Genomic DNA, 57,671 nt, shown 5'->3' with positions numbered 1-57,671 from the left:
ATTATCGTGTCGGCTAGCTGTACTTGATTGGCTTTGACCGAACTCACCCGAGAAGTAAGCTCGGTTAAATAAGGATCCTGCCAAAAAACTTTGTTTGTCATCTGTACTCGCTCTTTAGCGTTGTTTCATAAACGCAACCGTAAGACCAGAAGCAATAAACGTCACCCCTGCCCCAATATTTAAGCCAGAGACCATTCTAGGCTTATTGCGAAGCCAATTGGCTAACTGAGAAGAGAAAACACCCATCAAGCTAAAGCCTAACGCTGTAAGGAGCGCAAACCAAGTGCCGTAACCCACCATTTGAACGGTAACTGACCCTAAGGTTGGATTGACAAATTGAGGGACGAACGCAAGCACAAACAAACCCGGCTTTGGGTTGAGTGCGGCCGATAAAAAACCAGTGAGAAATATCTTTGAAAGCGGCAGTTTCTTTGCGAGCTCAAGAGAGAACAGACTACGAGAGCGCAACACTTTTATTCCGAGCCAAATCAGATAACCCGCTCCCACTATTTTGACGGCGTAAAAAGCGAGTTCAGATGTTTGTATGAGTAGTGTCAAACCGAAGGTAGCGGCTAGAACATGAAATAAGATACCGGTTCCCGAAGATAAACCAGATACAATGGCTGCCCACCGGCCTTGACTTAAACCTCGACCAATAGCCAGTAGATTATCAGGGCCTGGAGAAATGACTAATAATGTGCAGGCTAATGTATACGTGACAAACACCTCAGCGGGAAACATGGACACTCCTTTGTCGAATATTTTTCAAGCAAAACCTATCCTTACATGAATCGTAATTGCGAGCAAACCCACTCCATAAGAGACACTGTCACTTGTTGAATAAATACTGTTCTAAAGGATATACTCCTGATTTCTACCTTTTTCTGAGTTAAATATGTATATGGTATAAAAATACAGTTAGTTATAGTGCATTAAATAATGCTAATACTATTTTGATAACCCAACTCGTCCGGGATTCAAGTCTCTGATCGTTTGCAAGGCATCTGGCGGCATTTGAACGTTCGCAAACCAAAAAGGTTTGTGTTTTTCTATAAAAGCGTTGCTTCGATCTAAAGTGTCGAACATCGCATAGGCCTGAGCTTGAGCCAACGCAACCCCTGCGTCACTTCTCTCTATAACAGGCACGTTGTTAATATCTTCCTCAAGTGCATTTCGAATAGGAATGGTAAAGGGGTTCCACTCAATTGCCTCTAACACTTTGCGTGTAAGAGTGGCCTCTAGTTTATGAATGATGTGAGGCAAGACACTTAAATCTGGGCGCACCTCGCCACACGCGTAATACTCTTCACGCAAGTTGTTTTCCCGATACCATTGCATTTTTGCTACTTGCGCATCTTCGAACAGTAAACTGAAGTGGTTAACTATAGCGAAGTGGCTCATGGTTCTTAACACGCCAAGTAGAATCCCCTGTTGCGGACATTTCAATCCGGATTGTTCCAGTCGAATTCGAGTCACGTTTGCTGTTAAAACCATATGTTGCCACAATTTGGGAGCAATGTTCTTAGTCACTGGGTCGTGCCATTTGAGAATAGGCTTTACCATTAAGATCGGAAGTAATAGCCCGCAGTTGTCTATTCCTATCGAACCTATTGCTATTTTGGGGTCTTGAATGCTGCGTGGAGAACGACCTATTCGTTTGCAGAATTTGGGGTTATTCACCAGATCAACGACATTCGATTTCAATTGGTTATCGTTGGTGGTCAGCACTGCAAGCTTACTAAAAGTTAAGGATGGCGAGTACGCAATACTAGAGAAGTAGGAGAAATCTGGAAATCGCCCAAACAGTTGAAGGACAGACATCGCTTCGAGCTTTTCACAAATATATCGTTGCGCGTGCTCTGCAATATCAGACACCACAGAAACTAGGATCTTTTGTCGGTCTTCTACCGCTTGCCGTCGCTCTTGCACCTTCTCTTTTTCACATTCAAGCAGCAAGCGTTGATTATGGGTAATACGCTCCTCTTCTTTTAAAATAACGCTATCACAGAACTCGGTTTGGCGACTCAACGTACTATCAACATCCGATTGATCGAGAATGTACTTTAAGCTCACTAACCACTTAGCATGACGCTCTCGTGTCATGTGGGTGATCTTTTGAGCTAAAGCGTTCGCTTCCTCATTATATTTCTTGTTAGTGATCAGTGAGCTTTGCATGCTTTAGTCGCTTAACGTCATCCATTAATTACAAACTAGTTTTCGATGTGTAATCGGATGTATTTCTCTGGAATAACATAGGTAAAGCGTTGACCTATACGCAGCGAATTTTTACTCAATTTACACAGTTGATAGTCGCCCGTTGACGAGACTCTTTTAACTATAGCCACTGAATCTTGATGGGTCATCTCGATAAACAGATCGCAATAGCCGTGCAGATCTTTGTTACTGATTTGCTTTTGAATTATGACTTTAAGTTTTTGAGCCAAAGGGTTTGACTCTGCATCGTCAGCGACTGCTGGCAAACTCAATAGAAACAAAAGAAAAATATTGATAGATTTCATAGGTTACCTCCGAGCTCAAAGTAGCAAATCGCGTCTTACTTTGAGCTTGAAGATAGCTGATTTTGGGGAGAGATGATGGACGGTAGCAACTGATAAGTATATCAGCCAGTATGTTTCTTCCCTTTACTGCGAAAACCTTGATGCGGGAACACATTACGGATTCGTTGTTGCACTTTCTTTGGCACCTGTTTAGACATAACGAGCTTAGTGCCAGTGCGCTGTTGATATACCTTTAACTCGCCACTGAAAGGCGTGCGTTCTGCAATCTCCACCACATTATGCTTAAAGCTCGGTGGAAAGTGCCCTTTTTCGCGAGTAATTTTACCGTCAGAAAACGTCACTTTTAGAACAGGCCTATCAACCGCCACTAACCAAAAAATCACGATAGACGCGATAAGAATAACATACAGCATAAACTCTCCTTGTTAGTCGAGTAACTTAGTTAAATCTTCCTTCAAACTGCTTACGGCTTTACTTGCTTTTTCACTACGAGACGCTTCAGACAGCAAGTATTCAATTGCATCTGATAATGTACAGCCAAGCTCATTCGCTCGGTGGGATAACTTTTCCCAAACGCGATAGTCGAGATCTATCGACTTTTTCTTCGTATGAATTTGCTCAGCGTTAAAATGACGTTTACGTTTAGCACGAATGGCTTGCTTAAGCTTGTTATCAAGCTCAGGCGACATGTGACTCTCAATCCACTCCAGAACTTTCGTTGGCTCGTGTTCTAACTGGCGAAGCTCGTTGACTGCTGCATCCGCCTCACTCGTATCAATATGACAAGTGATCGCTTCACCCGCCTTCCATTTATTGATCAAGTAATTCCACTTCCAACCACACTCTAAGTTTTCAAGCTGTTGATATTTCATTGCAAAGCCATTCCGTTAACGTTTTAGGTGACAGCGTAACCCTAAGTGATAAAAGTTACAATCCCCATTGTAATCGAAAAGCGATCAAGATCATCAGATAAAATTACCTATATCTCCCGATGGGGTTTTTCTATATAATTTTCATCCATTTTAAGTACATGAACTGATTTAATGAACCAAGAAAGCTGGCACGCTGTCACACCACAATATTCACAATTTGACGCACAGATCCAACGATTCGACGAACTGGATAACGTTGATTTCTTCGATATTCAACCACGACTTAAGCAATCATTGGAAACGTTAAGTGCGATCAAGGGCTTTAGCCGCTTACTTATCATTAATTCCACAGACAACTCGTTCTACCGCGATCTTATTAAAGATGGACTGAAAAAGTTTATTGGTCAAAAGCCTGTCGCTACCACTGAGTCTTTGAACATAGCGACGCTTTTGGGCTCATACACTTGCGACGACAAGGGTGACATTGTCACTTCTAGTCATGGTCTACTTGAGCAAGCAGACGGTGGCTATCTGGTGATTCCCGCGACATTGTTGCTCGCTAACCCAGCAAGTTGGCAAACTCTAAAGTCCGTTCTTTTAGGTCAAGCCGTTAGCCCGGTTAACGCCAATCCACAAAAGATCGCCACCTGTCTACCAGCTAAAACTTATGACATCAAAATCGTCTTAGTTGGTGATCGTCACCAAATTGCAGACTTTGAGTACTTAGAACCTGAGCTGTATACCGGACTCGCTATGTTTACTGAGATTGAAGATGAGTTCGCGGTAAGCAGTCAGACTATCGAACAATATTTAGGGTTTCTTGCGTGGCTCATTAAGAAATATGAGCTACCTACTCTTTCATTTGGCGCTATACACCGTTTAATGAATGCGGGAGCGCGTTACACCGAAGATCAAAACTACATGCCTATCGAGGTTCTTTGGTACCTTTCTCTGTTTCAAGAAGCGTTACTCACATCGAATAACAAGGTACTTTCCGAGCAAGATCTTGAGCAAGCCCTAGATGCCAAATACCATCGCGAAGCCTACCTGCCAGAGCGTGCACTGTCAGACATTACTGACGGGCAAGTCATCATAGAAACGCAAGGCGAATGCATTGGTCAGGTAAACGGCCTTACTGTTATTGATGTCCCAGGTCACCCGATGTCTTATGGCGAGCCTGCTCGAATCTCATGTGTTATCCACTTTGGTGATGGCGACATCTCTGACGTTGAGCGCAAAGCAGAGTTAGGCGGCAATCTGCATGCGAAAGGCATGATGATCATGCAGGCATTTGTTAGTAGTGCATTGCAACTTGATGAGCCTCTACCATATTCGGCTTCCGTCGTATTTGAACAATCTTATAGTGAAGTCGATGGTGATAGCGCGACTCTGGCAGAACTTTGCTCCTTCGTTTCTGCACTCTCTGAATACCCTATCAATCAGCAAATTGCTGTGACGGGTGCTGTTGACCAGTTTGGTCGCGTGCAAGCCGTTGGCGGTTTAAATGAAAAGATCGAAGGTTTTTACCACGTCTGTAAGCATCAAGGTTTAACTGGCGAGCAAGGCGTTGTTTTACCTAAGTCAAACCTCAAACATTTGTCGCTTAATAAAGACGTGGTTGAGAGTATTAAGAAAGACGAATTCCATATCTGGTCTGTATCGACTGTGGACGAGGCAATTCCTATCATTATGGGTAAGCCTTTCCGCGGTGAAGATGAAGAAAGCGTTATTAGTAAAATAGCGCAACGTATTGAAAACTTTGAAAGACACGAGCACCCGCAAGGAATTGTGGAGCGCATCAAAAACTGGTTCGTTTGAACAAAATTTCGCTCATAAATCGACTGATCGGAGTTGTTTAGCGTACACGTGTTCACTAACATGCTGCTATCAAAAATCGGAGTAATTGATAATGCAAAACAAACGTGATTCTTATAACCGTGAAGATCTTCTAGCGTCTAGCCAAGGCGAATTGTTTGGTCCTGGTTACCCTCAACTACCTGCGCCAAATATGCTGATGATGGATCGCGTCACTAAGATGTCTGAGACTGAAGGTGATTTCGGTAAGGGTCTGATTCTAGCTGAGCTAGATATTACTCCAGATCTATGGTTCTTTGACTGTCACTTCCCTGGCGACCCAGTAATGCCTGGCTGTCTTGGCCTTGATGCAATGTGGCAGCTAGTGGGCTTCTTCCTTGGCTGGGTTGGCGGCAAAGGTAAAGGTCGTGCTCTAGGCGTTGGCGAAGTCAAGTTCACGGGTCAAATCCTGCCTACAGCGAAAAAAGTGACGTACGAAATTCACATGAAGCGCGTAGTTAACCGCAAGCTAGTGATGGGTCTTGCTGACGGTCGTGTTCTTGTTGACGGTAAAGAAATTTACGTAGCGAAAGATCTTAAAGTTGGTCTTTTCCAAGATACATCTGCTTTCTAAGCATACTGTACTTTTCGAAAGCGACTCACTTGAGTCGCTTTTTTGTAACCAATATATTTAGTTATAGTGCATTATATAACAACTTAAAAGCCCCTTTCGGGGCTAAGTTCCTTTGTTGTATGTGGAATGAGTGTTATTTGTAGAGACCAGAGTGTTTATCTTCTCTGGCATCGCGCCAACCACCAAGCCAATAAGATCGAGCATCCATCTGTTGGTATGGACATGCCTCCATAGAGCGACCATTCAGGCCTGCTTTATATCCTTGAGATTGAGCTCGCTCTAAGCGGTCACGCTTTTGTCTCTTCATAGTGTCGTCCTCATACATAAAATGTTTCTTAACGTACTACTTTCTTAACCTGCCAACAGCGATCTTTGTAAGATCCCGATAGCCGATTAATGTGAAGCTTTTATGGCTTCCCAATTAAGATTCGATCAAAAGAACGGTGAATTCAAGCTAAAAAAAAGGCACAGATTCAAAACTGTGAACCTGTGCCCTTGTTTACAATTTAACCTATTTTCTACGGAACCCTAGCATACCTAATACAGTCAATACCAAAATTCCTAAACTACCACCCTGACGCTCAACCGTAGTTTGAGTCACTGGGCGTGGTGTAATATCGTTAGCCGTTCTGCCTGAAATAGGAACTAGCTTAACACCAGCCAAAGATGCACCTGCTGTACACTTAGCGTCGATAGCCGTACTATCAAAACCACCGGCACAGTAATATGCGGTTGCAGCAATCACGCCCGCATCATTAATATCAGCCGCCTGAATAATACGGAACTGGTTATTGTCAGCAATACCGTTCGTTAAGTCATCTAAGTATCGAGCTTGTCCTCCGATTGGTGCGGCTGAACCTGGAACTGTTCCTGGCGCAGTTCCTAAATTAGTAATGAAGGCTCTTTGAGCACGGGGCTTACCATTAGTTTCAGCGTGCGTTTCAAGATCAACAGTACCAACAACATCGTTATGATTGTTAATATTACCCGCTAGACCATTCGCCCCTTCAAAGAAAATCGAGCCAGAAAAGGCTTTCTGTACAGGAGAATCTAGGTCGTCTACATAGAATAAGGTATTTGCATAAGCACCGTTTAGAGCGCGTCTTAGCTTGGCGGTACCGATAGCAATTTTGTTGTCATTTACCGCTTGTAAAGTCTGATTAGCATATTCCGATGTATCATATGGGAAACCGCCAACCAATGTTCCAGTGGTCCAGCTACTGCCACTGTTTACTGATTTAAACACAGCTGCTTTTAGCCTAACTTCACTATCTGATGTATAACCTACAGCATACAATGTAGTTGGAGTTGCACTGTCTTCAATTATATCCCTAACACTACCTTGAGCTTTAGAGTTTCCGTTCTCTGTTCTATTGCCCTGCCAATTAATTTCTGTCGATAAAGGGGCACTATTTCGCCAAATAGTAGGTTTAGAAGTCGAAATTATTTTATTGTTTACCTCTACGTTATCGCGAACAATACTTCCGACAGTAAAAGTGCCAGCTGTTAGAGTTTTCTGTGTCCAGTAGTTAGCTGAAATAATTTCAGTGTCTGATGTAGTAAAATCAGTCGCGCCAACAAAACCCTTTAAGCTTCTATAGCTAGTAACAGCGCCATCCTGTGTACTGCCAACTGCTTTTATAGATCCGTCATCAATAACTGAATTAACTACCGCATTTTGCGACTGTACTTCAGTTGCCGTACCATTGCGATTAACATCAAGATAAGCAATAGAGCTATCATAATTGCCACCCTGCTCCCTTGCATAACCGTTGGTATACTGCGCAGTCGCCCAATTTTCACAAAGGGTATCTGCATAGCCTAGATAGTCTCGGCAGTAGCGTTTGAACCCATCCCAATTATCATCGAGATAATCCCAACCAAATGGCAAGAAAAATGGAGCTTCATCTCGCAAGCTAAAGCCTTCGCGGTAACGCTTAACTTCTGTCGCCATAACAGAAGTCGTGCTTGTACAGGATTGATCCCAACAAGTATTACTTGCACTCACGACAGTTTCTGGCGAAATCGCTACACCATAAGTTTGCTTATCTGTACTTGCCCCCTCTGGAGCTTCCAAATACACATTATAAAGAGCCGCATTAGCTGCGAATGAAGCAGCAACCGTTGCCGCTACTGCTGAAATTTTAAAAATCTTGCTACTCATTAGTTGTTAACTTTCCTGTTGCATTGCTTCGAGCTCTTCCCAGCGTTCGAAGGCAATTTCAAGCTCCTGCTCTGTAGCAGTCAGCTTATCTAATACGGGTTGCGTTTGCTCTACGGGTTTTGAAAAGAAATCAGCGCTGTTTACTTGCTCTTGTAAGCTTTCAATGTCTGCTTCTAACTCTTCAAGTTTGGCTGGCAATGCTTCTAACTCTCGCTGCAGTTTATAAGATAACTTCTTAGGCTTGTTCTTTACTGCCGCGGTTTTGGGAGTTTCCTCAACCTGTTTAATGCTTTTTGTTGGTTTTTCAGACGCGCGAGCCTTCTGAGTTTGAATGCGTTGCTGCTGCGCATCGTGATAACCACCAACAAATTCCTCAATAACGCCTTCACCTTCAAAGATCCAACTTGTCGTTACTGTGTTATCAACAAACTGACGATCGTGGCTGACAAGTAAAAGCGTACCCTGATAATTGGCAAGCAAATCTTCTAAAAGTTCCAAAGTTTCGATATCTAAATCGTTGGTTGGTTCATCGAGCACCAACAAGTTGTTTGGTCTTAGGAAGATTCGTGCAAGCAATAGGCGGTTTTTCTCGCCTCCAGAGAGTGCTTTAACCGGAGTACGAGCACGCTTAGGCGCAAATAGGAAATCTTGCAGATAGCTCAACGCATGACGCTGACGGCCACCGACCATGACTTCTTGCTTTCCATCAGCTAGGTTATCAATCACCGACTTTTCAGGATCAAGTACTTCACGGTACTGGTCAAAATAAGCCACTTCAAGCTTAGTACCACAGTGAAGCTTACCTGATTGAGGCTGAAGCTCATCTAGCAACAGTTTAAGTAATGTACTCTTACCACAACCGTTCGGACCAATCAGTGCGATGCGGTCACCGCGCATGATATTGAAAGAGAAATCCTTAACAATCGACTTACCGTCAATGTCGTAGTTGATGTTCTTCGCTTCGAACACGATCTTGCCTGAGCGTGACGCATCATCAATCTGGATATTTGCTTTGCCCTGCACTTCACGGCGATCACTTCGCTCTTCTCGTAGTTTCTTAAGCGCACGTACGCGCCCTTCGTTACGTGTGCGTCGAGCCTTGATACCTTGACGAATCCAAACTTCTTCTTGAGCAAGCTTTTTATCAAATTCTGCATTCTGCATCTCTTCGACTCTTAGCATCTCTTCTTTGTCGACTAGGTAGTTGTCATAGTTACCTGGGAAAGAAGCCAATTTGCCGCGATCGAGATCGACAATACGCGTCGCCATCGATTTGATGAACGCGCGGTCGTGAGAGATAAAGATAATCGAGCCACGGAAGTCTTTGAGGAAGTTCTCTAGCCATTCAATCGTCGTAACATCAAGGTGGTTAGTTGGCTCATCAAGTAATAATACGTCTGGATCGCGAACCAGTGCTCTCGCAAGCGCTGCTTTACGCTGCCAGCCACCAGAAAGGTCGGTCAGTTTAGTATGACCATCGAGCTTAAGCGCAGCGAGCACGTTCTTGATACGGTCTTCAAAGCGCCACGCACCAGAGTGTTCAAGATTTTCTTGAATACGTGCCAGCTTATTGATGTTCTGCTCTGATGGGTCAACCGCAATCAGATCGAGCTGATCTTGATAGATCTTAATCTGCTCGCCGATTTCCGCCAGTCCACCAGCAACATAATCGAACACTGTGCCTTCTTGGTTTCTTGGTGGATCTTGCTCTAAGCGTGAAACGACAACATCTTGGGTAACCGTTAGTTTACCATCATCAAGTACCACCTCACCGGCAAGCACTTTCATTAACGTGGATTTACCCGCACCGTTTCTACCAACCAAACAAACGCGTTCATTCTCTTGCAATGCGAAATCTGCATTATCTAGAAGAGGATGATCACCATAGGCCAGTAATCCATTATTTATTGTTAGTAATGCCATTTTCGTCTAACCAAAGCTGTAATTGTTGTAAATCAAACGGCCAATTAAGCTCGTTACCTTGATAATTCAGCACCGGAATGGTGACGCCGTAACGAGAAAACAATTCATCGTCGAAAGCAATATCGACAATCTCGACCTGATGAGAAATATTGAGCTGTTTTGTAAGGTCAAATGCCATCTCACAGAGATGGCACCCTTCTGTACTGTATAAAGTGATCACGTGTGACCTACTATTCCTTGTGAGTCAAAACCCAGCAGTTATGAATGTGTTTATTGCGAGAAAAGTCCATTGGTAAAGTTTGGTGTGAAATATTCTTCGCAGTTAAACCAAGTTCATCCAAACCTTCCATATCCATCTTAAAGTGACGCTTATTGTTTGAGAACACGATCGTGCCGCCATTGCGAAGCAAACGCTTAAGGTTCTTCATTAACTGAATATGGTCACGCTGCACGTCAAAGCTTTGTTCCATACGCTTAGAGTTGGAGAACGTTGGCGGATCGATAAAGATTAGATCAAATTGTGCCGTTGAGCGTTCAAGCCACTGCAGGCAATCTGCTTGCTCGAATCTATGCTGACGGCCAACTTGACCATTCAGTTTCATGTTCTCTTTGGCCCACTCTAGATAGGTGTTCGACATATCAACCGTTGTGGTTGATTTAGCGCCACCACAAGCGGCATGCACTGTGCCAGATCCGGTATAAGCAAACAGATTTAAGAAGTCTTTGCCTTGAGCCATTTCGCCGATTTTACGACGAGTAATCTTATGATCTAAGAACAGACCTGTATCGAGGTAGTCATGCAGATTTACTTTAAGCTGCACACCATATTCATGCACATTGAGTGTTTCAGACTCTTGAGACAGCTTTTGGTACTGTGAACGCCCTTTCTGCTTCTCACGGACTTTAAGTACAACTTTATTCGCTTCTGTACCCGTTACTTGAATAGCTGCGCGAATGATATCCGTTAGACGACGCTTCGCCTTTTCTTCAGGGATATTCTTTGGTGCCGCGTATTCTTGGATTACAAGGTGATCGAGGTAAACATCAATCGCAACATTGTATTCCGGTAAGTCGGCATCATAGATTCGGTAGCAATCGAGCTTCTCTTTACGCGCCCATTTACCAATTTTGGCAATGTTCTTCTTCAAGCGGTTAGAAAAATCAGGTGCAATTAGTGATTCAGTGACATTGTCACCTTTATTCTCTACCGGACGGTCACTAATAGAATAATTCTTCTGGTGACACGGTAACGCACCATTATTCAGTTTGAACTGTTTGTCTGCACGCATGCGCAAACAGCTTAGAAGCTCATCAGAGCTAGAGAAAATAGACGCTTGGCAACCACCGAACTCCGTCTTCAGCTGAGCACCAAATGTCGTGTACAGAGCAATCAAGCCAGGATGAGTACCTAAACGCTCACCATATGGTGGGTTTGAAACAATAACGCCCGCTTCAAACTCTTGAGGACGCTTAACTTGCGCGGCATCACCAAGGTTAAATTCAATCAGAGAATCAACACCTGCACGGCGCGCGTTGTCTTTTGCGGTTTTAAGCACACGCGCGTCGTTATCAAAGCCGAAAAACTTAGTGTCAACTTTTTTGACACCCCGTCTCGCCTGTACTGCCGCTTCCGATTTAATCTCGGCCCAAAGCTCAGGTTCAAAGTCTTCTAGAGACTCAAAGCCCCATTTCTCACGATTCACACCAGGTGCCATGTTTGCCGCCATCATGGCCGCTTCAATCAACAGCGTACCTGAGCCACACATAGGGTCTAATAGTGGTTTATCAGCGCTCCAGCCACTACGCAGGATAATAGCAGCTGCTAGCGTTTCGCGAAGCGGCGCACGACCAGATTCTGGGCGATAGCCACGTTGATGAAGGCCGCCACCCACCATATCGACACCAAGAATCGCTTTATCACGATGCAAACGAACATGGATGCGAAGATCGGCACGATCTTTACTGATCGACGGTCTTGGTAAGTTCTTTTTCTCGAAACTATCCACTACGGCATCTTTCACTTTCATTGCGCCGTACTGGCTATTGCGGATTTCACGGTTAGTACCATTGAAATCAACAACAAACATCTTCGAACTATGGAATTGATTGACCCAGTTCACTGAAGACGTTGCTAGGTAGAGATCCATATCATCGTTACAAGTGAACTCAGATAGCACACGGACGAAACGCGACGCTAAGCGACTCCATAAGCAACAACGATAAATTTGCTCATTTGATGCTTTAAAGCGTACCCCTGCTTGAACAGGTTTGGCATTAGTGATCCCTAGCTTAGTTAACTCTTCAACCAACAAGTTTTCCAAACCGTTGGACGTAACCGCAAGATATTGATGCATAGTGGTGTTTTAATTCTGTAGAAAATGACCCCGCATTATACCTGACTCCAATAGTTATCGTTAGCTCAATCAGTTAAATCCCCCATTTTGTCGTTCAATTGAATGAAATATCGACACTTTCATACTTCGTTGTTCGATTTCAAATACTGCAAAACATAAAAACCTATTTCTACCAAGTAATCGGCTCTAAAAGCGAAGTGAATACTAATTCACATTCATTTTGGTCTATACCAATGGCGTATTTTCATGTAATTAAGTTACAGAAAAGACACAAAAGAGGAATAAACCCTGCTTTTCTAGATTCAGTGGCTATGAAAACATGGAAATTAATTGTGCTATGTGATGATAATTTGAACGTATCTCACAGATGAGAATAAAGCTGAGGAGCGTTAGTCGGCTCTCTTTAGCCGAGTTAGGGGCAAAAAAAAGCCAGCAATTATGCTGGCGGGAAATGAAACAAAGGAACGATAATTTGGGTTAGCCCACCAATGCGATTGGTTGGGCGTGAAATAGATGATTCGCTACAGTTAGTCTATCGTGCATCACTTTAATCGCTTGTCCAAATTGGAGCGATTTAGAACCATTGAGCTCGAAACCGTCTAGTGAAACAGATGCGCACAGGCTGGCACACTCACCTACCTCTAACACAATAAAAAAGCCTTCGCTCAGGGAGTTCGTTAGACGTATCAAGTCGCCTTCTTCTGGAGCAATCTGGCCATCCGATAGACAGTCGAAAAACCAACTTTTCGGCTGAACAGGTTTATGAAAACGCTTCGCGGCAACACAATACAATGAGAGCTCTGCTTGTCTTGGCTCACTCAGGCCAAGTAATGCGATTTGTTCTTTATAGGTTTGATAGGCCGAAGCATCATCTACTGAGAATTCATTAACGCCAATCGCGCAGTCGACAATCAGCTTACGAGGAAGGTTGGTCTTAAATACCATATCATCACCCAGATCGAGCATAAGGTGCCCTTCTGAGTCATCATAGTACCAAGTCCATTTGTCACTGGGTTTAAGCATCGTTCCATCTCTGAAATTTGATTTGAAGTTAGGTAAAACGCTTAATTACCTTTCCTAGCAATAATTGGATTTTATTAGCTAATAGGCGAAAAAAAAGAGGAAATGAAAACTCATTTCCTCTTGATATCAATCAGTTTTAATTAGAAATCTATCGTGTGACAATGTCACACCTATTGGCTTTCTATTTTAGTATGACTTAGATGTTTTTGACGATATCACGTACGAGTGCTGGGCCGTGGTAAATAAATCCAGAGTAAACCTGTACTAACTGCGCACCCGCCATCATTTTTTCTTTAGCAGCAACGTAAGAATCAACGCCACCTACTCCAATGACTGGAATTTCATCTTTAAGCTGTTCATGTAGACAACGAACTACTTCAGTACTCCTGGTTTGAACAGGACGTCCACTTAAACCGCCCGCCTCGTTCGCATGCTTCATACCTTCAACGATTGAGCGATCCAATGTTGTGTTGGTGGCGATAACTGCGTCGATCTTGTTTATAAGCAGAGAGTCACAGATCTGTTTGATCTCATCATCACTAAGATCCGGAGCGATCTTCAATGCAAGAGGAACATATTTACCATGCTTTTCAGCCAGTTCCGCTTGTTTCGTTTTTAGCTCTGACAGCAGTTCATCCAAAGCTTCACCGTATTGCAGTGAACGCAATCCAGGAGTATTTGGCGAAGAAATGTTAACGGCGATGTAGCCTGCGTACTGATATACCTTCTCCATACAGATCAAGTAATCTTCCGCACCTTTTTCGATTGGTGTGTCTTTGTTCTTGCCGATGTTAATACCAAGTACACAGTCGTATTTGGCTTTTTTGACATTTTCGACAAGGTTATCGACACCTAGGTTGTTGAAACCCATGCGGTTGATAATGCCCTCTGCCTCTACAAGACGGAATAGACGTGGTTTGTCATTTCCTGCTTGTGGACGAGGTGTCACTGTGCCGACTTCAACAAAACCAAAGCCCATAGCATCGAATGCTTCAATACACTCGCCGTTTTTATCCAGACCAGCCGCGAGGCCAACTGGGTTACGGAAAGTTAAACCCATACATTCGACTGGACGATGAGGAAGTTGCTGACGGTAAAAAAGATCAAGTGGAGTGCCGGTAAAGCGCTTGAAGTTTTGAATTGCGAGATCGTGTGCCTTTTCGGCATCGAGTTGGAAAAAGCCTGTTCTGGCTAGACGGTAAAGCATTGTGCCTCCGAAAGAAAAAAGCCCCGTATAAACGGGGCTGTATTATTCAATGTTTTACCGAATAATTCAACGAATTATGGCAAACGTTTACTCATTCGCACTGCAATTAAGGTTAAGCAGCATAAGTTCGCGTAATGCAACAGAGAATTTCGCAAACTCATGCACTGAACCTACCTTGAACTCGTTAAGAATATTTTCCCAACGGTGCAAAGATGTCTCATTGGTTTCGATCCAATCATCGAGTGCTTTCATCACATCGAGATCTTCTGGCGAACAACCACAGCTCAGCACTTGACCTGTTAACTGACGCTGTTGCCAATCGAGATCTTCACGGAATGCTGCTCTTGCCAATGCTTGCCAGTTGTTGTCTACCGCTTGGCCATTGATTTGTTTCAAGAACCAGTGCAGTGATAAGCGATCGCCCAAGTTGTAGTAAAGCTTAGCCGTTTGTTCGATAGTTTTGCCTTTTTCACGAGATACTGTAGATATATCCAGTACCGAGTATAGGCTAGACAAACGAGCGACATAGCTAGCCACTTCTTCCTTGATGCCCTGCTCAATCCAAGCTTGCGCCATCTCGTTGTGCTCTTCCACTTCTGAAGGAACAAGCATGTCATCAAGATGCGCTTTGATTGTGTCGACGTCAGCTTGGTAAAGTTCAATTAGATCTTTGACCGACTGACGACCAGTACGATTACGTAACAACCAACGTGATAGACGACGTAACGTTCGACGCACGTAGAAGATCATATCGTACTGCGCTTCGGTCGTTGCTTCGTTGTCTAGCGAGCGAACTTCTTCAAGTACCTTACCTAGGCCAAAGATTTCACGTGACGCCACATACGCATTTGCAATATCGACAACGCACGCGCCCGTTTCTTCTTGGAGGCGAGTGACAAAGTTACAGCCCATTTCGTTAACCATTTGATTCGCAAGTGCTGTTGCAATAATTTCAGCACGTAGTGGATGATTATCCATTTGCGAAGAATATTTACGGCGTAACTCAGTTGGGAAGTAGCTAACAAGTTGCTGAGCGTGGAATTCATCTTTTGCGATGTCTTCATGCACCAGCTCTTCTTTCAGAACCATCTTACCGTATGCCACCAGTACCGAAAGCTCTGGACGAGTCAGTGCCATACCCTGCTTTTCACGCTCAAGTAAGGTTTCGTCATCTGGGATGTACTCAAGTGCACGATCAAGGTGACCCGCTTTCTCCATAGTATGAATGAAGCGAATTTGTTCCTTAACTAATGACACACCTTGCTGCTCAGTCACAGAGATAGACTCAGATTGACAGTATGCGTCATCTAAAACAATTTCACCCACTTCGTCTTCCATCGACTCAAGGATCTTATTGCGCTGTTTGACCGTAAGATCACCATTAGTCACTAGACCGTTAAGGAAGATCTTAATGTTGACCTCATTATCCGAACAGTCAACGCCACCTACGTTATCAACGAAGTCGGTATTAACGCGGCCACCAGTCAGTGCATATTCGATACGACCTAGCTGAGTCATACCTAAGTTACCGCCCTCACCGACAACTTTCGCTTTCAGATCTCGACCATCAATACGCAATACATCATTGGCGCGGTCGCCAACGTCAGTGTGAGTCTCACTCGAAGCCTTAACGTAAGTACCGATACCACCATTCCATAGAAGATCGACTTCCATAGATAGGATCATCTTAATCAGATCATTAGGGGCAACCGAAGATTTCTTGGTACGCAGCATCTTTTGGATTTCTGGCGTTAGAGAAATCGACTTAGCACGGCGAGAGAAAATACCGCCGCCTTTTGAGATTAGCTTAGCGTCATAGTCTTCCCAGCTAGAACGTGGAAGATTGAATAAGCGGTTGCGCTCTTCCCAACTTGGCGCTGACTCTGGGTTCGGGTCAATAAAGATATGCATGTGGTTAAACGCAGCTTGCAAGCGAATGTGCTTAGATAGCAGCATACCGTTACCAAATACGTCACCGGCCATATCACCAACACCAATAGCAGTGAAATCTGTGGTCTGACAGTTAATTCCCATTTCACGGAAATGACGCTTAACCGATTCCCAACCACCTTTCGCTGTGATACCCATCGCTTTGTGGTCATAACCGTTTGAACCACCTGAAGCAAATGCATCACCTAACCAGAAGTTGTATTCCTCTGATACAGAGTTAGCAAGATCTGAGAACGTCGCTGTACCTTTATCAGCCGCAACAACCAAATACGGATCATCTTCATCATGGCGAACTACACTCTTAGGATGAGCGACTTCACCTTCAATGATGTTGTCTGACACATCCAGTAGCGCACGGATAAAGCGTTTGTAACAGCGTTGACCTTCAGCGAAGATTTCGTCACGGCCACTTAACATAGGCTGACGTTTACAGACGAAACCACCTTTAGCACCAACAGGAACAATCACCGTGTTCTTAACTTGCTGCGCTTTCACTAGGCCAAGAATTTCGGTACGGAAATCCTCTTGACGATCTGACCAACGTAGACCACCACGCGCTACTTTGCCGCCACGCAAGTGAACACCTTCAATATCTGGTGCATAAACAAAGATCTCAAACGCTGGTACTGGCTGAGGAATTTCTGGAATATCACTAGGTTTCATCTTAAGTGATAGCCAAGGCTTAGGCTGCTTGTCTTCATTTAACTGATAGTAGTTAGTACGGAGAGTAGCAGTGATCATCTCCATGTAACGACGAAGAATACGATCATCATCCAGGCTTTCAACATGATCCAACTGCTCAGTAATCTTAGCGATAAGATCGTTCTGACCTTTTTGGCTGCCTTTGAATTTAGGTTCGAAACGCTTACCAAATAGCTCCACCAGCCCTTTCGCTAGATCTGGGTAATGGTTCAGCGTGTCTTCGATATATTGTTGACTGAATGGGAAACCAACTTGACGCATGTAACGAGCATAAGCACGAAGAATCGAAATCTCACGACCCGTTAATGATGCACCTAGTACCAAACGGTTAAAGCCATCACTTTCAAGTTCACCAGCCCAAATTGCAGCAAATGCCTGCTGGAAACGATCACGAGCTTCTCGAAGATCGACAGTTTTCTCGCTCTTATGGAGCATTGAGAAATCTAGGATCCAGTAAACCTGACCATTCGCTTTGCGTACCTCGTATGGCGATTCACCAATCACGCGTAAGCCCAGGTTCTCAAGCATTGGCATCACATCGGATAGATGGATAGGCTCATCACGATGGTAAAGCTTTAAGCGTACTGATTTTGAATCTGCACCCAACTCTTGTGGGCGGTAGAAAAGCATGCCTAATTTGTTGTCATCACTGAGTTTTTCTAAGCGCTCAATATCAGCAACAGCTGAACCAGGCATCACATCTTCTTTGTACGAACGTGGGAATGCACGTAAGTAATCTTTAGCAAGTGGCAGACCTTTACTTTCACCAAAGTTCGCCACGATCGCTTCTGATAAACGATCATCCCAAGTTGAAGATGCTTCCATTAAGTTTTGCTCAATCGTTTTAACGTCTACGTCCATGTTGTTGTTATCAACACGAACAATATAGTGAGTTCGAGCTAGTGGGCTCTCAGAGAAGTAAGTGGTAAATTCCACTTCTTGTTTACAGCCGAAATACTGCTGAAGAATTCGTTGTGTATGTCGACGCAGTTCTGTGTTGTAACGATCTTTAGTCACATAAACCATGCAGCTAAAGAAACGACCAAACGGGTCTTTGCGAACGAACAGACGCAGTAGATCTCGATCTTGCATCTGTACAACACCCATACCGACTTCGAGCAGTTCCTCTTCTTTCGCTTGAAGAAGCTCGTCGCGTGGGTAGTTTTCTAAAATATTGTGAAGTGCTTTGTAAGAGTATGAACCTTCTCGGTAACCACTTGCTTCGAGGATACGTTCCACTTTCTCACGAATCAGTGGGATGCCTTCAACACTCTGATTGTATACCGCAGAAGTGTATAGACCAGTGAAGCGATGCTCACCAATCACTTTACCGTTCTTATCAAATTTCTTGATGCCGATATAATCCGTGTAAGCAGGACGGTGAATACGAGACGCGCGGTTGCCTTTGGTCACGATCAAAAGGAATGGCTTTTTCGCTTCTAAACGTGCAGAGTCAGGGAAATCCGATAGCTTAACAGTGCGCACACGCTCGCGATTCGCAAATAGCCCCAGACCTTTATCAGCCGTTGGGCGAAGTTCGGTATCGCCATCCACTGAAACAAGATCGTACTCTTTATACCCCATAAACGTGAAGTTGTGATTCCCCAACCAACGAAGGAATTGGATCGACTCATCGTAACGATCACGCTGGATCTCAACCTCTCCTTGTTGCGATTCTACCTGAGCAGTTACCTCTTCAAGTTTTTCAACCATCAGTAACCAGTCTTGAACAACTAATCCGGTGTCATTCAGAATGCTTAATAGTTCAGCTTTCAGTGAAGCCATTTCTTCTTTGGAGCTTAAGCGGTCAACCTCAATATGGAATAGAGACTGAAGTGCACCGTCTCCTTGGTTAATCGCTGTAATCTCGCCTTTATCTGAACGGGCAATCTGTGTTGGCCCATGCAGCATCAAGTGTGATGAAAGATCCAAACGGCTCAACGCCATTTTTGTTGAGTCCACTAAGAAAGGACCATCTGGTACAACAATCTCTACGATTGTGTGGGTAGACTGCCAGCCTTGGCGGCTCACGGTTGGATTAAATACTCGAACAGAAATTTCGTCAGCTTTTTTCTCATTAATATGATGCCATAGCGACACAACGGCACCGTAAAGATCGGATTCGTTACGCTCGACTAAATCGTCTTGAGAAATGTTGCTAAATAAATGTTGAGCTAGTTGGGTGACTAGGGGTTGATGAGCAAGCTCGAGTTTGTCTTGAATAAGCTTATACACTTTTTCAAGCAGAACCGGCATCAGTGTTTCACGCGCGGTCATAATCACACTCCACAATTAGAATTGTATGTTTTTTGGGGGTTGTTGTAAGCATAGTGCTTAACACGGGTAATGCCGCTTTATTGTAAAAGCTTTATTGATAAATAGTTAATTCTTTTGGGAGTGGTAAGAGGTGAAATGTTTGAGAATGTGACTAAGGTTCTATTTAAACTTCTATAAAATCAGTTGCTCACAGCAGTTCTAACTTTAGAAACTTATTATTTTGGTCAGTTGTTAATCTGAAGCGCCCTTTTAGCCCTATTTGACTAAGAAATGGTCTGAAACGCGATGCAGGCAATTGCAGGCGTAAGCCTTTGTCTGTAACCACTAAAACGTTGCTTGCCGCCCCATTGTAGTGAGCTAAAAAAGTTTGATAAGAGATGTTAAGGGTAAAGTGATATTGATTCATGGTTTGGTCAAAAAAGTAACGATTTTTCTGATAAAACAAAATACCTGTATAAATAAACAGTAGCACTTAAAAGTGCTACTGTTTTAGACAGATTGATTAAGACTCCAACGCTTTCGTCACTTTCTCAAACAAATCTTTCGCTAGGTTGTCCATCGCTTTCAATGTTTCAAGTTCCGCTTTGATAAGAGCCTGACGCTCGTCATCATATTTACGGAATTTCAATAATGGGTCAATTAAGCGCGACGCCACCTGCGGGTTACTGCTATTTAATTCGCGTAAGATCTCGCCGGCAAACTTGTAACCTTCACCAGATTTTGCGTGGAAACGTACTGGGTTCATATTGAGGAACGAGCCCACTAAGCTACGAGTTCGGTTCGGGTTTTTCAAGCTAAACGCTTCATGGTTCATGGTTTGCTTGATCACTTCTAGTACATTTTCAGCAGGGTTTGTCCCTTGCAGAGCAAACCACTTGTCCATCACAAGTCCGTCATGCTTCCACTTGTCACTGTAATCAGACATCAATGCCTCACGACATTCTAGCTGAGCACTGTTTGCTGCGCTCATTGCCGCAATGGTATCAGTCATGTTGTTCGCATCAGCATACTGAGCCTTAGCCAAGGTATTGCCTTGCTCAGTGTAAGCAAGATAGCCTAATGCCGTATTGCGTAGAGAACGTTTACCGATAGCCGCATGTTCAATAGTGTAATCTTGCTGCTTGAGGCTATGGTAGATAGCGCTCAACTCATCTTCAAGTTCCGTCGCCAAGGTGACTTTGATTGCCTTGAGTACTTTCGCTACCGCATCAACATCAACTTGTTTATACCAACCACTCACTTCGTTGTGACTTGGCAAAGACATCATTTCAGCAATAAATGCCGGCTCTAACTCGCTTGACAGTAACACGCCGCGGAATGCGTCAATCACTTCAGCAGCCAACTCTATTTCATTACCGGCCTGAACTTTTTCTACGTTACTACGGATGTATTTCGCTAACAGCATTTGACCTGCATCCCAACGAGCAAATTCGTTGCGTGCTTTCACCATTAGGAAGATCAACTCTTCATCGCTGTAGTCGTACTCTAATTTCACCGGAGCAGAGAACTCACGCAGCAGTGAAGGAACTGGACGCTCGTTCACTTGCTCGAAGATAAACGTCTGCTTAAGTTCAGTGACATTAAGCACATTGCTGACCAGCTTACCGTTACGGCGTAACTCAATCACATCACCATTTTGTGCATAGAGCTCAACGTCAAACGGAATATGAAGTGCTTGTTTGTCAGCTTGGTCTTGAGTTGGTTCAGTAGCCTGCTCTACAGTGAGTGCGTAGGTTTTCGCTACTTGATCATATTCACTGCTGACTTTTACAGTCGGTGTACCAGATTGGCTGTACCACAAGCGGAACTGCTTCAGATCTACGCCCGATGCGTCTTCCATCGCTGAGACAAAATCTTCACACGTCGCTGCAGTTCCATCATGACGCTCAAAGTAAAGCTTCATGCCTTTTTGGAAGCCCTCTTCGCCAAGCAAGGTATGCATCATTCGAATCACTTCACTGCCTTTTTCGTACACAGTTAATGTGTAGAAGTTATTCATTTCAATAACTTGCTCAGGACGAATCGGGTGAGACATTGGGCTCGCATCTTCTGCAAACTGTGGGCCGCGAATAATACGGACATTATTGATACGATTTACTGCGCGAGAACCAAGATCCGAAGAAAACTCTTGATCACGGAATACGGTCAGACCTTCTTTCAGGCTTAACTGGAACCAATCGCGACAAGTGACTCGGTTACCTGTCCAGTTGTGGAAATATTCATGACCAATTACCGCTTCAATACCGAGGTAATCGGTATCTGTCGCCGTTTTTTCATTCGCGAGGACAAACTTAGAGTTAAAGATGTTTAGACCTTTGTTCTCCATCGCGCCCATATTGAAGAAGTCGACCGCTACAATCATGTAAATATCAAGGTCATACTCTAGACCAAAGCGCTCTTCATCCCACTTCATTGAATTGATCAATGATGTCATCGCATGCGGCGCGCGATCTAAGTTGCCTTTATCAACGAAGATTTCCAGTTCAACATTACGGCCAGACTTAGTGATGTACTTATCACGCAGTACATCAAAATCACCTGCCACTAAAGCAAACAAGTACGCAGGTTTTGGATGCGGGTCTTGCCACTGAACCCAATGACGTCCGCCTTCAAGTTCACCTTCTGCAACACGGTTACCGTTACTGAGCAGGAATGGATACTCCGCTTTATCGGCAATCACTTTCGTGGTGTATTTCGCCAATACATCAGGGCGATCCATGTAGTAAGTAATGCGTCGGAAACCTTCAGCTTCACACTGGGTACAGAACGCGCCGCCTGACTTATAAAGACCTTCTAGCGCCGTATTTGCTTCCGGGTCAATCAAGGTCACAATCTTAAGTTCAGTTTGCTCTGGTAACTGATGAACTTCTAAAGCACCTTCTAATTCTTCATAGGCAGTCCAAGCTTCACCATTGACGTGAATGCTTTTCAGTTTAAGGTCTTCACCTTCTAGACGAATCGTTGTTGCGTCTTTTAACTGTTTAACCTGCGACACTGCCGTCACAGTGGTTTCGTTATCGAATAGGTCAAACGTAAGATCGATATCAGTAATAGTATGAGATGGAGACTGATAGTCTTTGCGGTATTTGGCTTGAGGAGTCTGAGCCATGTCTAAATCCTTCTGACTAAATTCATTTGAAGAGCACACTACGTATATACGTTAGTATGGCTAGAACGTTGTAAAATCAACGCTGACGAATTGCGTGTTAGCTTACAACTCTAGATACAAAAAAACGAGGCTCTGCTAAGAAATACCTCGTTTTTTGTCTATTGTTGACGTCGAACTCAAACTATTTGTCTAGATAGTCATCAAACCTCACACTTATCTCACTAACGTATTCGATTGAGTACTGCGTATAAAGAACCTTCTTCCATTTCTAAAGTAAGGGTATCTTTATTGAGTGTATAACGGGTTTCATGTTCGCCGTTTTCGTATAAAAGAACTAAATGCTCCCCTTCAGTGTAATACACCCCCCTGTGTACCGCTTCATCACCGTCATCGTTACTCACTCTGAACATGAACACAAAATCAGGTTGAAGGATAAGATCAAGTTTATGAACATCACTCGATAAAGCTTCATCGCCCTCAAAATGGGCACTCGACCACATTCCAGCCAAAGAATTTGATAGCGCCTTAGTAAAGGTCACTCCATTAAGATTTAGCAGATTATGGTTAGCTGCATACTGGTAAACTTGTGGTTCAGAAGTATCCAATCCCAGGATAATAGTATCTTCATTCGCGGTGTAAAATCCTTCCCAGTGATCGACTGAATAATCTCGTTTTTGAATATCAATTTTAAAGCTGTAGTTTGAGTCAAGCGTTAGCTTAATCGCCAAAAAGTTTTCTTGTGATTTCTCTGGGTTTGGATTCACCAAATACCAATCACCTAGTAAGAATGGGTGATCAAACTGCGTTAAGTCACTGTTGTCACGTACCCCATTACCTAGCACTGAGAAGCTAAACATTAGCGATATCAAAACAATCAATCTCATAGCGTGCTCCTTACTCTTTTTCTTTAAGCTTAGGCACACAAAGTTTATTTAGCGAAAAAATTGATCTAAATCACATTAATTATCTATAAAAAAAAAGCGAACCCAGTTAGGTCCGCTTTTTAAATCATTGATTAAACTTACGATTTAATCATATCAACCATAATGGCTACAGATTCATCTAGGTAGGCATCGGGCGCTTCATAATCTTTAGGTACATCATCTAAAGACTTAAATGGCTCTTCACCCTCAGCTTTCTGACGTTCGTTGATTCGAGCTAAACGTCTTTCATCTGCTTGATCGCTCTCAGCCTGACGAGTTTTCTTATTCAGTGATAAAGTGTTGTCGTCTTTTTCTGCTTTGTACTTAGCAATATCTTCAGCGATAAAGCCAAATTCAAGATCTTTGGCAATACGAGCTTCATGCTTGGCAGCTAGCTGATTAACCATCTCAGAGTTACGCTGTAACACTTTGTATTTGGCTTTGTCGATGCTATCCCAAGGCAGAGCGTTATCTTCAACACTCTCACCAGTTTCGCTAGGGTCAACTGCTGTTGGATACGCAATATCAGGCGCTACACCTTTATTTTGCGTACTACCACCATCGATTCGGTAAAACTTCTGAATCGTATACTGAACATAACCAAGCTCTTTATCGAACAAGTCATAGATCTTGCCAAGCGTACGGTGTTGTTGAACCGTGCCTTTACCAAACGAGTTTTCACCAAGAATCACGGCACGACCATAATCTTGTAGAGCTGCCGCAAAAATCTCTGATGCTGATGCACTATTACGGTTGATCAAGACACTCATTGGACCGTCATAACTGATCTGGTCGTCAAAGTCGCCTTTCACATTGACTCGGCCGTAGCTGTCACGTACTTGAACCACTGGCCCACTCTTGATGAACAGTCCGGTTAGTGCCGAAGCTTCTGTCAAAGCGCCGCCGCCGTTATTGCGAAGGTCGACGATGATACCATCAACATTCTGCTCTTTTAGCTCAGAAATCAGCTTGTCTGTATCTTCTGCTAGACCGACATAGAAGCTAGGGACTTCAAGCACACCAATCTTCTTGCCGTCTTTCTCGATCACTTCAGATTTAACAGCGCGGTCTTCCAAACGAATTTTGTCACGAACCAAGGTAATAACCGTTGCTTTCGCATCTTTACCTTCAGGCAAGATCTGCAGGTTAACCTTAGTGCCTTTCGGGCCTTTGATTAACTGCACGACATCATCGAGTCGCCAACCAATGACATCAACTATCTCTTCGCCATCTTGACCAACGCCAATGATTCGATCACCCTCGCCCAGTTGCTTACTCTTAGAAGCTGGACCACCAGCGACCAAAGAGCGAATGACAGTGTAGTCATCCGTCATTTGCAATACTGCACCAATCCCTTCTAGAGAAAGATTCATCTCTGTTTGGAACTGCTCGGCATTACGAGGAGAAAGGTAACTAGTATGAGGATCCACTTCACGAGCAAATGCATTCATATAGAACTGGAATACATCTTCACTGTGCGTTTGGCTCAGCCTCTTCAAAGCGTTGTTGTATCGTTTACCAAGAACTTCTTTGACTTCGTCCCACTCTTTACCTGTTAGTTTCAAGTTAAGAGCGTCATACTTGACTCGCTTTCTCCACAACTCATCAAGCTCTGCCGTGTCTTTTGGCCAAGTGGCTTCACTGCGATCAAGCTCAATACTCTCGTCGACATCAAACTTCATTTCTGTATCAAGAAGCTTAAGCGCATGAACAAATCGCTCATAACGACGCTTCATCGACAAGTTGTACAGTTCAAATGCAATTTGAGTGTCACCCGACTTTAACTGGTCATCAATAGAATCTTGCCACTTAGAGATGGCATCGATGTCAGCTTGAGTGAAGACGTTCTTGTTGTAGTCCAATGATTCGACATAGCGCCAAAAGATCTTACGCGAAAGGTCATCATTGAGTTTGATATGTTTGTAGTGAGAGCTGGTAAGCTTTTCTTCGACACGCTTACTTGCTGTGGCGTGTTGTGCTTCCGGAGAAAGGACAGGTAAGTCCTCAAGGGTAATTTTTGCTTCTAGAGCATAGGCTGAAGAAGCTGCTAGCCATAAGCTAGCAGCGATCAGCGACATTTTTGAACGGCATTTCATGCGTAGGAGTATCTCCTTTATGCGCGTAGGTGCTCCGCTTTTACAACCATTTGTAGGCCGTTAGACAGTTGAACACGCACATCTTCCTTATTGATTTCAACGATAGTCGCAGCCATGTTTCCTTTACCCATATTGACGTTTACTTGATTGCCAACTTTTACTTCGTCAGCATTCAAAGCACGCGTTTCTACCGGCTTATTGGCTTTTTGTACTTTATTCTGTTGTGGGCGACGGCCTTGTGGCTTTTTCGCAGCTGGCTTAGCTTTCGCTTTGCCTTCTTCACGAGCTTTTTGCGCTTGCTCTTTACGACGAGCTTGCACTTTCGCTTTGCTCTCAGCTAGTGCTGTTTTCGCGTGTTCTACGTGTTCCTCATCTAGCTCACCTGCTGGGTTGCCATCTAAATCTACACGTACTGCACCAGGCTTCACACCGTGAAGGTAACGCCATGATGAAGTGTATTGTCTTAACGCTGCACGAAGTTGAGTTTTGCTTACTTTTGGATCGTCCGTTAGACGCTCCGCAAGATCTTGAAAAATACCAATTTTAAGTGGCTTTGCTTCACCTTCTAAAGTAAAGCACTTAGGGAAACATTCAGCAATATATGCGATAACTTCTTTGCTGTTTTTTAACTTTTCAGTGTTTTCCATGAGGATTCCTGGTTATTGCGGCTTGCCCGCGAGCATTAAGAATTAAATATTTGAGGTATTATAGTGACCTGCAAGCGAAAAACCACACTCAATAGACAAATTATGCCCCGATAGCGTGTGAATTAAGCAGCTTTTCTACTTCGCTCATCAAAAATGTCAGTCCTTCCTCATCAATTTCATTGAATCGACCCACATTAGGGCTATCAATATCTAGCACCCCAGCAATTTCACCATTAATTGAAAATGGGATAACTAGCTCAGAATTACTCTCTGCATCACAAGCAATATGACCTTCAAACTCATGCACATCGTATATGCGTTGTACTGTGTTAGTTGCTACCGCTGTTCCACATACACCACGACCAACAGGAATACGAACACAAGCTGGTTTACCTTGGAATGGGCCAAGAACTAACTCACCGTCTTTCATTAGATAAAAACCAACCCAGTTTAGGTTGTCTAATTCCATGTTAAGCAAAGCACTGACATTCGATAGATTCGCAATAAGATCGGTTTCAGATTCAATTAATGCCGCAGCTTGCTTGGTTAAGCGGTGGTAATGTTCTATTTTCATTGTTACATCCTTTTGAAAATTCGTGACCTTTGTAAAATTAGAGACTTCTAACATAAATCTGCGTACAATCGCCGCAAACATTAAATAGTAAGCATTCTCATTATAATGATCGATAATCCCAACACTATTAGCCGTTCTTGGTTGATAACTCAAGTAAAAAAGCACAAGTCGAAACTAATACTTGCCAATGTCATCGCGCTGATTGCGACCTTAATCAGCGTGCCGATCCCTCTATTAATGCCGCTCATGGTGGATGAAGTCCTTCTTAATCAACCGGGTAAAGGGCTAGAGGCAATGAATGCCATGCTACCCACTTCAATGCAGACACCAACAGGCTACATCGCGCTGACTCTATTGCTGGTGGTCATTATGCGCAGTGCCAGCCAAGCACTCAGCATCCTACAAAGCCGCCAATTTACCTTGGTGTCAAAAACCATTACCTTCCAAATGCGCAGTAAGATGATTGATAAACTGGGACGCATTAGCATTCGTCAATACGAAACGCGTGGAAGCGGAGGCATCAATGCGCACCTTATCACTGATATAGAGACTATTGACCAGTTCATTGGCTCTACACTGAGTAAGTTCTTGATTAGCCTGTTGACCGTCATTGGTACTGCGGGCGTTCTACTATGGCTAGATTGGCGTCTCGGACTGTTTATATTGCTGGTTAACCCGGTTGTCATTTATTTCTCTCGTAAGCTAGGTAGTAAGGTTAAGCACCTTAAAAAGCGTGAAAACCAATCTTTTGAACGCTTTCAAAATCGCTTGGTTGAAACCTTGGACGGTATTTATCAACTGCGCGCCGCCAATAGAGAACGAGAGTTCCTCAATGAACTCAAGGATCAAGCTAACCAGATTCGTGTTGATGCGGATAAGTATGCTTGGCAATCGGAAGCGGCAGGGAGAGTGTCATTCCTACTATTTTTGCTAGGGTTTGAGTTATTCCGAGCGGTCGCCATGCTAATGGTGCTGTTTAGCGACCTGACCATCGGCCAGATCTTCGCCGTCTTTGGTTACTTGTGGTTTATGCTTTCTCCAGTGCAGGAGCTATTGGGTATTCAGTTCTCTTGGTACAGCGCGAAAGCAGCGTTAAAACGCATCAATGCCCTACTCGATTTAGAGGAAGAGCATCGACCTGTCAGCAAGGTCAATCCATTTACTCAAGACCGAGAAGTAGATATCGAGATTGAAGATGTAAACTTCTCTTATAATGAAGAAACTCAGGTCTTAACCAATCTTAATCTGTCTATTCCGGCCGGAAAAAAGGTAGCATTGGTTGGTGCCAGTGGCGGCGGAAAATCAACACTCATCCAACTGCTTATTGGAGTTTATCAGGCGAATTCAGGCTCAATACGATTTAATGGTCAAACCACTGACGATATCAGTTTTGACATAATTAGAGACCAAATTGCCGTTGTATTACAACAGCCTATACTATTTAATGACACTTTAAGGCATAATCTGACCCTTGGTTCGACCTACGATGATTTGCAGTTGTGGCGGGCACTTGAAATTGCACAAATGCAAGATGTCATTAGCCAATTAAGTGACGGTTTAGAAACACAAATAGGTCGAAGCGGTATCCGTTTGTCTGGTGGTCAAAGGCAGCGTTTAGCCATTGCGCGAATGATTTTAAGTAATCCAAAGTTTGTTATTTTGGATGAAGCAACGTCCGCCCTCGATACGGCGACAGAAGCAGCCTTGCATAAAGCACTGACAGAATTTTTGAAAGGTCGTACTACACTGATCGTAGCGCACCGATTATCTGCGGTTAAACAAGCAGACCTAATTTACGTACTAGAAGATGGACAAGTGAGCCAAGCGGGTACACACGGAGAGTTGGTTGAACAACAAGGTTTATATCAAACATTATATGGCAGTGTGCAATCGCATAGTTAGCCAATATAACGCCTATTTACTTGAGGAGGAGCAATGAGCCCTCCTCCACCTATGCATGCCCATTCTTCTAAGTTAGTCTCTGTTCGGTTATGCGACGGTTGCGAGCTTCCCGTTGATCTTGTCGAAGTTGAGCGAGGTAAAACGGCATACTGTCCTCGATGTAATACCAAACTGTATCGAGGTGGTCGCCCTTCTCTTTCAGGTAATCTCGCGATTGCGCTGACCTGTCTGCTACTGTTTATTCCTTCCCACTTTTTCGATTTTATTAGTATTCGCCTGTTTGGCGTCATGATACCTGCGACCCTTCCAGACGGAGTCTTTACTCTGTTTCAAGAAGGCTTCGTTATGCTGTCATTACTGATCTTTTTCTGTAGTTCTATCGCCCCGTTGATTGTTTGCAGTTCAGTAGTGACGGCGCACATCGCCTTAAAGTATCACCAATTTAAACTACTCAAGGTATCGTTAGCCCTTGTCCAACACTTAAAACCTTGGGTGATGATCGACGTGTTCTTGGTGAGTATCGCCATTTCTTGTTTCAAACTACAAGACTATTCAGACATCATTGTTGGGCCTGGTTTAATAGGCCTACTGCTTCTTCAGGTATCAACCGTGTTACTTGTTACTCGTGTGAGTGTCCGAAGGTACTGGGAAGTGTATGAGCCAGAAGACAAGTACGCTGCAACAGAAAAAACGCTACACTGTCACCATTGTCACCTATCTCAACCTGAAGGGACTGAGTGCAAACGCTGTCATTGCCCTATTCACCACCGTAAGCCGCGTTCGATTCAAAAAACGTGGGCTTACCTCATTGCCGCTTCGATTGCGATTTTCCCAGCTAACTTAATCCCTATTTCCATTCTTTTAACCAATGGTAAGCGATTGGAAGATACGATCTTTTCAGGGGTCGCCTCTTTAGTCAAAAGCGGCATGACCGGCATCGCTGTAATTATCTTTGTCGCCAGTATTGTGGTACCTGTCGCGAAAATTCTTGGCTTGTCCTATCTACTACTCGCCATCCAGTTTAAGCGTAAGGTCTACCACAGACACAGAATGACCATCTATTTCATTATTAAGTGGATCGGTCGATGGTCCATGATGGACTTGTTCGTTATCTCCATCATGATGACATTAGTTGATCGAGGCCAAATCCTTGATTTCACGCCCGGGTATGGGGCGGTTGCATTTGGTATTGTTGTTGTATTGACAATGCTAGCAGCAGAAAGCATGGATCCGAGGTTGATTTGGGATAACTACCCAGACGAAAACAAAAACAAAGAGTCACTAAATGAGTAATCCTTCTCCGACACAAAACTCTTACTCGCCTAATATCAAGCGTAATAAAGGGCTATCGCCATTGTGGCTGCTACCTATATTGACCATGGTATTAGCAGGATGGTTGGTGTTTAAAGCGGTTCAAGATGCTGGGCAGCGCGTGCAGATCTACTTTTCTGATGCACAAGGCCTGATTGCAGGTAGAACAACGATTCGCTACCAAGGTCTAGAAGTGGGTATGGTGAAAGACATCAACCTAGCGGAAGACTTGCAAAGTATTTATGTAGATGCAGATATTTACCCTGAAGCAACTAAGCTACTGACGAAAGAGACTCGATTTTGGATGGTCAAGCCTACCGCTAGCCTATCAGGGATCTCCGGACTCGATGCGCTCGTTTCGGGCAACTACATCGCCATATCACCTAGCAGTAATCCGTCAGAACCAGAAACAGAATTTACGGCTCTAGAGCGGGCGCCATCTGACCTTATGGCAAGTGAAGGCTTGAATATTTCACTCAAAGCGCGTGACCTTGGAGGAATCTCTGTTGGTTCGCAAATAGTGTATCGTAAAATCCCAATTGGCGAAGTATATAGCTATCAGCTCCATTCAGATTCAAAACACGTCGTTATTCAAGCATCTATCCAAGATGAATACCGACATATCATCACCGATGACAGTCGCTTTTGGAACGTAAGCGGTATTGGGGCCAATATTGGTTTTGAAGGTGTCGATGTGCGCCTTGAAAGCTTCAGCGCATTAATTGGCGGCTCTATCGCCGTTGACTCTCCAGATGGAGGCGCGCCTGTTGCTGACAACACTGAATTTAGACTCTACCCCGATATCAAAACGGCGGGTCGTGGTATTGCAATTAAGGTTGAGCTTCCTGACAACAACAACATCAGTGAAAACGGTGCACCAATCATGTATCGCGGTATCGAAATCGGTCAGATCACTGATTTAGAACTGAGTAATGGCCGCGAGAGTATTATCGCTTCAGCAGCCATTCAACCCGCTTTCAGCGATATGCTGACCACGGGCAGTAAATTTATTCTCGAAGAAGCCAAAGTGTCGCTTTCTGGTGTGGAAAACATTGCCAACATCGTTAAAGGTAACTTCTTAACGATTGTGCCGGGTGAAGGAAATCGCTCACGTAAATTTAGTGCCGTTCGAAAAGATGAGTTTAATCGCCAGCAAGCTCGCTCGGTGTCGGTTCACTTGGTTGCAGACAACTCATTTGGCTTAGATGAGGGGGCACATATTCTCTACCGCGGTATTAGTGTAGGTAGTGTGACTCAAGTTCGTTTAGTGGACGATAAAGTTCAACTCGACGCTTTAGTTGATAGCGATTACGCCCATTTGATCAAATCTCAGAACCGTTTCTTTGTGACTGGCAGTGCCAGTGCTGAATTGACAGAATCTGGGCTAAACATCAGCGTTCCACCCGCTAAGCAACTTCTGACTGGTTCAATCAGTTTTGTCAGTGAAGGAAAAGAGAACGCACAGGAAAAATATCGACTCTATCCAAGCAAGTCGCTGGCTGAACTGGCGAAGTACAATATGTCTGGGTCGACTAAGTTGACGATGTACGCTAACGAGTTGCCTCCGATCAGTAAAGGTAGCCCACTGCTCTATCGTAACCTTCAAGTTGGTAACGTGGCTGATTTCTATCTAGTTGATGGTGGTGTCATTATCTCAGCCAGCATCGAAAACCAATATAAACATTTAGTCACAGAGCAAACTGTGTTTTGGAATCGCTCCGGCGTTGAGATTGATGCTAGCCTAGCGGGTATTAATGTTAAGGCCGCGCCACTCAAATCCCTGATTCAAGGTGGCATCGCGTTTGACTCACTGCCTGGCGTCGACAATAAGCAAAATGACAAATGGCTACTGTATAAAGATTTCAAGACAGCTCGTAAATTTGGCCAAGTGATTACCCTGACACTTGAAGGCGAGAACACTCTTTCTAAGGGAACGAGCATCAACTATAACGGCGTAAAGGTCGGTGAAGTAACGCTTGTGGTGCCTAACTTTAACCGTAAGAGTGTCGAAGTCAAAGCGCGTATTCTTCCGGAGTACACCGATACGATTGCCGTTGAAGGTTCTTACTTCTGGCTACCAAAAGCCGAAGTTGGACTGCGTGGTGTGAAGAATATTCAGAACTTGCTCGCGCAATCCATCAGCGTACAACCAGGTAAGGGGAAAACTAAGAACCAATTCGCTTTGCATACCAATAAGAAAGCTATCCGTGGCGTTACCTTTACTCTGCAAAGTGAGTCTCGTGGTTCAATCAGTGCTGGAACTCCGGTACTTTACCGAGAGATTGAAGTCGGTGAAGTGACCAAGGTAGAGTTGGGTGAATTCGCTGACCGCGTGGTTTCGACGGTTGTCATTGACCCTAACTACGCCTATCTGGTGCGACGCAATAGTGTTTTCTGGAATACATCAGGTGTGGACGTTTCTATCGGTCTCACCGGAGCAAACATCAAGGCGGGAACTTTTGATAGTTTAGTTCGTGGGGGTATCACCTTCTCTACTCCAGAACAAAAGCAGCTAGAACCAATCGCCGAGCAAGGTCAATCTTTCTATCTTTACGCTAAAGCAGAAGAAGGCTGGAAAGAATGGCGAGCGGCTATTCCTAAACCCTAGCACTCAACGATTTCTTCACTATTACCCAATAAAACGCAGCCTAACCGCTGCGTTTTTTCTATTATTTGGCTATAATCAGCGACCTTTTAAGCCAGTCGAGACATAGCTTTGCATCATAACGTTTATCTACCAGAAGAGTTCCTGTCTGAAATCGAATCCATTCTTCCTCAAGGTCTGAACATGGACGATTTCGTCGCTGCATGTCAGCGCCCTCTTCGCAAGAGTATTCGTGTTAATACGCTGAAAATAACCGTAGAAGAATTTCTTGAGCGAGCGAAAAGTAAAGGTTGGCAATTAGAAGCAGTGCCTTGGTGCGATGAAGGTTTTTGGATTGAAGCAGATGAATCTGAAGTTCCGCTAGGAAACACCGCAGAGCATATGTCTGGTCTGTTCTACATTCAAGAAGCTAGTTCAATGATGCCGGTCTCTGCGTTGTTTAAGCAAAGCGAAGAGTTTGCAAGTGTGCTCGATATGGCGGCTGCACCAGGCTCTAAGACGACTCAAATTGCTGCCTGTATGGATAATAACGGCGTATTGGTAGCGAATGAGTTTTCTGCCAGCCGAGTCAAAGTCTTGCATGCCAATATTGAGCGTTGTGGTGTGCGCAATACGGCATTGAGCAACTTCGATGGTCGTGTGTTCGGCGGCTGGCTACCAGAGCAGTTTGATGCGGTGCTGATTGATGCACCTTGCTCTGGGGAAGGAACCGTACGCAAAGATGCAGACGCAATGAAAAACTGGACAAAAGAGTCGGTTATCTCCATTTCAGATACGCAAAAAGATCTGATCGAAAGTGCGTTTCATGCCTTAAAACCTGGTGGCGTGATGGTGTACTCCACCTGTACGTTGAGCATTGAAGAAAATCAGCAAGTTTGTCATCACCTGAAAGAGGTGTTTGATGAAGAGGTGAGTTTTGAAAGCTTGGGCGACCTTTTCCCAGACGCGGACAAAGCCCTAACTGAAGAGGGTTTCTTGCACATATTCCCTCAAGTTTATGACTGCGAAGGCTTCTTTGTTGCCCGCATACGAAAGCTTGGTTCGGTCGAAGCGCCGAAAGTGAAGAAAAGATTGGGCAAGTTCCCTTTCGAAAAAGCCAGCGCTAAAACCCAAGCTGACATTCAAACCAAGCTAAAAGCAACCTTAGATATCGACCTACCTGACGATTGTTCTGTTTGGCTGCGCGACAACGATGTATGGCTATTTCCGCATGCGTTGGAGCCTATGCTCGGCGAATTGCGCTTTTCACGAATGGGGATCAAAATCGCCGAAGCTCATAAAAAAGGTTATCGCTGGCAGCATCAAGTGGCAACGGCACTTGCTAACGGAACTGAAACGACATCAGTAGCACTTTCAGTCGACGATGCTAGAGAATGGTTTATGGGCCGTGATGTTCGACCAGAGGGGCTATCTGGTAAGGGCGAAGTGATCGTTAAATTAGGTAACGACGTGATTGGTCTAGGAAAATGGGTTGGAAATCGAATTAAGAATGGTTTACCGCGTGAATTGGTAAGAGATAAAAATCTATTCTAATCGATAAAACAATAGTATGAAATTCTATGAGAGCCTAGCGATTTCCGAATCTTGGACTACACTTTAGGTATGGATAAAGTCGGAAATTCAAACAGTTAGCGCAGGCTCTCTATGAGCCCTTCCCCTAGGCCCAAAGCAGGATCAGCATTGGGCCTTTTTTTATGGAAGCGGCTTCAAATTTTAACTAAGCAAGGCGAATGCCTTCTTTATCGATAACGATCTTTCCTTGCTTGTATAATCCACCGATTGTTTTCTTAAACGTGCCTTTACTGGTGCGGAAGGCAGCAAAAATTGCTTCTGGAGAAGATTTGTCATTAAGAGGAAGGAAACCTCCTTTCTTCTCTAACAAGTCCAGAACTTTCTGACTCAAGTCGTCCATTTTGCCAACACCTACCTTCTGTAGAGAAAGATCGATCTTGCCATCTTCACGAATGCTCTTGATGTATCCCTTAAGCTTTTTGCCAATAAACAGCTTACCGAACACGTCAGATTTAAAGATCATACCCCAGTGCTGACCTTCAACAATCGCTTTGAAACCTAAGTCGCTTCGCTCTGCGATAATTAGATCCACCTGTTGATTGCGTTGGTAGTTTGCTGGCGTCTTATCAAGCCACTTGTTAAATTTAGTGGTACCTACAATACGACCTGATGCCTTATCGGTGTAGACGTAAACTAAAACAGTTTGCCCCGCTGCAAAACGAGCACGCTGCTCACTAAAAGGAATAAGTAGATCTTTGCCCTTAATACCCCAATCGGCAAATGCGCCCGTAGAGTTCACACCTTCAATTTTCATCAAACCCCATTCACCCACTTGAGCGATTGGCGTTTCAGTTGTGGCGACTAACTGACTGTCAGAATCGAAGTATAAAAAAGCGTCTAGAAAATCACCTACTTCTACACCTTCTGGAACAAATCGATTTGGCAACAAGGTCGTACCATAATCGCCAGCATCAAGAAATAGGCCGAAATCGGCTCTTTTTACTACTTCTAAGTGGTTAATCTGACCAACTTTAATCATTTCAACTGTCTCTTGTTAAATTTGCGGTGATTATAGCGAATCTCTGTTATGCTTTCGCCAAGTATTTTGTCTTTTTTCAGGAGCTCTATTTGTTAACCGTTGATAAGCAGGACGGCATTACACTCAAAATTTCCCACTCTATGGCGGCGACCAAAAAGTCTGATTTAGACTTGTACTTTTTTGTACCAGGTGAGCTTGGTTTGTCTCCTGACGTTCTCAAAGAGAGTGAATTCTATTATGAATCCATCACTCAAAAACGTGCTTATTACAGTGACAAAACACTTCTCCCTCTCGTTCACAGTCGACTTGCAAAACGTGGCCGACTCTCTACTACCCAATATCGTGTCAGTTTGAGTTTGTTCGCGTATCAATATGTTATCGCATTAGATAAAGCGGTGAATGAGCTCAACAAGCATAACAAAGAAACCGTCACCACTGACGAAGTAGACGAAGTCATTAAGCTATCCCTCGATATACTGAAAAAACTTCGCCGAAGTGTCCCTTACGAAGAAGGGCTCAAACGCTACTACGCTAATATCGACAACTATCTTTCGTGGTATACAGGTCAGCGTTTGATGTCTTTGATCGCACACATGCCGCGAGACAGTGAATACAAGAGCTTAAAAGAGAGTTTGCTTGCTATCGTAGAGAAAGAGGCGGCACACCGTAAGCTCAATAACTATAACTCAAAAAGTGTCCGTGACGACGTAACGCGATTAAGTAACAAGATGCGACTGCTACGTCGTTTGATTGAGCACCCTGTCGTCCTGCAAGAGAAAACACAGTCTCTTGGCAAAAACATGAAACGTGTAGTGAAAGGCGGTGCGACTGGCTTTGTCATGGTGTTCGTTACCATCACTGCGATTTTGGCACGCGATTACTGGGGTGAGATTACCGCTTCCTTCATAGTATTGATGTCTTTCGTCTATGCACTACGAGAAATCTTCAAAGATGACTTGCGTGACGTGATGTGGCGATGGATTCGTAAAGGTCGGCCTAAATGGCGTAAGCTCTATCTCGATCCAACCACCAAGAAAGCGGTCGGACAAAAACTCGAATGGCTCGATTATAAAGTTTTGGACAAACTGCCAGACAGAATCAAATCGATTCGTAAAAAGCGCGTCGTTCAAAGAGAAGAACAAGTCCTTCATTATAGCTCTCAAACTGAAATGTCGACCTCTAAGTTTATGAGTGGTTATGAAGAAACCCGTGAATCTTTAATGGTCAGTATGCGTGCCCTCACCCGATTGATGGATAAGGGCTCGAATAAAGTCTACACCCATAACAATGGGCAAGTCAGTCGCGAATCGGTAGAGAAACGCCACCTGATAAACTTAATCGCCAAAGAAGATAACCATGACGGTGAGCCCAAATTCTACCGATGGAAGATCGTGTTAAATCGAAGCAAGATTGTCGCCGTCGAGCAAATGGAAGTGGAAGATATCAGCCACCCGTTTGCTTCAGTGACAGAGTAAGAAAGAATTCCGCCATTGGTTCCTCTCCGTGAAGAGTTGGGCATATGGCGGTTATTTTTACGGCTTTGTTTACACGCTCGCCTGTCTCAAACGTTTCAGCCAACATTTCATCGATTAACTTGCCATCTTCGCACACGAAATGAACATCGCCTTCAGGGCGTTTCAAAAACTGCCCTTCGACGGCTTTAAAGGCGAGCGATACTTTCTTGCCACAATCTTGGGCTTTACTCATCGCCATAAACCCACCGGCCACATCCGCACCTACCGCAAGTACGCCAAAATACATGCTGTTGAGGTGATTCTTCGTTCTGCGTTTTAGCGGAATTTTGATTTCTACTCGCTCCGAGTCAAGCTGCAATATCTTTGGTCTTGCCAACCAGATAAATGGGACTTTAAAGAAACCGAAATAGTTAAGGTAGAAGTTTGCTTTTGACAGTGCTGACAACATAGATCTAATCCGACCAGTTAATTTTCTTCCAGTTCATAACGAACACACAGTCATGTCAACATTTTGTTAACATTAAGCATTTAAACAGTGATATGAAACAGTTGTTTAATAACCCAACACCAACCTGCTAGTCCAAATGATTTAACAGCTTACTCACGGTCGCTAAGCAACAGTTGAGCGTAATAGCCAGCGCTTTCAGAGCAACAAGCAACTGTTCAAACGGTCGATTTTTCAGTTTTACAGCCTCGTATAAAGAAGAATCTCGATAAGTAGTTTATTCCTAGGTGTGTTTCCGTTATCTTTACCGCTTCGCAATAAAAAGAACAGGCTGTGGTATGCCATTAAAAACCGATGAATTAAGAACCCAACCTTTGGGTCCAATGCCGACACCGGCAGAGTTAGGAAGCGCCCATCCCATTACGGACGAAGTAGCCCAGCGTATTGCACAGTCACGTCGTCAAATAGAAAACATTCTTACAGGGGAAGACCAACGCCTTTTGGTGATCGTAGGCCCTTGTTCAGTACATGATACTGAAGCTGCAATTGACTACGCAGAGCGTCTTGCAGCAATTCAAGACCAATACAAAGATGAGCTTTTCATTGTAATGCGTACGTATTTCGAAAAGCCTCGTACTGTCGTCGGTTGGAAGGGATTGATCACAGACCCTAACCTAGATGGTTCTTACGCACTAGAAGCGGGCCTAAACAAGGCGCGTAAGCTTTTGCTAGACATCAACAAACTTGGTCTTGCGACAGCAACTGAGTTTCTCGATATGATCACAGGTCAATACATCGCCGACCTTATCACTTGGGGTGCGATTGGCGCACGTACAACCGAATCTCAAATTCACCGTGAAATGGCTTCTGCACTTTCTTGCCCTGTGGGTTTTAAAAACGGCACTAACGGCAACATCAAGATTGCAATTGACGCTATCCGTGCTTCACAAGCATCTCACTACTTCTACTCGCCAGATAAAAATGGCCGTATGACCGTCTACCGCACTAGCGGTAACCCTTATGGTCATGTGATCCTGCGTGGTGGTGATAAAGGCCCTAACTTTGATGCTGAGTCAGTAGAGGCAGCATGTAAGCAATTGGAAGAGTTTGGCTTGCCGCAACGCCTTGTGGTCGACTTTAGCCACGCTAACTGCCAAAAGCAGCACCGCAAACAATTGGAAGTTGCTAAAGATATCTGCGAACAGATTAAGTCTGGTAAGAACCAAGTGGCGGGTATCATGGCTGAAAGCTTCATTCTTGAAGGCAACCAGTCAATGGCTGACATCAACAACCTCACCTATGGTCAATCCATCACTGACCCTTGTTTAGGTTGGGAAGATACTGCAACCATGCTTGATATGCTGGCAACAGCTGTTAAAGAACGCTCATAATAGAAGGAAACCAACATGCCATCATTTGATATTGTTTCTGAAGTCGACACTGTAGAACTGCGTAACGCGGTAGACAACGCAACACGCGAACTTGCTACTCGTTTCGATTTTCGTGGTGTAGAAGCATCTTTTGAAATGCAAAAAGATGAATCAGTACGATTGAACGCTGAAGGTGACTTCCAACTGAAGCAAATGCGCGACATTCTACGTGGCCACTTAGCTAAGCGCGGTGTCGATGCGAACTCTATGGAAGCAAAAGGCGAAGAAGCCTCTGGTAAGAACTGGCACCAGATTGTCATCTTCAAGCAAGGTATTGAAACACCTGTTGCTAAAAAGATCGTCAAACTTATCAAAGATAAGAAGATGAAGGTACAAGCTTCTATTCAGGGTGAAAAAGTACGTGTAACTGGCAAGAAGCGCGACGATCTGCAAGCTGTCATCGCTCTAATGCGTGAAGCAGAGCTAGGTCAGCCATTCCAGTACGAAAACTTCCGTGACTAAGATGAAGTGCTAACCGATAAAAGCCGATACACAGTATCGGCTTTTTTGTTTCTATTTCCCAGACCCTAATCTCAGCAACAAGTCTTCACCTTGTAGGAAAGTCACCCCGCTCGATTTAAGTGGGATAAAAACTGCCACACGAAGGTCGTCAGCTCTTGCCTTGTTTAACATCTCGGCGAGCTCGGCATCATTGTGATATTCCACTCGCTCGGCATCTCGACGCACCAAATCGATAAAACTAAATGGACATTTTCCATCAAAAAGCACCAACTCTGCTTGCTGCATCAGCCTTAGGGCTTTCAAAGTGAGAAGTTCAACATCATCGCCATGTTCAATCCAAGTAATCGAACCTTTTTGATCAAAACCTTCACTCAACAATGCTTGATACGCACGCTCTAGACCTAAGTTAGCCGTTGCCTTATCCACATCAGCGCGAGCAAAGAAAGCCTCCCAAAACTTACGACGCTTATCTACAGTTGGCAGCTTTTCCTTTATATCCGCACGCTTAGAGGCGGCAAACTCCGCTTGAAGTGATAAGTTTTGCGGTAGAACGGCTTCTAATTTCTCGCGTACATTACGAATGAGAACAGGAGCCGCTCCACCACTGGATATCGCTAGCTGTATGCGACCACGGTTGATAATAGACGGCGTGATAAAATCGCAATATGGTTGATCGTCTACAACATTGACCAAAATGCCTTGCCGTTTAGCATCATGATGCACCTGATGATTCAAACTTGGGTTATCAGTCGTCGCCCATACTTGCACAAATTTCTTTTCGAGCAGTTCTTCCGAATAAAATCCCTGGACCCAACGACACTCTTCTTTCGCAACGAGATTAGCAAGATAATCTTCAACTTGAGGAGAAACGATCGTCACATCCGCCCCCGCTCTGATCAGGCTATCAACCTTTCTACTCGCGACTTCCCCGCCCCCAACAACCAAGACAGGTTTATGGTTTAAATCTATAAATAGAGGAAAATACTGCATTTCATTCCTTGAATAACTGAAAACGTCTTTACCCTCGATACTAACAAAATTGGGGCATTAGATTCATGTGATTTCGATCAAGTCCATAATTTATGACCAAATTTTATACTTTCTTTGGTTTTATCAACCACACTGAGACATTCATTCAAACTTCAAATCTAATTGTATTGATAAATTTATTACACCATCCTGTCGCACCAGTTTTGTGACCTGTTGCACTATTTACATTTTAGCAACATATTGCCATTCTAATGTCTGTCAGGGTTTGTGAGTTCAATCAAAAATCTTTTTAAATTATACATTTGAGAAATCACAGATCTTTTCCTACGCTTATAACTGGTTGATTTAACTACGACTCGAAGACGAGCGATAGCAACCTAATAATTAATGAAACACAACATTATTTAATCGTTTAATCAGGATGAGCCTGAACAAACATGGATCATACAGGAAGGATACAAATGGCACATAAACTAACACTTCTTGCTTCAGTTGTAGCTGCATCTACTGCACTGATGTCTACAAGCGCTTCTGCGGCAGATAGCACGCTGGATAAAGTAACTAAACAAGGTTTCCTAACTTGTGGTGTAAGTACTGGCTTGCCAGGTTTCTCTAACCCGAACTCGAAAGGTGAATGGGAAGGTATCGACGTAGAATACTGTCAAGGTCTTGCAGCTGCAGTATTAGGCGATAAAACAAAAGTAAAATACGTTCCTCTAACAGCGAAAGAGCGTTTCACTGCACTACAATCTGGTGAAATCGATGTTCTTTCTCGTAACACAACTTGGACTCTGCACCGCGATACGGCCCTTGGTCTAAACTTCGTCGGTGTAAACTACTACGATGGTCAAGGCTTTATGGTTAAGAAAGATCTTGGCCTTACAAGTGCTAAAGAGCTAGACGGCGCTTCAGTATGTGTTCAGTCGGGTACTACAACAGAGCTTAACCTAGCTGACTACTTCCGTAACAACGGTATGTCGTACAAACCAGTTGTATTCGATACAGCAGCTCAAACATCTAAAGGTTTCGATGCAGGCCGCTGTGACGTACTTACAACTGACCAATCTGGTCTATATGCACTTCGCTTGAATCTACAAGATCCATCTTCAGCTCAAGTACTTCCAGAGATCATCTCTAAAGAGCCTCTTGGCCCAGTTGTTCGTCAAGGTGATGACCAATGGTTCAACATCGCTAAATGGACACTAGCTGCGATGGTTAACGCAGAAGAATACGGCATCACATCTAAAAATGCGGATGAAATGCTGAAGTCAAAAGATCCAAACATCAAGCGTATCCTAGGTGTTGATGGCCCTAAAGGTAAAGGTTTAGGTATCCGTGACGACTGGGGTTACCAAGTTATCAAACAAGTGGGTAACTACGGTGAAAGCTTCGAGCGTACTGTTGGTGAAGGTTCTCCACTGAAAATTTCACGTGGTGTGAACGCTCTATGGAACGCTGGCGGCTTCATGTACGCTCCACCAATCCGTTAATAACTATTATTAGCTAGTTACTAAACAAAAAATTGGGCGGTTTTGGCCGCCCTTTTTATAAAAATGGATTTGAGGTTATAGCTGTATGAAACCTACTAATGTTGCGGCGAATTCGGATAACGGACCGAATTCAAACGCTAGCCTTATTTACAATCCCACCTTTCGAGCAGTTGTTTTCCAGATTATTGCGATAGCAGCGCTTGTCTTTTTCTTTTACACAATTGTCAATAATGCACTTACCAACTTAGAAGCTCGCGGTATCGCCACGGGTTTTGACTTCCTCGATCAAGAAGCTGGCTTTGGGATTGGCCTGACGCTGATTGAATACGATGAAACCCATTCTTACGGTCGAACGTTCGTTATCGGCCTACTTAACACCGCCTTAGTATCGTTTTTCGGTATCATCTTGGCGACTATCATCGGTTTTATTATGGGTGTTGCGCGCCTATCATCTAACTGGTTGGTTAGCCGATTTGCAGCGGTTTACATTGAGATATTCCGAAACGTTCCTCTGTTACTGCAAATATTCTTTTGGTACTTTGCCGTACTTCAAGCCCTACCTTCTGCAAGACAAAGTTTGAGCCTAGGTGAAGCGATATTCCTCAACGTACGAGGTCTGTACTTCCCTGCTCCAGTCTTCGAAGCAGGATCATCAGTTGTAATTGGTACGCTGATTCTCGGTGTTATTGCAACGGTATTTATCAATATATGGGCGAACAATAAGCAACGCCTAACAGGTCAGCAAACGCCAATGGGTAGAATCGCCCTAGGGTTATGTGTTGGTTTGCCTGTTGTGGTTTACTTCTTAATGGGCTCACCAATTACGGCGGAATATCCAGAGCTAAAAGGCTTTAACTTCCGTGGTGGTGTGAGCATTATTCCAGAGCTTGCAGCACTTTTACTGGCTTTAAGTATCTATACAGCGTCGTTTATCGCTGAGATCGTGCGTTCAGGTATCAACGCAGTAAGCCATGGCCAGACGGAAGCTGCGATGTCGCTTGGTCTACCTCGCTCTCGCACTTTAAAGCTTGTCGTTATTCCTCAAGCGCTAAGAATCATCATTCCTCCACTGACTAGCCAATATCTGAACTTAACCAAGAACTCATCTCTTGCGATGGCGATTGGTTACCCAGACTTAGTATCCGTGTTTGCAGGTACAACACTCAACCAGACCGGTCAAGCAATCGAGATTATTGCCATGACAATGGGCGTCTACCTCACGTTGAGTTTGTTAACCTCAGCATTGATGAACATATACAACCGTAAAGTTGCTTTGGTGGAGAGATAGCATGAAAGTACATCAATTTCAGCCTGACCTGCCACCTCCAGCAAATACAGTTGGTGCTGTCGGGTGGCTTAGAAAAAACCTGTTTAATGGTCCGGTAAATTCAATTGTTACCATTGTTCTTGCCTACTTATCGTTCATGCTGCTTTGGAACATTGTCGATTGGGCATTTCTGAAAGCTGACTGGGTAGGCACAACGCGTGATGCTTGTAGCCGTGATGGTGCCTGTTGGGTGTTTATCAGCGTACGCTGGGAACAGTTCATGTACGGTTTCTATCCTCAGGAAGAGCTATGGCGTCCGCGTCTGTTTTACATTACTCTGGCGATCTTTACGGTACTGCTAGCGTACGAGAAAACACCAAAACGTCTATGGATTTGGCTGTTCTTCGTTAACGTTTATCCGTTCATCATTGCAGCATTACTGTATGGTGGTGTATTTGGGTTAGAAGTAGTAGAAACCCACAAATGGGGTGGCTTGCTTGTCACGCTTATCATCGCTCTAGTGGGTATTGTTGTGTCGCTGCCTATCGGTGTCGCTCTCGCGTTGGGTCGTCGCTCAGATATGCCAATCATCCGCAGTATCTGTACCGTCTACATTGAAGTATGGCGCGGTGTACCTCTGATCACTGTACTCTTCATGGCGTCAGTCATGTTGCCACTGTTCCTTGCTGAAGGTTCGGAGACTGATAAACTGATCCGCGCTCTTATTGGTGTGGTTATGTTCAGTGCGGCCTACATGGCAGAGGTGGTTCGTGGTGGCTTGCAAGCCATTCCTAAGGGGCAATATGAAGCGGCAGACGCTCTTGGACTCACCTATTGGAAGAAGATGGGATTAATCATTTTGCCTCAGGCGCTTAAGATTACCATCCCTTCAATCGTAAACACATTCATTGGCCTATTTAAAGATACCAGTCTGGTACTTATTATTGGTATGTTTGACGTACTCGGTATCGGCCAAGCAGCAAACACTGACCCTGAATGGTTAGGATTTGCTACCGAAAGTTATGTATTTGTCGCGTTAGTGTTCTGGGTATTTTGTTTTGGCATGTCGAGATATTCGATCTGGCTAGAGAACAAACTTCATACCGGTCACAAACGATAATCAGAAAGCTCAAGGACGTATTATGACGCAACAACAAGATTACATGATCCAACTAAAGGATATGAATAAGTGGTACGGCGAGTTTCACGTACTCAAGAACATCAACCTGGACGTGAAAAAAGGCGAGAAAATCGTTATCTGTGGCCCTTCAGGCTCAGGTAAATCGACCATGATTCGCTGCATTAACCGCTTGGAAGAGCACCAGAAAGGTCAGATCATCGTTTCTGGTAATGAATTAACCGACGACCTTAAAAATATTGAAGCGGTTCGCCGTGAAGTCGGCATGTGTTTCCAGCACTTTAACCTCTTCCCTCACCTGACCGTGTTAGAGAACTGTACTCTGGCACCAATCTGGGTGAAGAAGATGCCAAAAGATGAAGCAGAAGCGATTGCGATGAAATATTTGGAGCGTGTTAAGATTCCTGAGCAGGCAGACAAATATCCTGGTCAGCTTTCTGGTGGTCAACAACAACGTGTGGCGATTGCCCGCTCACTATGTATGAATCCACAAGTGATGCTGTTTGACGAACCTACTTCTGCACTCGATCCTGAAATGGTACGCGAAGTACTGGATGTAATGGTAGAACTAGCAGAAGAAGGGATGACCATGTTGTGTGTAACACACGAAATGGGCTTTGCCAAAGAAGTCGCCGATCGCGTTATCTTTATGGATGCGGGAGAGATTATTGAAGAAAACAACCCAGTCGATTTCTTCGAGAACCCTCAATCAGATCGTACGCAAAACTTCTTAGCGCAAATTCTGCACCACTAATCCGTGATCTACGTAAAAGGGGTGACTTAGGTCGCCCCTTTTTAGTTGTTATATTGTGTTACATCTTTCAAAATACATAAGTTTTTATTTCTATTATTATTTTATCTACTACTACACCAATTGGGGCTTGATCTTTTGCTCATTCAACCTCATAAATGTAGATATAAACATAAAACCTCACGAGGAAGATTATGAACAGTCCTATGTTTACACGCACTTCAAGCCAAGAAAGTGCTCTACAAACCAACAAGGTATTGCGTAACACTTATGCACTACTTTCAATGACGCTGCTTTGGTCTGCAGTCGTTGCTGGTGTTGCTATGGTGATGAACCTTCCTCACCCTGGCCTAATTATCACTCTAGTAGGTTTTTACGGCTTACTATTCTTAACTGAAAAGAACCGTGACAATGGAATGGGCCTTGTATTCACATTCCTATTAACTGGCTTCATGGGTTACACGTTAGGTCCAATCCTTAACGCCTACGTTGGCGCTGGTATGGGCGATCTTATCGTCACTGCATTAGGTGGTACTGCGCTTTCATTCTTAGCAGCTTCTGCTTACGCACTGACAACTAAACGTGACCTATCTATGATGGGTGGCCTGATGTTGTCTCTGTTCGTTGTTCTGATTGTTGGTATGATTGCAAGTATCTTCATCCAATCAACAGTTCTTCACTTAGCACTAAGCAGCTTGTTCATTGTATTCTCTACAATGGCGATTCTGATGACGACTCAAAGCATTGTTCGTGGCGGTGAAACTAACTACATTTCTGCGACAGTGACTCTATACGTATCTATCTACAACATCTTCATTAGCCTACTTCAAATCTTAGGCATTATGAACAACGACTAATTCGTTATTGTTGTATAGATATGATAAAGCCCGAAAGGTTTCCCTTTCGGGCTTTTTACTTGATATCTTGCCCAGTCAAGGTATGCTGCGCTACCCTATTGAATATCATAAAAATTAGGATCGTAAGATGTTTGAGTACAACGGCAAACAAATCGAAACTGACGCACAAGGCTACTTATTAGATCATACTGATTGGGAAGAAGGTATGATTTCAATACTGGCAGAACAAGAAGGTATCGAGTTGACCGAAGCACACTTAGAAGTGGTTCATTTTGTTCGCGATTTTTACGTAGAGTTCAATACTTCTCCTGCGGTTCGCATGCTCGTTAAAGCGATGGAAAAAGCCCACGGACCAGAAAAAGGTAACAGCAAGTACCTGTTTAAGCTCTTCAAGCAAGGGCCAGCAAAGCAAGCGACAAAACTCGCAGGATTGCCTAAACCTGCTAAATGTTTATAGCGATAAATGTCCTGTAGTCCCCACTACAGGATCTTAAACCCTTTATACGGTTTATAAACGATAGATTCTCGAACCAAGCTATCAACTCTCGCACTTCTAGGCCCGTGTTCTAACCATTTTGCCATTGCTTCTATTTGCGAATCGCTGCCGCAGACCACCACTTCAACATCCCCATTGTCCAGATTTTTAGCATAGCCTGTCGCTTCAAGCTTAAGACCTTGATATGACGTATGGTAGCGGAATCCCACTCCTTGAACTAATCCCGATACTGTGAACCTCTCACAACTTTGCTCCATTCCGTATACCTCTACTATTGAGTCAATGATATATTAAGCACGTACTATTCTTACCCATAATGGATATATGGGTCTCTTCATTGGACATAATAATTATGAAAGAAATACCATTTCGTTGGATTGATAAATATCTCATTCATTTAAAAATTCAGGAGAAGTTCTACTTACTTTTCTTGCTTCCGGTTATCGCACTAATCATTTTAACTTTGGTTCTTGATAACAGCGCCGATCAAATGCTTAACCATCTTTACCAAGATGAGTTGGTTCTAATGCGTAACCTGATTGAAGCCGGGGACCTTTCCCAAGATCAGGTCGCGAGCATCATCAAGGATTCAAATACCATCCAATTTGGTAGTGGCGAAGGGGCTGTAAGCGTCAATAACGGAGCGTTTAGTCTAGCGGCCATTCACGAGCAAAACTTGTGGTCAGCAATGTCTACTACCCACATGGTTATTGTTTTGGTGACATTGTCACTTATTGCGCTAGGTGTTTACTACATCATGACCTTTATTGGCGGTGCAATGTTTACCATGAATAAAGCGCTTAACACGCTAGCCGATGGTGATCTCACCAGTAGAATGAACTTCTTTAAAGTACGCGATGAATTCAGTGAGATAGCCATCACCATAGACAAGGTTGCTGAACGAGAGCAGAACATGGTGATCTCCATTCAAGAGTCGATCGCATTAATGCAACAGATTAGCTCCGACTTGAACCAATCGAATCAGCAGAGTGCAGAGGTTTCTAGCAGCCAGCAAGAGCACCTAAACTCTCTAGCCAGCGCGACAGAACAAATGGCTTCTACAATTAGAGAAGTCGCTAACCTCGCTCATGAATCAAGTACCCAAACTGAAGATGCCCGCAGCGTAGCAACACAAGGGCAATCTAAAGTCGGACATACACTCAGCTCAATCTCTAAGCTTTCTCAAGAAGTCCAATCAGCCTCTGAAGCAGTGGCCGAACTTGATGCAAACGCCGCACAAATTGATGAAGTGGTTACGACGATCAACGGTATCTCAGAACAAACCAACCTACTCGCACTTAACGCCGCTATCGAGGCTGCGCGTGCTGGTGAACAAGGCCGCGGTTTTGCGGTGGTTGCCGATGAAGTTCGAGCCTTAGCGGGTCGCACTCAGCAAGCAACAGTAGAGATTCAAACTATGATTGAAGCACTACAACGCAATAGCCAGTCTTTGACTCAGTTGATGGAAACAACGGTTGTTAACGCCTCTGAAGGCCAGCAACGTATGTCAGAGGTTGACGTTGAAATTGGTGCGCTTGCTGAGAAAAACCAATCAATCTCAGACAGCAGTATTCAGATTGCAACTGCGGCCGAGGAGCAAGGTGTCGTGGCTGACAATATCGCGGCAAGTGTTGAAGAGATACGCGTCCAATCTGACAACGTATGCAGCATGATAAATGCAACCAACTCCAATATCGCTCAACTGCGAAATCAAAGCGATCAAATGGAAGCCTTACTTACGGGCCTAAAAGCATAAACCAGAGCCGCCTGAGCGGCTCTTTTATTTGCAATCCCCATACACATCCTAGAAAATACCCCACCTTTCCAAATAAACAATTGAGTAAACCAATGACTCCAGCTATTTATCTAGTCAAAGGACGAGACAAATCCCTTCGCCGCAAGCACCCTTGGGTGTTCTCTCGTGGAATACACAAAGTCGAAGGTGAGCCGAAATTAGGGGAAACTGTCGACGTTTTCGCTCACGATGGTAAATGGCTAGCAAAGGCAGCTTACTCGCCAAACTCTCAAATCCGAGCACGCGTTTGGAGCTTCGAAAAAGAATCCATCGACAAGGGCTTTTTTGTTAAGCGTATTCAAGACGCTCAATTGTTACGTGAAGATATCATCGAGCGTGATGGACTCACTGGCTACCGCTTGATTGCTGCAGAGTCAGATGGCCTTCCTGGTATCACGATTGATAAGTACCAAGACTACTTAGTCTGTCAGTTGCTCAGTGCAGGCGCTGAGTTCCACAAACAAGCGCTCGTGGATGCATTAGTCGAATGTTTCCCCGAGTGTAACATTTACGAACGTTCTGACGTTGCCGTTCGTAAAAAAGAGGGCCTTGAAGAAACTGTGGGCGTCCTTCACGGACAAGAGCCACCTAAATCAGTAGTTATCGAGGAAAACGGCGTAAAAATCAGTGTCGATATCGTTGGTGGACACAAAACAGGCTTCTACCTTGACCAAAGAGATAGCCGCCAGCAAGCAATGAAGTATGTAAAAGATAAAGAAGTACTGAACTGCTTCTCCTACACTGGTGGCTTTGGTCTTTACTCTTTGAAAGGTGGCGCTAAGCGCGTTATCAATGCTGACGTCTCTCAGCCTGCGCTTGATACAGCGAAACACAATGCTGAGCTAAATGAGTTCGATATTTCGAAAAAGCGTGCTGTCTTCCTAAATGCTGATGTGTTCAAGTTACTGCGTGAGTATCGCGATCAGGGCACTAAGTTTGACGTGGTTATCATGGACCCACCTAAGTTTGTTTCAAGCAAAAACAACTTAACGTCAGGTGCTAACGGATACAAAGACATCAACATGTTAGCCATGCAAATCCTAAAACCAGGTGGAACTCTACTCACTTACTCTTGCTCAGGATTAATGAGCGGTGAGTTGTTCCAGAAAGTGATTGCAGACGCTGCGGTTGACTCTGGCCGTCAGGTGAAGTTTGTAGAACGCTTTGAACAAGCAGCAGACCACCCTACTGACAGCGCTTACCCAGAAGGTTTCTACCTGAAAGGTTTCGCTTGTAAGGTGTTGTAGAGAAGCAAGCTCACCAAACAGCAAAGCCACCTGTGTAAGGTGGCTTTTCTACAGGCGTGAAAAAACAGCCGGAGTCATTTCTAACTCCGGCTGTTTTTATTTTAGTGCTTTAAATGTTCTAAGCTATCGACCAGACTATTCGTGATATCAGTCGCGGACGCCCCATCAAAATCAATAGTTAACGTATTGCTACCCTTCTCTATTGTCATCGTTGATGAGCCGCTATCTTCAGTCACTGAGACTTTAACGGAAGAAGTCTCCCCTTCTTTAGTGGCTTGAAGCTCTGTCAAGAGTTCTGATATGTCTTCTTTAGATACATCTTCAAACAAGTCAGCTAAATCAAGCTTATCGTTCTCAGAGACATTAAAATCTGTCACACGATCGCGCTCAGTTGCCATATCGACCCATTTGAAGATATCAGCGCCATCATCACCAACTAAAATATCATCACCAAGGCCACCTATAAGTGTGTCATTACCAGACCCACCTCTGACAGCGTCATTACCTTCACCACCATCTAGGACATCATGACCAGTACCACCGAAAATCAAATCGGTTCCGCCTTGCCCATAGATTGTATCGTTACCACCACCACCGTGAGCGATATCAACACCAGGTCGGCTCGCTGACACATTGTCCCCGGTTTCAACAATATTCTTCAGGGCAATAGATGAATCCTCATCAGGAGCAAAAGAATCGTTTAGATTATCGTCTACCAAATCGGCAATATCGATTTCAGCAAAATTGTTACTAATTTCGTCAATAGCTGCTTGCTTCGTTGGTGTAATATCATCTTGATTTATTGGCGAATGACTGTCACCCATGTAAATCGTGTCATTCCCATCACCTAAATGCACTAAATCGTTGCCGATACCAACATCGATAGCGAGGCCATTAGATGCATCATATTCCAACACTCCATTGTTCTCACTACCCCAAATCGTGGCCGCCGACTGAGCCCAATCAATTTTATCGCCTGCATGATTAATTGTTACCATGTCCAATTGACCTTCGCCTGCCTCGATAATAGAAGTAGCATTGACCGTCACAGTACCTTGGTTAGGGCTATCTTGATCATCAGAATCAATGGCAGTGTATTTAAACTCATCTTTTATATCCACTGGGCCACTAGGCGTAAGCTCGACGCCTGATAAGTTAAATCCTGCATCTTTGCCCGCATTGTGAGTATTCACAACAACCAGTCGAATCTCATCAAAAATGCCTTCACTTGAGTCAATTGTCGCGTAACCTGACTTCCCACCCGTAATTACTAATGGATCGACTTTAGTCACTGGTTGGCCGTCATGGAATAAGTAGGCGACTACTTTTGCATGACCGTTATTAAACTGCCCTTGCAGGCTCGCAAATGAAAGCTTAGCGGTTGAGATATCCCCTTCTGTTGATGAGATTGACATATACTCACCGATCTGAGTTTCCTTACCCGTGCCATTATCATGGCTAGTATGAACAAACACCCCAGATTGATTGTTATTGTGGTCATATTTGATCGTTGCATCAGCGTCAGCGAAGTTCAACCCATCAAACTTACCACCGGAAATAACCATTCCCTCAAGCTCTAGCTGATCAACACCCGAGTCTTTATTTTTCTCATTCAGTCCATTGTCTTGAACAAAGTCATCACCGATTAACGAACCACCATGGACTATTGACGTTACCTTATCGGCAACATAAACAATATTGGCACTATCTAATACTTCACTACCCACTTCCAGTGCGTCACCGATAATCTTGCCACTACTGTCAACTTGATAGAGTTTACCGTGCTCTGGTAACTCTTCAATTCGAACTGAGGTGTGTTTATCGGTTGAGCCATCATCTTCATTGTCTTTCGCGTGCGGAGCAAAATCAACCTGAGCAACATTGCTATCAGAAGAAATAGTAAAGTCGCTCGCCGTTGGTGGAGTATTCGTATTGTCCCCTCCTGACGCTTCTTTAACTTCAAAAGACAACACATTGCTGCTGCTATCACCATCGGTGTCAGTTAAGGTATAGCCGAATTCTAGATTCACAGCTTGGCTACTCTGAGCACCGAAGAACTCATAATCACCATCATCAAGATCAATAACCAATGAGTGCTTAGAATCAATAAATACAGTAAGGGTGTTCGTTTCTCTATCAAATAAGTGTGAAACTGATTCGTTGTTATCAGCAACAGTTAACGTCTCACCATCAAAATCGTAAGTCACACCATCGATTGTCAACTGAGAAATATCAGCACCATCGGCACCCTCTTGACCAGCCAGTAAATTGCCTTTAATCGGCTCAATAACTGATTGAAGCATAATCGGTGGTAACTGAGTTAGGTCAGCGACTACTGTAGATTTACTATCTCCTTGACCACCAATGGCAGCATCTTTTATAGAACCATCGAACGCGACTTGATCTAGATGCGCTGTAGTCACATCCTTGCCCATTCCGTACGCAATAGCGGTAATTTTATTCTCTGTTAAATGATCAACCCAAGCTGATAACTCATCCTGTTCAATGGTATTAGGATTATCTCCATCACTACTTGTTGGGTCACCATCAGACAAGAAGTAGCTAACGTTTGTCGCACCATCTAACTTCGCACCATTGTCTGACGTTGACCAAGACTTAGCCGCTTTCTCAATGGCATCGTCGTAATCCGTAGTACTACTTGCCGATAAATCATTGATTTGGGCTATCGCTTCATCAACAGTCATCCATACAGAACTAGACGCTGCATAGTTGAACAGAACGATTTGCACTTTCGTCGCACCAAGACTGTCATATTGCTTGAGCATTTCAATCGCTGCTTCTTGCATAACTTGGAGTCGAGATTCTGTAACGTTCTTATCAGAACCAGTCACAGAGTCCCATTTCATTGAACCTGAAACATCCAAAATAAGCTGAACGTTAGCCCCAACTTTAGTTTCAGCAGCAACGTCATGATGAACTCGTGACGCTTCTGGTGAGTCATCTTCAACAGATAGCGTAATCTTACCACTTGATGAAAGCCCAGATGCGTCTTTAGCGATAACAGGAAGGTCAATACTTAAGCTATCTTCACCATTAGTATCGGGGTGATCAATCTGACCAAGAAGCTTAATGTTATAAGTACCAACATTATCTAGAGAGACTTCGACAATAGGCTGCCCTGATGCAGAACCAACTAAGGTATGCCCATCGTTAGAAACAACCCAAGTTAGAGGAGTTCCGCCCGACTCGATAAAGTTTCCGCTAGTATCACGAATAGTGATTTCGCCATCGTCATTGCTAAATACCGTGTCAGCTAAATCTCCATTATCATCTCGGATAGTAAGCTTACCTGTTATCGTCGCAGAGTCTGTAGAGTCCGATGACAAACCATTATCGTCAACAATTCCACCAATAAGCCCTTCTTCTGACACCGAAACTGCAGCATTAGTTATCACTGGTGCAACTTCATTATCTAAAATAGTCCCAGCAGCAGTAACGCCATGTTGTCCATGATTGATAATTACATCTAAACTACCATCTGTAGGTGATACGAAAGGAACCTCAGAAAGTTTAATTCCAAAGGTTTCTGAATCTTCTAAGCTACTATCATCTAAAGTATCAACAAGTACTTTAAAATCAGTCACTCTTGCTGGAAGCGTAAACGTCCCATCTGTTTCATCAACCTCAATAGTCTTAAGCTGACCTTTATGTAGGTATGTTACTGTCACACCTTCATAAGGTTTTGCACTATCTAAAGCCAGATCTTCTAAGCTAGCCTTGTCGGAACCTGCAGAGAATACGAACTCAACCTTCATATCAATCGATGCTTCAGAAACCTTAGATAGGTTTGCATCAAATACTGCGCTATCACCTTCAAGAACTGCATTGGCATTGCTTAATGTCAACGTCGGATTATCAGCATTGTCGAGTTTGATTGAACCAACGCCCTCAAGATCAGAGCGAGCCTCATCGATAGAAGAGTTGCTGCCAGCTTCAGATTTGGTCGCAATAATGTGTAGACCGAACTTTTCAGTCCACTCAAACTTATCGTCTTGAACCGTTTGCACCGAAACACGTAGTTCAGTAACGCCCGCAGGGACTTCAATGTATCCATCAACTACCGTGGCAGTTTGGAAGTCTCCCCTTGTGTCTCTGTATTCATAGATTAACGAATCAACATCAATATCATCTGTTTCGCTATCGTAACCGATAGTGGTCGCTTCAAATTTTACATAATGCTTGTCCGATGACGCTTCACTTAGTTCTACCTTGAATACCGCTTGCTCTCCTTCATTAACGCGCGGTGCATCATGTACTTTTATCGTGACGTCATTATCGATGATGGCGCCTGTAGCAGTTTTACCATCAATGGTCACAGTGTAGGTTTCGTCACCTTCATGCGCACTGTCGTTAACCGTCGGAACTAAGATCGTAAAGTCTTTCACTCCCACAGGGACGATAACTTCACCTTTAGCCTCATCATAGGTCACGCCATTAGTAAACTGAACTTTGCTCAGGTCTACGTCGTCTCCATCTGCCGTATCACCTTGTGCACCAGTAAGCCTCACTTTATAGCGAGCTTCAGTTAGTGTGCTTCCATCAAGTGCAACTTTATAAGCTAGACTCTGCCCCTCATCAACCGATGAAGAGAGTAGAGAAATGCCTTCAACAGAAGCTGGGCTTGGCTCAGGGTTGACCACAACTTTAACGATCGCTTCTGCAAACCCACCGTTATCGTCTGTGATCTGATACTTAAACTCTGCCGTGCCAACAAAGTCATCATCTAGGTCAAACAGAACTTTGCCATTTTCAATTCGAGCTTCACCATGTTTATCGCCAAAGACATAGGTGATGCGTATGGCGTCGTTATCAGGATCTGAATCATTCGCTAACAGCTCTGAAACTGGAATCTCAAGTACACCACCTTGATTGACAGCGTAAGCACCAGATTCACTCGAAGCCTCAAAACCTGTTAGGAAGTAATCTGAAGAATCAGAGCCACGTGCAGGAACATCAACAAAATCTGTCGACTCAAAGACTATTGAATCAAACGCTTTACCCTTCAAGTCAACAGTATAAGACCCGTTTGAGTTGCCCTTATTTGCTACAAATGTATCACTCGCAACCACCACGCCATCTAAGTAAGCGATCCATTTACCTTGCTCGTGATTACCTGAACCACCTTCGCCTTTAAATAGATTTGAGACTTCAAAGCTAAACTGAGTCGCTGGCTTCGCTAACGTGATCTCTAATTGCTCAGAAACGCCATCTTCACGATTGAATTGGATTTGCTCCTCAATGCCGCCATTTTCATGACCACCAACACCACGCTTAATACCCACTTCGGTAATGTCTTTAGTCACGCCTTGGTAAGAGGCAGACATTGATGCATCATCACTTTGCCAAGAACCAGAGTCATTTAACGAACCAAGGCTAACACTAAAGCCTTCAGGGTCATTGACTGCAACAGGGGCTGCATTTTGATCCGCAATAGTAACCGTTGATTCTTCACTGAAGTTACCGTCACTATCTACAGCGCGGTAATCAAATGAGTCACTCAACTCTGTTTCAAGGTAGCGTAGTTCCCAGTTGCCCGGCCCGTCAGTAGTAAGCTCGACACGAGTGATTTCAGTACCATCAGGCAGTTCAAAGCCCGCAGATGGAATCGTCAGCTCATGGAACAGGTCGCCATTGCCTGAAGACTCTTTTTGATAGGTAAAGGTTTTGCTACCACCTTCAAAGTAAACGGTAATTTCAACGCTAGACTCATTCGAATTACCAAGACCTTTCTCAAAGTAACCACCAAGACCATCGAGACCTAGAGTAATCGAGTCCGCTGGACGTGTTGCAAAGTCAATAGTAAGAACTTCGCCGTCATTAATGCCTTGCCCTGCACCAATACCAATGCCATGACCAACGTGGTTAGCTGTAGCATCGCCTCTGTACTGGGTTAAAGCGCCACCATTTGAACTGATAATTACTTTATCGTTGCCGCCTAAATCTAGTTCGCGAGTTGTACTATTAACTTCAGTGCCCCAGTTGTAGAAATCTTCACGGGAAGCACTTTGATCGTCCTCACCTAGAGGTTTTTCATCAGCACTACTGTGTAGACCTAATACAAAACCCTCTGAATTCGAATCCGGCTCGTATTCGATCAAGTCAGGGTCAAACTTATCGTATTGAGTATCTCCTTCACCCGTATACAACTGATCTTTGGTTATCTCAACTCCGTTGTAGTACAAGGTTCCGTGATCAGGTAACTCGGTGATAACAACATGAACATCTTTATTAGCTGCGTCATCTTCATCATCGGAAATATGGTCTTTCTCCGGATCAGTATGGTCGAACACGATTTGTGTTTTACCAGTACTTGCTACCGAAGCGGTAAAGTCTTCTGATTCTGGTGGGTTGTCGTGACTATCATCAATTGAGACGTCTTTATTCGCAGAAGAAGTGTCTAGCTGTTCAAAAACATCTTTATCATCATGTTTTACCGATACAACGCTAACATTGAACTGTTGACCTTGTTCGTACTCGCTATCTTGTACCGTTGTAATAGAGAAGTTGGCAGTTTTTGAGCCTGCGTCAATTTCAACTTCAAGCACTTCAACAATATCTTGGTTATCGGCATTGGTGTAAGTGTATTTAAGAGTAATAATACTTTTCTCAGGTACAGCTTCACTTAGAGTGATGGTAAATGGTGTTGTAGTATCACCTTCAACTACCGTACTCGGCCCTGCCAATGTTACGGTAACTGTCTCTTTATCTGAGGTATTCGTCTCATCGACTATTTTACCCTGCGCGGTGTCTTGACCTGGAACTTCAACGTATTGACTGTCAGAAGATACTTTTAGGGTAACTGTTTCTTCACCCTCAAGTAGGCTATCGTCAGTTACCTTAACGAATACTTCGAAGCTATCTTCACCCTTGTCAATAATTAAGTTAGCAAGTTCAGTCGGTGTAAGCGCTTTGTAGCCTTGACCATCTTTAACATAGATCTTGTCTTCGTAATCAATACCTTTGGTTGCAGTATCCCCTGCTGCACCAAGAGTAAGATCAAGACCCACATTCTCAGAAACAAGCTCATCGAGATTGATTTCAAATGATAGGTAAGCCTCGTCGCCTTCGGTTACTGGCTGACCTGATGTCACTGTAAGTTCAGCAACAGGTAAAACATCAACATTAACCGTAATCGTATCGGTGCCACCATTACCATCAGAGACAGTAATAACGAATGAATCAGGGCCGTCATACTCTGGCTTTGGTGTATAAGTCCATGAACCATCTGGTTTAACTGTGACACTACCATTTTGTGGGTTGCTTGCAGTATAGGTGAGCGAATCACCATCAACGTCTGTTGCTTTAACCTTGCCAGAGACAGAAGCATCTTCTTTGGTTGAGGTACTAATTGTTACATCATCACCAAGTGGTTTATCTTTATCATCGACAAACACAGGATTATCATTCACAGCAGTAACATTGAGCGTTACGGTTGCATCATCTTCGCCACCGTTACCATCGGTCACTTTGTATTTGAATGTAGCTTCACCGTTGTAGTTTTCGTCCGGCTTGAAGGTAATTGTTTTAGCAACATAATCTACCGTCAGTATGCCATTGGTTGCTGATGTAATTGAACCTTCAATGATTGATAAGTCATCGCCATCAATATCAGTGTCATTTGCGAGTAATTCATCAAACGAGATAGTGATTGATTTGTCTTCTTCTGTAACAAGGTTAGGTTGGTTAATACCCGTCACTTTAATGTTATCTAGAAGCGCGCCATAGCTGTCTGAGGCTCCTGCGCCGGCAAAAGTTAGCTCTGTAGCGTCTCCTTTGACGTCTAACTCTGCAGTAATTCGATACCAACCATTAGCATCAGGCTGACCAATTTGAATATTCAGCCCTTCCGCACCTGACAATGTTCCATCCGCGTGAACAGTGACTAGCACATCACCTACCTTGAAAGTCATATCTGAAGATGATTGACCGTCTCGGCGAGGGTTGTAGTCAAATTCGACTCGAATACTATCTTGAGCAGTTGTATCTAGGGTGGTGGTAATAGCAGTGTTTTGATGCGCGTCTAACTCAGCGATGTATTCGCCATCTGACGCCTTGTTCACCACACTTTCGTGCTGAATTTCAAGTCCCTTAGTTGCGTCCCAATCTTCTAGCTGGTCGCCACTGATGACAGTCCAGCGACCAGTATTGGTCATGTGTTCAAATGACTCGGAGAACAACAATGTTTCGCTTGTTTGGTTGTAAGTATCGTCACGAGCAATCGGATCGTCATTAGTACCGGTAACCGTTATGGTCAGTGTACTGGTCTTAGTTACGGTTCCATCGGTCGCAGTGTAAGTAAACAGTACATTCGCAGCTTCACCGTTAGCAAGGGCCTGCGAAGCATCACCAGTAGCTTCAAAGCTGTAGCTGCCATCGGCACGGATGGTTAATGTGCCGTAATCATTGCTGATCACCGTATCACTGCCGTCCGTCACTGCCGTCGCCGTACCGGACGTGCCATTTAAGATGCCCGTGACTTTCAGGGCATCACCATCCACATCGCTGTCATTCGACAACACACCGTTGTCTTTATTCACGGTGAGTGTGGCGTCTTCTTTCACCTCACCCACATCAGCCGTTAGTTTCGGTGCATCGTTGGTGCCGGTCACCGTAATGGTTAAGGTACTGGTCTTACTCTCCGTGCCATCGGTCGCAGTATAGGTAAACACC

General features: G+C 44.0%; 42 protein-coding genes (1 of these 42 running past the window's edge). 17 read left to right on the top strand and 25 right to left on the bottom strand.

Going from position 1 to position 57,671, the window contains the following annotated elements:
• The 6 genes from AC5O63_RS19515 to matP all read right to left on the bottom strand — a co-directional run.
• Positions 1-101 carry the beginning of an alanyl-tRNA editing protein gene (locus tag AC5O63_RS19515; protein ID WP_494505985.1) on the bottom strand. The gene continues 538 nt to the left of window position 1, outside the view, so 101 of the gene's 639 nt are visible here — the first part of the coding sequence; it begins with the start codon at positions 99-101; its stop codon lies beyond the left edge, outside the window.
• 13 nt (positions 102-114) lie between these two features.
• The gene (locus tag AC5O63_RS19510) at positions 115-741 is read right to left on the bottom strand and encodes a LysE family translocator (protein WP_494505984.1); all 627 of its coding nucleotides are present in this window, start codon (positions 739-741) and stop codon (positions 115-117) included.
• A 207-nt stretch (positions 742-948) separates the two neighbouring features.
• Positions 949-2,175, bottom strand: a complete 1,227-nt coding sequence (locus AC5O63_RS19505; RefSeq protein ID WP_494505983.1) for an HDOD domain-containing protein — start codon at positions 2,173-2,175, stop codon at positions 949-951.
• Positions 2,176-2,210: 35 nt separating this feature from the next.
• Positions 2,211-2,519 carry a hypothetical protein gene (locus tag AC5O63_RS19500; RefSeq protein WP_494505982.1) on the bottom strand — a complete coding sequence of 103 codons (309 nt, stop codon included), beginning with the start codon at positions 2,517-2,519 and terminating at the stop codon, positions 2,211-2,213.
• Positions 2,520-2,620: 101 nt separating this feature from the next.
• The gene (locus AC5O63_RS19495) at positions 2,621-2,932 is read right to left on the bottom strand and encodes a DUF3634 family protein (protein ID WP_004743224.1); all 312 of its coding nucleotides are present in this window, start codon (positions 2,930-2,932) and stop codon (positions 2,621-2,623) included.
• Between the two features lie 12 nt (positions 2,933-2,944).
• Positions 2,945-3,391 (bottom strand): macrodomain Ter protein MatP, encoded by a 447-nt coding sequence (gene matP / locus AC5O63_RS19490; protein ID WP_171325527.1) that lies wholly within the window; start codon positions 3,389-3,391, stop codon positions 2,945-2,947.
• Positions 3,392-3,562: 171 nt separating this feature from the next.
• Between matP and AC5O63_RS19485 the strand changes: the two genes are divergently transcribed.
• Together AC5O63_RS19485 and fabA are read left to right on the top strand one after the other, a co-directional pair.
• Positions 3,563-5,209: a S16 family serine protease gene (locus AC5O63_RS19485; protein WP_494505981.1), complete on the top strand. Its 1,647-nt coding sequence runs from the start codon at positions 3,563-3,565 to the stop codon at positions 5,207-5,209.
• Between the two features lie 91 nt (positions 5,210-5,300).
• Positions 5,301-5,819: a bifunctional 3-hydroxydecanoyl-ACP dehydratase/trans-2-decenoyl-ACP isomerase gene (fabA, locus tag AC5O63_RS19480; RefSeq protein ID WP_004743352.1), complete on the top strand. Its 519-nt coding sequence runs from the start codon at positions 5,301-5,303 to the stop codon at positions 5,817-5,819.
• A 133-nt stretch (positions 5,820-5,952) separates the two neighbouring features.
• On the opposite strand, the gene rmf is transcribed toward fabA, so the two are convergent.
• From rmf to AC5O63_RS19410, 14 genes are all read right to left on the bottom strand, one after another.
• Positions 5,953-6,126, bottom strand: coding sequence for a ribosome modulation factor (gene rmf / locus AC5O63_RS19475; RefSeq protein WP_004414030.1), 174 nt, complete (start codon positions 6,124-6,126; stop codon positions 5,953-5,955).
• Between the two features lie 204 nt (positions 6,127-6,330).
• Positions 6,331-7,983 (bottom strand): DUF3466 family protein, encoded by a 1,653-nt coding sequence (locus AC5O63_RS19470; protein ID WP_494505980.1) that lies wholly within the window; start codon positions 7,981-7,983, stop codon positions 6,331-6,333.
• 6 nt (positions 7,984-7,989) lie between these two features.
• Positions 7,990-9,906: an ABC transporter ATP-binding protein gene (locus AC5O63_RS19465; protein ID WP_486786119.1), complete on the bottom strand. Its 1,917-nt coding sequence runs from the start codon at positions 9,904-9,906 to the stop codon at positions 7,990-7,992.
• Positions 9,884-10,126, bottom strand: a complete 243-nt coding sequence (locus tag AC5O63_RS19460) for a glutaredoxin family protein (RefSeq protein ID WP_239825857.1) — start codon at positions 10,124-10,126, stop codon at positions 9,884-9,886. Before AC5O63_RS19460 ends, AC5O63_RS19465 begins: the two co-directional genes overlap by 23 nt.
• Before the next feature lie 10 nt (positions 10,127-10,136).
• Positions 10,137-12,260 carry a bifunctional 23S rRNA (guanine(2069)-N(7))-methyltransferase RlmK/23S rRNA (guanine(2445)-N(2))-methyltransferase RlmL gene (rlmKL, locus tag AC5O63_RS19455; RefSeq protein WP_494505979.1) on the bottom strand — a complete coding sequence of 708 codons (2,124 nt, stop codon included), beginning with the start codon at positions 12,258-12,260 and terminating at the stop codon, positions 10,137-10,139.
• A gap of 477 nt (positions 12,261-12,737) precedes the next feature.
• On the bottom strand, positions 12,738-13,283 hold the full coding sequence (locus AC5O63_RS19450; RefSeq protein WP_004749467.1) for a cell division protein ZapC: 546 nt from the start codon (positions 13,281-13,283) through the stop codon (positions 12,738-12,740).
• 196 nt (positions 13,284-13,479) lie between these two features.
• On the bottom strand, positions 13,480-14,490 hold the full coding sequence (pyrD, locus tag AC5O63_RS19445; RefSeq protein WP_494505978.1) for a quinone-dependent dihydroorotate dehydrogenase: 1,011 nt from the start codon (positions 14,488-14,490) through the stop codon (positions 13,480-13,482).
• Positions 14,491-14,577: 87 nt separating this feature from the next.
• Positions 14,578-19,419 carry an NAD-glutamate dehydrogenase gene (locus tag AC5O63_RS19440; protein ID WP_494505977.1) on the bottom strand — a complete coding sequence of 1,614 codons (4,842 nt, stop codon included), beginning with the start codon at positions 19,417-19,419 and terminating at the stop codon, positions 14,578-14,580.
• A gap of 187 nt (positions 19,420-19,606) precedes the next feature.
• Entirely contained in the window at positions 19,607-19,825 is a 219-nt protein-coding gene (locus AC5O63_RS19435) for a DUF2835 domain-containing protein (protein ID WP_004742832.1), read from the bottom strand.
• Between the two features lie 96 nt (positions 19,826-19,921).
• A complete protein-coding gene (pepN, locus tag AC5O63_RS19430; RefSeq protein ID WP_494505976.1) occupies positions 19,922-22,528 on the bottom strand; it encodes an aminopeptidase N in 2,607 nt (868 codons plus the stop codon).
• Between the two features lie 221 nt (positions 22,529-22,749).
• Positions 22,750-23,412, bottom strand: a complete 663-nt coding sequence (locus tag AC5O63_RS19425; RefSeq protein ID WP_171325544.1) for a hypothetical protein — start codon at positions 23,410-23,412, stop codon at positions 22,750-22,752.
• 137 nt (positions 23,413-23,549) lie between these two features.
• On the bottom strand, positions 23,550-25,547 hold the full coding sequence (gene prc, locus AC5O63_RS19420) for a carboxy terminal-processing peptidase (protein ID WP_494505975.1): 1,998 nt from the start codon (positions 25,545-25,547) through the stop codon (positions 23,550-23,552).
• A gap of 17 nt (positions 25,548-25,564) precedes the next feature.
• Positions 25,565-26,194: an RNA chaperone ProQ gene (gene proQ, locus AC5O63_RS19415; RefSeq protein WP_004742836.1), complete on the bottom strand. Its 630-nt coding sequence runs from the start codon at positions 26,192-26,194 to the stop codon at positions 25,565-25,567.
• Positions 26,195-26,294: 100 nt separating this feature from the next.
• The gene (locus AC5O63_RS19410; protein ID WP_069666277.1) at positions 26,295-26,768 is read right to left on the bottom strand and encodes a GAF domain-containing protein; all 474 of its coding nucleotides are present in this window, start codon (positions 26,766-26,768) and stop codon (positions 26,295-26,297) included.
• Positions 26,769-26,873: 105 nt separating this feature from the next.
• Here AC5O63_RS19410 and AC5O63_RS19405 point away from each other — a divergent pair, with 105 nt between their 5' ends.
• From AC5O63_RS19405 to rsmF, 4 genes are all read left to right on the top strand, one after another.
• Positions 26,874-28,670, top strand: a complete 1,797-nt coding sequence (locus tag AC5O63_RS19405) for an ABC transporter ATP-binding protein (RefSeq protein ID WP_494505974.1) — start codon at positions 26,874-26,876, stop codon at positions 28,668-28,670.
• A 33-nt stretch (positions 28,671-28,703) separates the two neighbouring features.
• The gene (locus AC5O63_RS19400; RefSeq protein ID WP_494505973.1) at positions 28,704-29,963 is read left to right on the top strand and encodes a PqiA/YebS family transporter subunit; all 1,260 of its coding nucleotides are present in this window, start codon (positions 28,704-28,706) and stop codon (positions 29,961-29,963) included.
• Positions 29,956-32,589: an MlaD family protein gene (locus tag AC5O63_RS19395; protein ID WP_494505972.1), complete on the top strand. Its 2,634-nt coding sequence runs from the start codon at positions 29,956-29,958 to the stop codon at positions 32,587-32,589. Before AC5O63_RS19400 ends, AC5O63_RS19395 begins: the two co-directional genes overlap by 8 nt.
• A gap of 108 nt (positions 32,590-32,697) precedes the next feature.
• Entirely contained in the window at positions 32,698-34,119 is a 1,422-nt protein-coding gene (rsmF, locus tag AC5O63_RS19390) for a 16S rRNA (cytosine(1407)-C(5))-methyltransferase RsmF (protein ID WP_494505971.1), read from the top strand.
• Between the two features lie 184 nt (positions 34,120-34,303).
• On the opposite strand, the gene AC5O63_RS19385 is transcribed toward rsmF, so the two are convergent.
• Positions 34,304-35,137 carry a CvfB family protein gene (locus tag AC5O63_RS19385; protein ID WP_494505970.1) on the bottom strand — a complete coding sequence of 278 codons (834 nt, stop codon included), beginning with the start codon at positions 35,135-35,137 and terminating at the stop codon, positions 34,304-34,306.
• An 89-nt stretch (positions 35,138-35,226) separates the two neighbouring features.
• Here AC5O63_RS19385 and AC5O63_RS19380 point away from each other — a divergent pair, with 89 nt between their 5' ends.
• Positions 35,227-36,612, top strand: a complete 1,386-nt coding sequence (locus tag AC5O63_RS19380) for a hypothetical protein (protein WP_004743368.1) — start codon at positions 35,227-35,229, stop codon at positions 36,610-36,612.
• On the opposite strand, the gene AC5O63_RS19375 is transcribed toward AC5O63_RS19380, so the two are convergent.
• A complete protein-coding gene (locus AC5O63_RS19375) occupies positions 36,581-37,060 on the bottom strand; it encodes a DUF4442 domain-containing protein (protein WP_494505969.1) in 480 nt (159 codons plus the stop codon). The genes AC5O63_RS19380 and AC5O63_RS19375 overlap by 32 nt on opposite strands.
• A 335-nt stretch (positions 37,061-37,395) precedes the next feature.
• On the opposite strand from AC5O63_RS19375, the gene AC5O63_RS19370 reads away from it, so the two are divergent.
• Positions 37,396-38,448 carry a 3-deoxy-7-phosphoheptulonate synthase gene (locus AC5O63_RS19370; protein WP_494505968.1) on the top strand — a complete coding sequence of 351 codons (1,053 nt, stop codon included), beginning with the start codon at positions 37,396-37,398 and terminating at the stop codon, positions 38,446-38,448.
• A gap of 15 nt (positions 38,449-38,463) precedes the next feature.
• Positions 38,464-38,949, top strand: a complete 486-nt coding sequence (locus tag AC5O63_RS19365; RefSeq protein ID WP_004744051.1) for a YajQ family cyclic di-GMP-binding protein — start codon at positions 38,464-38,466, stop codon at positions 38,947-38,949.
• Positions 38,950-39,000: 51 nt separating this feature from the next.
• On the opposite strand, the gene AC5O63_RS19360 is transcribed toward AC5O63_RS19365, so the two are convergent.
• A complete protein-coding gene (locus tag AC5O63_RS19360) occupies positions 39,001-39,939 on the bottom strand; it encodes a precorrin-2 dehydrogenase/sirohydrochlorin ferrochelatase family protein (RefSeq protein ID WP_494505967.1) in 939 nt (312 codons plus the stop codon).
• Between the two features lie 461 nt (positions 39,940-40,400).
• Here AC5O63_RS19360 and AC5O63_RS19355 point away from each other — a divergent pair, with 461 nt between their 5' ends.
• From AC5O63_RS19355 to AC5O63_RS19330, 6 genes are all read left to right on the top strand, one after another.
• On the top strand, positions 40,401-41,429 hold the full coding sequence (locus tag AC5O63_RS19355; RefSeq protein WP_239856151.1) for an amino acid ABC transporter substrate-binding protein: 1,029 nt from the start codon (positions 40,401-40,403) through the stop codon (positions 41,427-41,429).
• A gap of 85 nt (positions 41,430-41,514) precedes the next feature.
• Positions 41,515-42,717, top strand: a complete 1,203-nt coding sequence (locus AC5O63_RS19350; RefSeq protein ID WP_494505966.1) for an amino acid ABC transporter permease — start codon at positions 41,515-41,517, stop codon at positions 42,715-42,717.
• Position 42,718: 1 nt separating this feature from the next.
• Positions 42,719-43,816 carry an amino acid ABC transporter permease gene (locus AC5O63_RS19345; RefSeq protein ID WP_494505965.1) on the top strand — a complete coding sequence of 366 codons (1,098 nt, stop codon included), beginning with the start codon at positions 42,719-42,721 and terminating at the stop codon, positions 43,814-43,816.
• A gap of 22 nt (positions 43,817-43,838) precedes the next feature.
• On the top strand, positions 43,839-44,588 hold the full coding sequence (locus AC5O63_RS19340; protein ID WP_004749473.1) for an amino acid ABC transporter ATP-binding protein: 750 nt from the start codon (positions 43,839-43,841) through the stop codon (positions 44,586-44,588).
• A gap of 191 nt (positions 44,589-44,779) precedes the next feature.
• Entirely contained in the window at positions 44,780-45,442 is a 663-nt protein-coding gene (locus AC5O63_RS19335; protein ID WP_494505964.1) for a Bax inhibitor-1/YccA family protein, read from the top strand.
• A 127-nt stretch (positions 45,443-45,569) separates the two neighbouring features.
• Positions 45,570-45,899 (top strand): TusE/DsrC/DsvC family sulfur relay protein, encoded by a 330-nt coding sequence (locus tag AC5O63_RS19330; protein ID WP_494505963.1) that lies wholly within the window; start codon positions 45,570-45,572, stop codon positions 45,897-45,899.
• A gap of 23 nt (positions 45,900-45,922) precedes the next feature.
• Here AC5O63_RS19330 and yccX read toward each other — a convergent pair whose 3' ends face one another.
• Positions 45,923-46,195: an acylphosphatase gene (gene yccX / locus AC5O63_RS19325; RefSeq protein WP_494505962.1), complete on the bottom strand. Its 273-nt coding sequence runs from the start codon at positions 46,193-46,195 to the stop codon at positions 45,923-45,925.
• A gap of 95 nt (positions 46,196-46,290) precedes the next feature.
• On the opposite strand from yccX, the gene AC5O63_RS19320 reads away from it, so the two are divergent.
• Entirely contained in the window at positions 46,291-47,694 is a 1,404-nt protein-coding gene (locus tag AC5O63_RS19320; RefSeq protein WP_494505961.1) for a methyl-accepting chemotaxis protein, read from the top strand.
• Positions 47,695-47,786: 92 nt separating this feature from the next.
• Positions 47,787-48,980 (top strand): class I SAM-dependent methyltransferase, encoded by a 1,194-nt coding sequence (locus tag AC5O63_RS19315; protein ID WP_494505960.1) that lies wholly within the window; start codon positions 47,787-47,789, stop codon positions 48,978-48,980.
• A 101-nt stretch (positions 48,981-49,081) separates the two neighbouring features.
• On the opposite strand, the gene AC5O63_RS19310 is transcribed toward AC5O63_RS19315, so the two are convergent.
• Positions 49,082-57,610, bottom strand: a complete 8,529-nt coding sequence (locus AC5O63_RS19310) for a cadherin-like domain-containing protein (RefSeq protein ID WP_494505959.1) — start codon at positions 57,608-57,610, stop codon at positions 49,082-49,084.
• Between the last annotated feature and the right edge of the window lie 61 nt (positions 57,611-57,671).

The sequence above is a fragment of the Vibrio sp. SCP2 genome, assembly GCF_059295395.1.
The sequence above is the reverse complement of the archived record's forward strand: the minus strand, read 5'-3'. Positions and strand labels throughout refer to the sequence as shown.

Bases quoted from the DNA above. Each gene is read 5' to 3' on its own strand.
- AC5O63_RS19510 (WP_494505984.1), bottom strand. From the start codon at position 741: ATGTTTCCCGCTGAGGTGTTTGTCACGTATACATTAGCCTGCACATTA.
- AC5O63_RS19505 (WP_494505983.1), bottom strand. From the start codon at position 2,175: ATGCAAAGCTCACTGATCACTAACAAGAAATATAATGAGGAAGCGAAC.
- AC5O63_RS19500 (WP_494505982.1), bottom strand. From the start codon at position 2,519: ATGAAATCTATCAATATTTTTCTTTTGTTTCTATTGAGTTTGCCAGCA.
- AC5O63_RS19495 (WP_004743224.1), bottom strand. From the start codon at position 2,932: ATGCTGTATGTTATTCTTATCGCGTCTATCGTGATTTTTTGGTTAGTG.
- matP (WP_171325527.1), bottom strand. From the start codon at position 3,391: ATGAAATATCAACAGCTTGAAAACTTAGAGTGTGGTTGGAAGTGGAAT.
- AC5O63_RS19485 (WP_494505981.1), top strand. From the start codon at position 3,563: ATGAACCAAGAAAGCTGGCACGCTGTCACACCACAATATTCACAATTT.
- fabA (WP_004743352.1), top strand. From the start codon at position 5,301: ATGCAAAACAAACGTGATTCTTATAACCGTGAAGATCTTCTAGCGTCT.
- rmf (WP_004414030.1), bottom strand. From the start codon at position 6,126: ATGAAGAGACAAAAGCGTGACCGCTTAGAGCGAGCTCAATCTCAAGGA.
- AC5O63_RS19470 (WP_494505980.1), bottom strand. From the start codon at position 7,983: ATGAGTAGCAAGATTTTTAAAATTTCAGCAGTAGCGGCAACGGTTGCT.
- AC5O63_RS19465 (WP_486786119.1), bottom strand. From the start codon at position 9,906: ATGGCATTACTAACAATAAATAATGGATTACTGGCCTATGGTGATCAT.
- rlmKL (WP_494505979.1), bottom strand. From the start codon at position 12,260: ATGCATCAATATCTTGCGGTTACGTCCAACGGTTTGGAAAACTTGTTG.
- AC5O63_RS19450 (WP_004749467.1), bottom strand. From the start codon at position 13,283: ATGCTTAAACCCAGTGACAAATGGACTTGGTACTATGATGACTCAGAA.
- pyrD (WP_494505978.1), bottom strand. From the start codon at position 14,490: ATGCTTTACCGTCTAGCCAGAACAGGCTTTTTCCAACTCGATGCCGAA.
- AC5O63_RS19440 (WP_494505977.1), bottom strand. From the start codon at position 19,419: ATGACCGCGCGTGAAACACTGATGCCGGTTCTGCTTGAAAAAGTGTAT.
- AC5O63_RS19435 (WP_004742832.1), bottom strand. From the start codon at position 19,825: ATGAATCAATATCACTTTACCCTTAACATCTCTTATCAAACTTTTTTA.
- pepN (WP_494505976.1), bottom strand. From the start codon at position 22,528: ATGGCTCAGACTCCTCAAGCCAAATACCGCAAAGACTATCAGTCTCCA.
- AC5O63_RS19425 (WP_171325544.1), bottom strand. From the start codon at position 23,412: ATGAGATTGATTGTTTTGATATCGCTAATGTTTAGCTTCTCAGTGCTA.
- prc (WP_494505975.1), bottom strand. From the start codon at position 25,547: ATGAAATGCCGTTCAAAAATGTCGCTGATCGCTGCTAGCTTATGGCTA.
- proQ (WP_004742836.1), bottom strand. From the start codon at position 26,194: ATGGAAAACACTGAAAAGTTAAAAAACAGCAAAGAAGTTATCGCATAT.
- AC5O63_RS19410 (WP_069666277.1), bottom strand. From the start codon at position 26,768: ATGAAAATAGAACATTACCACCGCTTAACCAAGCAAGCTGCGGCATTA.
- AC5O63_RS19405 (WP_494505974.1), top strand. From the start codon at position 26,874: ATGATCGATAATCCCAACACTATTAGCCGTTCTTGGTTGATAACTCAA.
- AC5O63_RS19400 (WP_494505973.1), top strand. From the start codon at position 28,704: ATGAGCCCTCCTCCACCTATGCATGCCCATTCTTCTAAGTTAGTCTCT.
- AC5O63_RS19395 (WP_494505972.1), top strand. From the start codon at position 29,956: ATGAGTAATCCTTCTCCGACACAAAACTCTTACTCGCCTAATATCAAG.
- AC5O63_RS19385 (WP_494505970.1), bottom strand. From the start codon at position 35,137: ATGATTAAAGTTGGTCAGATTAACCACTTAGAAGTAGTAAAAAGAGCC.
- AC5O63_RS19375 (WP_494505969.1), bottom strand. From the start codon at position 37,060: ATGTTGTCAGCACTGTCAAAAGCAAACTTCTACCTTAACTATTTCGGT.
- AC5O63_RS19370 (WP_494505968.1), top strand. From the start codon at position 37,396: ATGCCATTAAAAACCGATGAATTAAGAACCCAACCTTTGGGTCCAATG.
- AC5O63_RS19365 (WP_004744051.1), top strand. From the start codon at position 38,464: ATGCCATCATTTGATATTGTTTCTGAAGTCGACACTGTAGAACTGCGT.
- AC5O63_RS19360 (WP_494505967.1), bottom strand. From the start codon at position 39,939: ATGCAGTATTTTCCTCTATTTATAGATTTAAACCATAAACCTGTCTTG.
- AC5O63_RS19355 (WP_239856151.1), top strand. From the start codon at position 40,401: ATGGCACATAAACTAACACTTCTTGCTTCAGTTGTAGCTGCATCTACT.
- AC5O63_RS19350 (WP_494505966.1), top strand. From the start codon at position 41,515: ATGAAACCTACTAATGTTGCGGCGAATTCGGATAACGGACCGAATTCA.
- AC5O63_RS19345 (WP_494505965.1), top strand. From the start codon at position 42,719: ATGAAAGTACATCAATTTCAGCCTGACCTGCCACCTCCAGCAAATACA.
- AC5O63_RS19340 (WP_004749473.1), top strand. From the start codon at position 43,839: ATGACGCAACAACAAGATTACATGATCCAACTAAAGGATATGAATAAG.
- AC5O63_RS19335 (WP_494505964.1), top strand. From the start codon at position 44,780: ATGAACAGTCCTATGTTTACACGCACTTCAAGCCAAGAAAGTGCTCTA.
- AC5O63_RS19330 (WP_494505963.1), top strand. From the start codon at position 45,570: ATGTTTGAGTACAACGGCAAACAAATCGAAACTGACGCACAAGGCTAC.
- yccX (WP_494505962.1), bottom strand. From the start codon at position 46,195: ATGGAGCAAAGTTGTGAGAGGTTCACAGTATCGGGATTAGTTCAAGGA.
- AC5O63_RS19320 (WP_494505961.1), top strand. From the start codon at position 46,291: ATGAAAGAAATACCATTTCGTTGGATTGATAAATATCTCATTCATTTA.
- AC5O63_RS19315 (WP_494505960.1), top strand. From the start codon at position 47,787: ATGACTCCAGCTATTTATCTAGTCAAAGGACGAGACAAATCCCTTCGC.